Here is a 54,997-nt window from a genome sequence, read left to right as displayed (position 1 = left end):
ATCCGGCTGGAGGAGCCGATGTGCATGGCGATGACCGTGCCGGTCTCGTCGCAGGCGCGGAAGAAGGGGTCCCAGTGGTCCGTGTGGACCGAGGGGAGCCCCAGGTGGGGCGGGATCTCCGAGAAGGCGACGGCCCGGACCCCGCGCGCGGCGTTGCGGCGGACCTCGGCGGCGGCGAGTTCGGGGTCCCAGAGCGGGATGAGGGTGAGCGGGATGAGCCGGCCGTGGGCCTCGGGCCCGCACCACTCCTCCACCATCCAGTCGTTGTAGGCCCGGACGCAGAGCAGGCCGAGCTCGCGGTCGCTCGCCTCCGTGAAGGTCTGCCCGCAGAAGCGCGGGAAGGTGGGGAAGCAGAGGGCGGACTGGACGTGGTTGACGTCCATGTCGGCGAGGCGCTCGGGGACGGAGTGGGAGCCGGGCCGCATCTGCTCGTAGGTGATGACTTCGAGCTTGATCTCGTCCCGGTCGTAGCCGACGGCGGTGTCGAGTCGGGTGAGGGGCCGGTGCAGGTCCTCGTAGACCCACCAGTCGCCGATGGGCCCGTCGTCGCCCTTGGCCCCCATGACCGGGGCGAACTTGCCGCCGAGGAAGGTCATCTCCTTGAGGGGGGCGCGGACGATCCGGGGTCCGGTGTCGTGGAAGCGGGACGGGAGCCGGTCCCGCCAGACGTGCGGGGGCTCCACGGTGTGGTCGTCGACCGAGATGATCCTCGGGAAGGTCTCGGGCGCTGTCTCCGTGCTCTCCATGCTCTCCATGTCTTTTACGGTAGCGCCGATCTGACGACCCGTCAGCTATCGTGTCGCACAACGGTCCGGCAACGGCCCGGTACCAGGCCCGCTCCAGCCCCCGCTCTCGGCCGACCCGATGCTGACGGACTCCCTCCGGACAAGGCAGACTGTCCTGGGCGAAACCAGCGGTACGGGCAGGGGGAGCTATGGGCCGTGGAGACGGGCCGCGAGTTCCGGTGCAGCGGGCTCCTGAGGCGAGCGCGGGTGCCGACGCGGGCGCGGGCACGGGTTCCGAGAGAAGAACGAGTACGGGTACGGGCGCGGGTACGAGCCCTGGAACGGGCGCCCGCCACCACGACGCGACCGGCACCGAGAACACCGCCGGCACCGGCGGTGAGCTGCGCTTCGGCGTGCTCGGACCGGTCCGTGCCTGGCGTGGCGGCGAGGCCCTGCCCGCCGGCTCGCCCCAGCAGCGCGCCCTGCTCGCCGCCCTGCTCCTGCGCGGCGGGCGCACCGCCACCGCCTCCGAGCTGATCGACGCGCTCTGGGGCGAGGAACCGCCCTCGCAGGCCCTCGCGGCGGTACGGACGTACGCCTCCCGGCTCCGCAAGGCCCTCGGCCCGAAGGTCCTCGTCAGCGAGTCCGGCGGCTACGCCCTGCGCACCAAGGACCTCGACCTCCTCACCGCACAGGACCTGGCCGCCGGGGCCGAGAAGCTGCGGGCGTCCGGAGACCGGGCGGGCGCACGGGCGAAGCTCGCCGAGGCCCTCGCGCTGTGGGACGGCGAGGTGCTGGCCTCCGTACCCGGCCCGTACGCCGAGACACAGCGGACCCGCCTGGAGGAATGGCGGCTCACGCTCCTGGAGACCCGCCTCGACATCGACCTGGAGGTCGGCGCGCACGCGGAGGCCGTCTCCGAGCTGACCGCGCTCACCGCCGCGCACCCGCTGCGCGAGCGGCTCCGCGAGCTGCTGATGCTCGCCCTCTACCGGGGCGGCCGGCAGGCGGAGGCGCTCGCCGTGTACGCGGACACGCGCCGGCTCCTCGCCGACGAGCTCGGCGTCGACCCGACACCCGAACTCTCCCGGCTCCAGCAGCGCATCCTCCAGGGCGACGCCGAACTCGCCCTCCCGGTCGAGGAGGCGGCCCCGGCCGCCGCACCGCCGGCCCGCCCCGCCCAGCTCCCGGCCACGGTCCCGGACTTCACGGGCCGCGCCTCCTTCGTACGGGAGCTGGGGGCCCGGCTCGCCACCGCCGAGGGCCATGTCATGGCGGTCTCGGCGCTGGCGGGCATCGGCGGCGTCGGCAAGACGACCCTCGCGGTGCACGTGGCCCACGAGGCCCGGCCGCACTTCCCCGACGGCCAGCTGTACGTGGACCTCCAGGGCGCGGGCCATCGCGCCGCCGCCCCGGAAACCGTCCTCGGCTCCTTCCTCCGCGCGCTCGGCACACCGGACTCGGCCATCCCCGACTCCCTCGACGACCGAGCCGCGCTCTACCGCTCGACGCTCGACGGCCGCCGGGTCCTGGTCCTCCTGGACAACGCGAGGGACGCGGCCCAGATCCGCCCCCTCCTCCCGGGAACGGCCGGCTGCGCGGCCCTGGTGACGAGCCGGATCCGGATGGTCGACCTGGCGGGTGCGCACCTGGTGGACCTGGACGTGATGTCCCCGGAGGAGGCGCTCCAGCTCTTCACCCGGATCGTCGGCGAGGAACGCGTCCAGTCCGAACGTGAATCGGCGCTCGACGTGGTCGCCGCCTGCGGCTTCCTCCCCCTCGCGATCCGCATCGCGGCCTCCCGCCTGGCGGCCCGCCGCACCTGGACGGTCTCGGTCCTGGCGGCGAAGCTGGCGGACGAGCGGCGGCGCCTCGACGAGCTCCAGGCGGGCGACCTCGCGGTCAAGGCGACCTTCGAACTCGGCTACGGCCAGCTCGAACCGGCCCAGGCCCGCGCCTTCCGCCTGCTGGGCCTGGCCGACGGCCCGGACATCTCCCTCGCAGCGGCGGCAGCCGTCCTCGACCTCCCCCTCTGGGACACGGAGGACCTCCTGGAGGCCCTCGTCGACACGTCCCTCCTGGAGTCGGCGGCCCCGGGCCGCTACCGCTACCACGACCTGGTCCGCCTCTACGCGCGTGCGTGCGCGGACCGCGACGAGCAGCCCCCGACGGAGAAGGAGGCGGCGCTCTCGCGCCTCCTCGACTTCTACCTGTCGACGGCGGCGCGCGTCTACGCGATCGAGCGCCCCGGGGACCGCCTGGTGGACCACCTGGAACCGACGGCCTACGAGGGCCTGTCCTTCACGGACCGCCACGAGGCCCAGGACTGGCTCTACGCCGAGGCCAACTGCCTCCTGGCCACGGTCCGCCAGTCCGCCGCGTCCCCGGCGACCCTCCGCCGAGCGGTGGACCTCCTGTGGGCGTCCCTGGACCTCGCGGAGTCGGGCGCGAACTCGAAGGAGTACGAGGCGGTGGCGACGGTGCTGCGGGGGGCGGCGGGCGCGGCGGGGGATGTGCGGGCGGAGGGCCGTGCGGCGCTGACCCTGGCGTATGTCCACCATCACCAGGGCCGCTTCGACCAGGCCGACCGGGAGGCGGAGGAGGTCGTCGGCATGGCCCGGTCCGTCGACGACCCGCTTCCCACCTGCTGGGCCTCCAACGCCAGGGGGGCCATCGCGCTCTACCAGACCCGGTACGAGGACGGCGACCACCATCTCACCCTGGCCATAGCCGAGTTCCGCAGGGCCGGAGACCGGGCCGGCGAGGCGGCGGCGCTCTGCAACCTGTCCCGCATCCGGCTGGCGACGGGCCGGCAGGAGGACGCCGCCCGCATGGCCCAGCAAGGCGTGGACATGTACGACGAGATGGGCCACGCCCTGAGGGGCGCGAACGGACGCTACGCCCTCGGGCTCGCGCTCACCCAGAGCGGGCAGCTCGCGGCGGCGGGCGAGCGGCTCCGCGAGGCACTCGCCGTGTTCGTGGACTGCCGCCAGAGGCTGTGGGAGGGCATGAGCCTCTTCCGTATCGCGGAGGTCGACATCGCCGCCCGGCGGTACGGGGCGGCTGCCGCCTGCGCGGAGAAGGCGCTGACCGTGCTCAGGGGCATCGGCGGCGACTGGCGGCGGGGCCAGGTCCTCACGGTGCTCGGCCGGGCCCTGGCGGGCGTCGGCCAGTCGGGCCGGGCCCAGGTCTGCTGGCAGGAAGCACTCGACATCTACGAGGAGTTGTCGGTACCGGAGGCGTCCGAGGTGAGGGCCTTGCTGACCCCCCAGGCGGCCGCCTGACCCCGGCCCGTTGCAGCGGGCGTTCATCATTCGTTTATCGCCCCCCGGCAGACTTCTTCTCATCGACCCGTCGCATCGGGGGGCAGACGGGTCGCCGGTGAGGTCATCACCCAGGAACACTAGGGTGGACGGCCCGACGGAGCCCGTCCGACCGTCCACGGGGGAACAGTCCGGACGGGCTCCACCCACCAGCACGCGAAGCCATCCACCAGGAGGGGACCGTCATGAGCGACGCCACCGACCCGATCGTCAAGCCGCAGGACCTGCACGCCACGGGCACCGGGAACGAGCAGATCGTCACCAAGGACCTGCACGCCACGTCCGAGCCCGCGAACGCCATCGCGGACAAGATCCTGACCCGCGAGCAGCCGCCCGTCGCCACGACCGACGACCTGCACGCGACGTCGGAGCCGGCCAAGTAGACCATTCCCGACGGGGAAAGCCCGCGGCGGCGACTTCGGGGGAGCCGCCGGGGCCAGGGAGGTCCGGTCGACGGGGGAGCACACGGGCTCGGGGGACGCCCGACGGGACCAGGGGGATTCCGTCCGGGCAGGGCCCGTGCGCAACGCGATCGGATCACCGCACAAAGGAGGGGCCGGGCATCTGCCCGGCCCCTCCGACGTGTGCGGCGACCGCCTCGCCGGGTCCCGCTCAGGCCTCCGGGTGGAGGAATTCGAGGCGGTTGCCGTGGCAGTCGGCGACGTAGAAGCGGCGGTGGCCCGGGAAGTCGGCGTCCCAGACGACCTCGGTGCCCAGCGCCGTCAGCCGCGCGGCGAGCCCGTCGAGGTCGGCGACGAGGATGCCGGGGTGGCCCTTGCGGGCCGGGCGGAAGTCCTTCTCGACGCCCAGGTGGATCTCCAGCGCGTCCGACCGGACCCACAGCCCGCCGCGGGCCGCGAGGACCGGCGGCTTCTGGATCTCGGTCATGCCGAGGACGTCCACGTAGAACCGCCGGCACACCTCCTCCTCGCCCGGCGGCAGGCTGAGCTGCACATGGTGCAGTCCGAGCCCGAAGGGCGAGGTCGCCTCCGTGGTGTCGTAGGACAGCGCGTGCCGACGCCCGCTCGTACGGCCCGGTTCCCTGCCGTCGGTTGCCATACCGGTCTCCCCCCGTGGTCGATTCGCCAAGAGGATACTCACCCCCCTTCCGCGCAGCCCTCCCCCAGGGGGGCGATCGCTCCGGTGGTCACGTGGGCCGTCCAGCGGGGGAGCGCCGACTCGGGTTCCTGTTTGGCGTAGCGGGCGTAGCCGTCGCCGTAGGCGGGGTCCGGGGCGTAGCCGACGACGTAGGTGCGGCCGGGGGTGAGGACCGGGTACAGCGGGTCGTGGCTCGTGTAGTGGCCCTGGGGGTCCCGGCCCACGCCCTGGCCGAGGGTGAGGGTGGTGGGGATCTCGCCCTTGAGGGTGTGCAGGACGCGGAGGCGGACACGCTGGATGCCGCCGCTCCCGCCGTCGGTGTCCGGGTCGTAGCCGGTGGTCTCCTCGACCGTCGCGTACGCGAGGTGGCTCATCGCGGCCGGTACGTACGCGTCGCGGGAGAGGTCGGGGAGGCAGAGGGCGTGGACGGGGGCGGGGTCGGCGGTGAAGGCCTCCGCCGCGGCCCAGCCCGTGGCGCCGAGGACGAGCGTCCCCGCGAGGACGAGACCGGCGGTCCGCTTCGGGCTCATGGTCATCTCCACAACTTCCGGTAGTTCGCCTCGTCGCGGTGGGTGGGCTCCGTCGGCGGGTTGTCGGGGACCTTCGTCCACATCACGGAGGCCCAGGTGTCCGGCTTGTGGCACAGGCCGAGGGCGTGACCGAGCTCGTGGACGGCGATGTGGCGGCGGGAGTTCCGGTCCTTGTAACGGCCGTCCAGGTAGTAGGCGTTCAGGTAGATGTAGTCGACGCCGGGCTTGCCCTGCCAGTAGCCCCCGTGGCCGTCGGCCTTCGAGTAGTCCCGCCACTCCAGGTCGTTGACGCTCCCGGCGTCGTCGGCCGCGATCGTCACGAGACCCAGGGACCAGACCCGGTTGGCCCAGGTCAGCGGGTCGTTGTACTTGCTGTCGTCCTCCCAGCGGAGCTCCTTGCCGTCCACGCTGGAGTCCCCCCGGGTCTCGGACTCGCCCCGGATGCACGGGGCGGGGTCGACCGCCGCTCCGGCGGCGGCGTGCGGGCTGAGCAGGAGGCCCGCGGCGAGGACGGCGGCCGCCGTGAGGGAGCCGGCTGCCTGCGTGGCCGTCATTCCGTGCTCCTCGCGCGATCCGGGACCGGGGCCTCGGAGCGTAACCGCAGGTCCGGAGCCTTACGCGGTGGATACGCCGGGCGTCATCCGGACGGGCGAGCGCCCTTCGGGAAGCACGCCACCAGGCGCGCCCCGTGCGCCGAGTCCTCGATCGTCAGGGTGCCGCCGTGGTGGGTGGCGATGTCGCGGGCGATGGGGAGGCCCAGGCCCGCGCCGCCCGAGGTGCGGGTGCGGGAGGCGTCGAGGCGGGTGAAGCGGTCGAAGACGCGGGCGCGGTCGGCGGGCGGGATGCCCGGGCCGTCGTCCGTCACCGTGAGCACCGCCCGGGAGCCGTCGTCCACCACCGTGACCTCGACCCGCGTCTCCGCGTGGCGGCAGGCGTTCGCCAGGAGGTTGCGGAGGAGGCGTTCCAGGCGGGTCGGGTTGCCGTGGACGAGCGCCGGGGCCGCCGGAGCCCCGCAGGTGAGGAGGAGGCCCGTCGCGTCCGGGAGGTGCTCGTGCTCGCGGACCAGGTCCTCCGCCAGCGCCGCCAGGTCCACCGGCTCCCCCGCCGGCGCGGTCGCCCGGTGGCTGGCGAGGAGCAGCAGGTCGTCGGTGAGAGCCTGGAGGCGTACGACGTCGGCCGCCGCGCCCGCCACCACCTCCGGCCAGTCCGTCACCGAGTCCGGGTGGCGCAGGGCCGTCTCCAGCTGGGCCCGCAGGCCCGCGAGCGGGCTGCGGAGTTCGTGCGCCGCGTCCGCGACGAACTGGTGCTGGCGGGCGGAGGCCTGTTCCAGGCGGTCGAGGGTGTCGTTCGTGGTGACCGCGAGCCGGGCGATGACGTCCTCCGTCGGCGGGACCGGGACCCGGCGGTCCAACGACTGGCCCGTGATGTCGGCCAGCTCGCGGCGGATCGCCTCGACGGGGCGCAGCGAGCGCGTCGCGGTGACGTGGACGAGTATCCCCGTGAGCACGGCGACGAGCGGCACCCCGGTGATCAGCGCGACCCAGTACGTGTTGCTCCACGGCTCCTGGTGCTCCGGCTGCGCCCGGCGCAGGACCTCGATGGTCGCCGCGAACAGCCCACCGGTCGTGGCCGCCGCCACCAGGACCGTACGGCTGCGGTACGGCAGCCGGCCCGCGCCGCCGCCGAGCGCCATCGCCACGGCCGCGGCCGTGAGCAGGCCCGTGGAGGGGCCGATGAACATCAGCCCCCAGCGGTACGCCTCCTCCGCGACCAGCCAGGGCTTGAGCGGGTTCTCGCGGACCAGCCATTGGGTGCAGGTGGCGAGGAGTGCCCCGGAGGTGAGGAGGGCCACGGCCGTGGCCCTGAGCCGCGCCGCCCGCGCGTGTCCGCTGCCCGCGAGCCAGCCGGTCGCGGCCACGCCCGCCGCCCCGAGCGCGAAGCCGGGCCAGGCGAGGAACGCGATCTGCGGGCCCACCCGGTCGGTGGACAGCACCTCGGGGATCACCCAGGGGAGCGGCCCCACCGCCTGGTCCTCCGCCTCCAGCCAGACCACCGCCGCCGCAACGACGCACCAGGCCGCGAGTCCGGACGCCACCGCCTGCCCGTACCTCCGCCACCACTCAGCCACGACCGCCACCCACCACCCGGTACCCCGCCCCCCGCACCGTCTCGATCGTCGCCCGCCCGAACGGCGCGTCGATCTTCCGGCGTACGGCGCTGATGTAGACGTGCACGATGTTCGGGTCGCCCGTGAAGTCCGCCGACCACACCTCGTCGAGGATGTCGAGCGTCGGGACGACCTCGTCGGGGCGCAGGAGCAGGCACTGGAGCACCCCGAACTCCTTCGGGGTGAGGGAGATGTCGGCCGCGCCCCGGCCGCAGGTCCGGCGTGCCGGGTCCAGCCACAGGTCGTCGCACTCCAGGAGCGTGCGCGTGCGGGCGCCGCCGCGGCGGAGGAGGGCGCGGAGGCGGGCCTCCAGGACGACGTACGAGAAGGGCTTGGCCAGGTAGTCGTCGGCGCCGGTGTCGAGGCCCTCGGCCTCGTCGTACTCGCCGTTCTTGGCCGTCAGCATCATCACCGGTACGTCGTTGGACTCGGCGCGCAGCCGCGAGCAGACCTGGTAGCCGTTGAGTCCGGGCAGCATGATGTCGAGGAGGACCGCCGCGTAGCGGTGCTCCCGGGCCAGGTGGAGCCCGGTCACGCCGTCGTGGGCGACGTCGACCGTGTACCCGACGGCCGAGAGGCCGCGCCGCAGCGAGGCGGCGATCCGCTCCTCGTCCTCGATCACCAGTACGCGCATGGGACCGAGTATCGCCGGGCCGGCGGAGACGGTGCTGAGGAAATCCTCAGGGTCCTTCAGGACCCGCTCAGGGGCGGTCTCCGAGGCTTCCCCCTCATGGCCTTGATCATTGAGCCCGCCGCCGAGCGCCTGCCCCTGAAGCCGCTGCCCACCGCCTCCCGTGCCGTCCCCGCGCTCCTCGCCTCCGTCTTCTTCGTCCTCCATGCCGTCCTCGCGCTGCGCGAGCACGCCCGTTTCCGGAGCACCGGATACGACCTCGGGATCTTCGGGCAGGCCGTGCGCTCCTACGCGGAGGGGCGGGCGCCCGCCTCCGAGATCCGGGCCGCGACCGCTCCGCCGGGCTTCGCCGCCGACGCGTACCCGCTCCTCGGCGACCACTTCCACCCGGTCCTGGCCCTCCTCGGGCCGCTCTACCGGCTCGCCCCGCACGTCGGCACGCTCCTCGTCGCGCAGGCCGCGCTCGTCGCCCTCGCCGTGTACGTCCTCGCCCGCACCGCCCAGCACCACCTGCCGGAGCGGCGGTTCGCCGCGCTCGCGACCGGGACGGCCTGCGGGCTCGGCTGGGGGGTGCAGCAGCTCGTCGGCTTCGACTTCCACGAGGTCGCCTTCGCCGTGCCCCTGCTCGCCCTCGCCTGCCGCGCCTACCTGGACGGGCGGACCCGCGCCGCCGCGTGCTGGGCCGCCGCCCTGCTCCTCGTGAAGGAGGACCTGGGCGCGACCACCGCGGTCTTCGGGCTGCTGCTCGCCCGGCAGGACCGCCGCACCGGGCTCGCCCTCACCGCCGGGTCGGCGCTCGGCACGGTCCTGATCGTGTACGGGGTGGTGCCGGCCTTCGCGCCGGACGGGCAGTACCTGTACGCGAGCCAGGTCACCGGTGCGTACGGGCTCCTCGACGGCTGGCACGTGAAGGTGCTGACCGTCCTGCTGCTGCTCGCGGTGACCGGTGGGCTCGTCGTGCGGAGCCCGCTCGCCCTGCTGCTCCTGCCGACCCTTGCCTGGCGGTTCACCTCCGCCAACCCGGCCCACTGGGAGCCGGGTCTGCACTACTCGGCGGTCCTCGTGCCGATCGCGCTCGCCGCGCTCGTCGACGCCCTGCGCCGGGGCGTACGGCTGCCGCTCTCCGTGCCCGTGGCCGTCGCGCTCCTGCTGCTGCCCGCGCAGCCACTTGCCTCCCTCGCCACGCCGGGCTTCTGGCGGGAGAGCCCCCGGGAGGCCGCGGCCCGCGAGGCCCTGGCGCTCGTCCCCGACGGGGTTCGGGTCGCGGCGAGCAACAGCCTCGCCCCGCACCTGACCGACCGGGCGACCGTGCACCTCGTCGCGGACGGGGTGCTCGGCCGGAGCCCCGCCGTGGAGTGGGTCGTGGCGGACCGGACGGAGGCCTGGCCTGCGGGTGCGGTCGGGCGGGTGCTGCGCCAGGCCGTGGGCCAGGGGTGGCGGGTCGTGCGGGACGAGGCCGGGATCGTCGTACTCGTCCGTCAGCGGGCGTAGGAACCCAGGCCGACCAGGCAGTACACGTACTGGCTGACGACGGCGCCGTTCATCGTGTAGCGGTGCGAGAAGGCGTACTGGGTCTTGGGGTTGGCGTTGCACTTGCCCATGTCGGAGGTGAACGGGAAGGTCTGGATCACCTTGTAGTGGGCGTCGGAGGCCGAGCAGGGGACCTCCTCGACGTCGTCGACGGTCTGCGCGGTCTCGGAGTCGGGCAGCTGCCCGTTGAGGCAGGTGCCCTTGTCGAAGGGGTCCGGCTTCTCCTCGGTCGGGGCGTCGGTGGGGGTGCCGGGCGCCCCGGTGGCCGTGCCGAGCGGGTCGAGGGTGGGGAACGGCGAGACCGAGAAGGTCGGGATCGGGCCGGGGCCCCGGGAGCCGGGCGGGTCGTTGTCGTCGTCGTTCAGGAGGAACGACGCTCCGACGAGCCCGCCGATCACGACGAGCGGGACCAGGCAGCCGAGGAAGCCGGACTTCTTGGCGGGCCGCCGGCCGGCGGCGACGGTGATGCGCAGGTGCACCACGGTGTCGCCGAGCCACACCGGGACGAGGTCGCCGTGGCGGCAGGGCGGGACGCTGAGCTGCGTGGGGCCGGTCGGCAGGGTGACCGGGATGACGACGCCGGTGGCGGCCTGCTGCGGGGTGAGGGTGAGAGCGATCTCTTGCGTCGACACCGGCTGCTCCTGGAGGAGGGGGCGAGGGGCGAGGTAAAGGAAACGTAAGACTGCCCATATGACGTGTACACGCGCGGAGTTGGTTGCACGGGCCCATCACGCCCCGCCGCCTCGGCCCGCAGCCTCCGCCCCCGACCTCGGTCCCCGGCCTCAGCCCGCCGCCGCCTCCGCCGTCGCATCGGCCGCCGTATCCGCCTCTGCCCCGTCCGGCGCCGCGTCCGTTCTCGCCCGCAGCTCCCCCTTCACCACCTTCCCGCTCGCGTTCCTCGGCAGCTCCGTCACGAACTCGACCTCCCGCGGCACCTTGTAGTTCGCCATCTCCCGCCGCGACCAGGCGATCAGGTCGTCCGCCGTCACCCGCGCCCCCGCCCGGCGCACCGCGAAGGCCTTGCCGACCTCGCCGAGCCTCCGGTCGGGGATCCCGACGACCGCGACGTCCGCTATGTCGGGGTGCAGGCCCAGGAGTTGCTCGATCTCGGCCGGATAGGCGTTGAAGCCGCCCACGATGAACATGTCCTTCAGCCGGTCCGTGATCCGCAGGTTCCCCGCCTCGTCCAGGACCCCGACGTCCCCCGTGCGCAGCCAGCCGTCCTCGTCGATCGCCGCCGCCGTCGCCTCCTCGTCCTCGAAGTAGCCGCGCATGACGTGGTGCCCGCGGACGAGGACCTCGCCGGTCGGCGAGAGCCTGACCTCGGTGTCGGGTACGGGCCGGCCCGAGGTCGTGGCGACCGTCCCGGCCGGGTCGTCGCGGCGGCACATGGTGACGAGGCCGCTCGCCTCGGAGAGGCCGTACGCCGTGAGGACCGTGCCGATCCCCAGTTCGGTGCGGAGGCGTTCGACGAGCCGGAGCGGGACCACCGCCGCGCCCGTCACGACGAGGCGGAGCGAGGAGAGGTCGTGGGCCGCGCGGGCGGGGTGGTCCAGGAGGGACTGGTGAAGGGTGGGCGGCCCGGGGAGGACCGTGATGCGCTCGGCGGCGATGTTGGCGAGGACCGTGTCCACGGTGAAGACGGGCTGCGGGACGATCACGGCACCGCGCATGAGGCAGGCGAGGATCCCGGCCTTGTACCCGAAGGTGTGGAAGAACGGGTTGACGACGAGGTAGCGGTCGCCCTCCCGGAGGCCGGCGAGCTCGGACCAGACCTCGTAGCAGCGCAGGCTCTGGGCGTGGCCGATGACGGCCCCCTTGGGCCGGCCGGTGGTGCCTGAGGTGTAGATGATGTCGGAGGGGTCGGAGGGGTCGATCGCGTCGGCCCGGGCGCGCACCCGCGCGGCCGGGACCCGGTCGCCCTCCGCGAGGAAGGCCTTCCAGGTCGTCCAGCCCGCGTCGTCGGGCGCGGTGTCGCCGAGGACGACGGCCTTCTCCAGGTGCGGGAGCGCGACGCCCGAGCGGCGCAGGGAGGCCACGTACGAGGTGCCGAGGAAGGTGCCGGTGACGAAGAGCAGGCGGGCCCGGGAGCGCTGGAGGACGTGGGCCGCCTCGGTGCCCTTGAAGCGGGTGTTCAGGGGGACGAGGACGGCGCCCGCGGAGACGGCGCCGAGCGCCGAGACGATCCAGTCGAGGGTGTTGGGCGCCCAGATCGCCACCCGGTCCCCCGCCCGTACCCCGGTGGCGATGCAGGCGGCGGCCGCCCGCTCGACGCGCTCGCCGAGTTCGGCGTAGGTGACGCGGACGCGTCCGTCGACGACGGCCTCCCGCGCCCCGTACCGCTCGGCCGCCGCCCGTACGAGCCCGGGAATCGTGCCCCACTCCAGGTCGCCGCGCATGCCCACCCCTCCCTTTAGCTGACTATCCGTCAGATTAGTTGTAACCTGACGCGCTGTCAGCAGTGCTGCCCCAAAAGGAGGTACGGTGCTCAAGGACGCCACGGCCATCGTCGGCATAGGACAGACCGCCTTCGCGAAACACCTCCCCGAGTCCGAGAAGGCCCTCGCCTGCCGGGCGATCCTCGCCGCCCTCGACGACGCCGGGATCGACCCCTCCGAGGTCGACGGCTTCGCCTCGTACACGATGGAGGAGACGGACGAGGTCGAGGTCGCCAAGGCCATCGGCGCCGGCGACGTCACCTTCTTCTCCAAGGTCGGCTACGGCGGCGGCGGCTCCTGCGCCACCGTCGGCCACCTCGCCGCCGCCGTCGCCACCGGCCAGGCGAGCGTCGGCGTCGCCTGGCGCTCCCGGAAGCGGGGCTCCGGCCCCCGCCCCTGGAAGAACACCGCCGCCCAGCTGCCCACCCCCGGCCAGTGGACCCGCCCCTTCGGGCTGCTCCGCCCCGCCGACGAGATCGGCATGCTCGCCCGCCGCTACATGCACGAGTACGGCGCCACCCGCGACCACCTCTTCAACGTCGCGCTCGCCTGCCGCAACCGCGCCAACCAGAACCCCTCCGCGATCATGTACGAGCGGCCCCTGACCCGCGAGATGTACATGACCTCCCGCTGGATCAGCGAGCCGCTCTGCCTCTTCGACAACTGCCTGGAGACCGACGGCGCCCTCGCCTGCGTCATCGTCTCCGCCGAACGCGCCCGCGACTGCCGCCAGAAGCCGGTCTACGTCCACTCCGCCGCCCAGGGCCTGCCCGCCCAGCATCACGGCATGGTCAACTACTGGAACGACGACCCGCTCTCCGGACCCGCCTGGACCGCCGCCCGACACCTCTGGAAACAGGCCGACTTCGGCCCCGAGGACGTCGACGTCGCCCAGATCTACGACGCCTTCACCCCGCTCGTCCCGCTCTCCCTGGAGGGCTACGGCTTCTGCGGCCGCGGCGAGGGCGCCGCGTTCACCGAAGGCGGCGCCCTGGAGATCGGCGGCCGGCTGCCCCTCAACACCGGCGGCGGCGGACTGAGCGAGGCGTACGTCCACGGCTTCAACCTCATCAACGAGGGCGTGAAGCAGCTCCGCGGCAGCTCCACCGCCCAAGTGCCCGACGCCGCCACCTGCCTGGTCACGGCCGGCGAGGGCGTCCCCACCTCCGCGATCCTCCTTCGAGCCTGAGGAGCCGAGACACCATGCCGATGCTGACACCCGTCACCGACGAGGACGGCGCCCCCTTCTGGGAGTACGCCGCCCGGGGCGAGCTCCGCGTCCAGGCCTGCGCGGCCCCCGACTGCGGCGAGCTCCGCTTCCCGCCCCGCCCCTGCTGCCCGCACTGCCACTCCTTCGACAGCGAATGGCGGCTCATGTCAGGACGCGGCCGCATCTGGTCGTACGTCCTGCCCCACCCGCCGCTCCTGCCCGACTACGCCGCCCAGCCCGGGTACAACGCGGTCCTCGTCGAACTGGCCGACGCCCCCCGCATCCGCCTCGCCGGCAACGTCGTCACCACCCCCGACGCACCCCTGAACTCGCTCGACGCGGGCCGGCTGCGCATCGGTGCCCCGGTGAAGGTCGCCTTCACCGAGGTCGACGGCGTCACGGTCCCCCGCTGGCTCCTGGAGCGCGGCTAGATGGCCGTCCGCGTCGAACGCGACAAGGAGACCGGGGTCGCGGTCGTCACCCTCGACCGGCCGGAGAAGCACAACGCGATCACCCTGGACATGGCCCGCGACCTCGCCTCCGTCTGGCGGGGGTTCCGGTACGAGGACGAGGTCCGCGCGATCGTCGTCACCGGGTCCGGCGGGCGGGCCTTCTGCACGGGGATCGACCGGGACGCCGCCGGGAACATCCCGCAGCCCTCGTCCCCGTACACGATCGACGACCCCCTGCTCACGATCGGCCCCAAGGCGAACGACCTGTGGAAACCGGTGATCGCCGCCGTCGAGGGCATGGCCTGCGGCGGGGCGTTCTACCTGCTCGGCGAGGCGGAGTTCCTGGTCGCCGGCGAGGACGCCACCTTCTTCGACCCGCACACCACCTACGGGATGGTCAGCGCCTTCGAGACCATCCACATGGCCCAGCGGATGCCCTACGGGGAGATCGCCCGGATGGCCCTGATGGGCAGCGCGGAACGGATCTCGGCCCGGCGCGCGTACGAGACGGGGCTCGTCTCCGAGCTGACCCCGGCCGGCGGGGCGCTGGAGGCCGCCCTGCGGGCCGCGGCCGTCGTCGCCGCGCACCCGACCGAGGCCGTCCAGGGCACGGTCCGGGCGCTCTGGTCGGTCACGGAGGCGTCCCGCACCCCGGCCCTCGCCCACGCGCCGCACCTGATCACGCTGGGAAACCTGCCGCCGGAACGTCAGGCGGGCCTGTTCACGGGGAGGGGGAAGGGGTACCGGACTCGGTAGGCAGCGCGGTGGTGTAGTGCCTGCGCACCTCGTAGACCCAGCAGTTCGTCACCCGGTCGACGAACTGCGGGTTCTCCATCTTGACCTCGAAGGTCTTCGTCTCGTGGCTCCCGACGGTGACACCGATCTCGCCGATGCTCTGCACCGTGCCCGACGCGTTCCTGAAGTGCAGGGTGACCCAGTACGTCCCCGGGAGCTCGTCGCGCGAGACGGCCTTCAGGGTCGCCGTGGTGTCCGCCTTACGGGCGGGCTTGCCCTTGCGCTTCTTCTGGGCGGACTTCACGCAGTCCACCACGACGACCTCGATCTTCACCGTCTCCGAGGTGGGGCTGGGCGTGACCTCGGAGCCGCCCGAGCCGCCCGAGCCGTCCGAGCCGCTGTAGTCGTCGTTGCTCTTCTCGTCACTGGAGCAGCCGCCGCCCGAGTCGTCGTCGGAGTCCGAGCGGCTCTTGCCGCTCTTGCTCTTCCCACTGCCGCCGCCGCTGCTGCTGCCGTGGCCGGTCTGGAATCCGGTCAGCGCGAGCACCACCACCGTGAGCGTCGCCGCCATCTTCAGGCGCGTGCGCACCATCGGCCCTCCTCGTGCTGTCGTGTCCGCGCCACACCCTAGGGCATGTTCCGGGCCGCAAATGGCGGGCCCCCCGCACCCGGCGTAGCGTCGGGAGCGAGAGCCGGACCGTCCAGGAGGCCGACAGATGATCCGCAACGTCATCGGCTCGGTTCTGGCCCTCGCCGGAGCGACGGCCGCCGTCTGGAGCCCCTTCCGTGCCTGGTACGACGGCCGTCACGGACGCGATTACGCGATCGACGAGCTGTTCACCGGCATCACGGACACGAAGGCCGACCTGCTCGGCTCGATCCTGCTGCCCTTCGCCTTCGCCGCCCTCGTCACGGTCCTCGGGGTCGCCCTGCGCTCCCGGCTCCTCGTCGCTTTCGCCGGGCTCGTCGTCCTCGGCTTCACGGTCTTCTGGATGGTGCGTGTCGGGCAGGCCGAGGGCAGCCTCGTGATCTCCGGCGACGGTACGGGCCTGGGCGACGGGGTCGCCAACGCCTTCGGCGGCGGGGTGCTGCTGCTCCTCGGCGCGCTCGTCATGTCGGGCCGGCACCGCACGCACCGGCTGGACCGGGCGGACCACGAGCCGCGGCCCACCCACCCCACGTTGGACGGGCCGCCGCCGGTCACGGACGACGCGGACGGACCGCACCGCCACCCGCAGGCCTCGGCCCCGCACGCCGCCCCGACGCAGCCCTACGACGTCCCGACCTGGGACCCGGAGCAGGACGGACCACCGCGGCGGGACGGGCCCCCGCAGCGGTAGCGGGGAGCCGTCGTCGGCGGGGAGCCGTCGTCGGCGGGGAGCCGTCGTCAGCGGGGCGCGGGCCCCCTGCCCGTGGCCGTGCCCTTGACCGCGTCGAGCGCGTACACGCAGCGGTCCTTGCTGCACGCGTACACGACCCCGCCCTTCGCCACCGGCGAGCCGGTGATCTCGCCGCCCGTGGCGAGCTTCCAGCGCAGCTGGCCGCCCGTCGCGTCCAGCGTGTAGAGGACGTGGTCGGCGGAGCCGAAGTGCACCCGGCCGTCGGCGACGACCGGGGAGCCGACGAGTTCACCGCCCGCCGCGAACCGCCACCTCGGGGTGCCGGTGACCGCGTCGAGCGTGTAGAGCGCGCTGCCGCTGCCGACATGGACGTTGCCGTCGGCGACGAGCACCGGCTCGGCCGACTGGCGCGGCTCGGTCGCGATCCGCCACCGGTCCTGGCCGGTCGTGGCGTCGAGCGCGTACACCGTGCCGAGGTGGTCGGAGAGGTACACCCCGCCGCCCGTGACGGCCGGTCCCGGAGCGAACGCGGGCGGGGAGAGGAAGACGGCGGGCGCCTCGAAGTGCCAGCGGACGTGCCCGGCGGCGATGTCGATCGAGAGGACCCGGGTGCCGGCGGAGACGTACACGCAGCCGTCCTCGGCCGGGGCGACCCGCACCGGCACGTTGGCGCAGGAGGCGGCGTCCCCGATCGGGTAGGACCAGCGCTCCACACCCGTCCGGGCGTCGAGGGCCTGGAGCCGGGCGTCCTTCCAGACGTACACGGTGTCGCCGTGCACGGCGGGACCCGCCTCCGGGGTCTCGAAGTCGGTCTGGGCGCCGGTGATCTCCCACAGCTTTGCGCCGTTGGAGGCCTCCCAGCCCTGGACTCCGCCACCGCGCGTACCGGTGACGACAGTGCCCCGGTCCACCCGGAGGGAGTACACCCAGGCGTCCGTGTGCAGCCGCCAGCGCTCGCTGCCGTCGGTCGCGTCGAGCGCGTACAGCGTGGGCCCGTCGGAGGCGTGGATACGGCCCGAGGAGACGGCCATCGACCAGGCCACGTCCCGGGTCTTGAACTGGCGCCGGCCGCTCCCGGTGTCCAGCGCGTGCACCTCGAAGGAGGTCACGTAGAGCAGGTCGCCGTCGACGACCGGGGTGCCCCAGACGTCGTTCGACATCCGGAAGCGCCAGGGACGCCAGGGACCGGGCTCCGGCGGCTGCGCCGGGGCGGCCGGATCCCCCTGCGGGGGTACGGCGACGGGGCGGGAGCCCGGGAGCGGGCCGGGCTCGGCGCCGTGGGGACCGCCGGCGGGCGGCCGGATCCAGCCGGTCGCCGGGCCCGCGTCGGCGCTCCGGCCGACGGCGAGCGCGGCCCGGGTGTCGGAGACCCGGGGACCGGGGCCGATCGGGACGGTGGCGCCGCCCAGCCGGACGGGGCCGCCGGCGCTCTCGGCGGGACCGGCGTGCCGGCCGCCGAGGTGCGCGGGCTCGGGCTGCCGGCCGCCGGCGTGCGAGGGCTCGGGGTGCCGGGGGCCTGGCTCCGGGGAGCGCGGGTCACCGGACCGGTCGGCGGGCTCGCGGGGCGGTCGCGGCGGCATCGGCGGCGCGGCCGGCCCGGGGGCGGTGCGGCCGCCGTTGCGCCGGGCCTCGATCATGGCGGTGGCGCGGTGCGGCAGCCAGGCCGAGGCCGTACCGCTGTCGTCGCTGCCGGGACCGAAGAGGTGCGGGGCGAGCTGGGCCTGGAGGTCGGCCGGGCTGGGCCGCCGGGTGACGTCCATCTGCATGCAGGAGTCGATGAGGGGCCGCAGCTCCTCGGGCAGGCCCTCCAGGTCGGGGCCTTCGCGGAGCAGCATGAAGACGGTCTCGACCGGGTTGGCGCCGTGGAAGGGCGCGTGGCCGGTGGCGGCGAAGACCAGCATGGAGCCCAGCGAGAAGACGTCGCTCGCGCCGGTGACGCTGCGCGAGTCGCGGGCCTGCTCGGGCGACATGTAGGCGGGGGTGCCGACGGCGACGTTGGTCATGGTCAGGCGCGTGTTGGAGACGCCCGACGCGATGCCGAAGTCGATCACCCGGGGACCGTCCTCGACGACGAGGACGTTGGAGGGCTTGAGGTCGCGGTGGACCAGGCCCGCACCGTGGATGGACTGGAGGGCCTCGGCGACACCGGCCGCGAGCCAGCGCACGGCCTGGGCCGGGAGCGGCCCGCACTCGTTCACTATCTCTTCGAGCGAGGGCGCCGGGACATAGGCGGTGGCCAGCCACGGCACGGCGGCACGCGGGTCGGCGTCCACCACGGCGGCCGTGTAGAAGCCCGAGACCGCCCGGGCGGCCTCCACCTCCCGGGTGAAGCGGACCCGGAACAGCTGGTCCTCGGCGAGCTCCGTGCGCACGGTCTTGATCGCCACGCGCCGGCCCGAGGCCGATCGCGCGAGATAGACCAGGCCCATTCCGCCCGCGCCGAGCCGGCCCAGCACCTCGAAGGGCCCGATACGTCTCGGGTCGTGCTGCGTCAGCTGTTCCACTTGCCTGCCACCTCCCCGTACGGGCCATGAGGGTACGGCCCCGTGGCCCTGATTCTTCCTGTCCGAGGGCCTGGTTGCGAACCCGGGGGCGGATCGGGGTGTCACACCTCATTTCGGAGCCATCCGGAGCGGATGCCTCACACCGTGGAGGACGGCTCCGAGAGGACGGCGAAGCGGGCGCCCTGGTTGTCGTGGAGGACGGCGATGCGGCCGTGCGGGGTGTCGAAGGGCGGGGTGGCGACCCGGCCGCCGAGCCGGACGGTGGTCTCGCAGGCCTCGTCGCAGTCGACGACGACGAAGTAGACGAGGACGTGGCCGGGCATCTCGGCGGGGAAGTCGTCGCTGATGACCGCGCGCCCGCCGAAGGCGCTGTCGTCGCCGGGCCGGGAGCCGGGGGGCGACCAGACGCGGTAGTCGAAGCCGGGGTCCCGGCCCTCGTCGTCGGCGTCGGCCTGGCGGCCGAGATAGCCGAAGACGGTGGCGTAGAAGGTGTCGACGGCGTCAGGCCGGCGGGTGTACACCTCCATCCAGCAGAAGGCGCCCGGCTCGTTCGTCGCCTCGAAGCCGTCGTCGTCGCCGGCCTGGCGGAGCCCGAAGACGGCGCCGCCGGGGTCGGCGGCCAGCGCCATGACGCCGAACGGGCCGACGGGGTAGGGCTCCATGACCATCTGCCCGCCTGCGGCCTTGATCCGGGCGGCGAGGGTGCCCGCGTTCTCGGTGGCGAGGTAGACGGTCCAGGTGGTGGGCATGCGGCCGTCCCGCTTGGGGAGGAGCCCGGCGACCCGGCGTCCGTCGAGGAGGGCTTCGTCGCGGTCGGGGTCGAAGGTCCAGCCGAAGAGCTCGCCGTAGAAGCGCTTGCCCGCTTCGAGATCGGGAAGCTGCGCGTCCACCCAGCACGGGGTGCCCTCAGTGCGTACGGCCATGGCTCCACGCTAGGACGGCGGAGGGCCTCCCGCACGCCCCGACATGGGAACATAAAGGCGATTTATGGGTCTGCCGCGGGCCCGGATCCCTTGGGACGCTTGGGTTGTCCACCGAAGTTGTCCACAGGCTGTTCATAAGCCTATTCGGGTACGGGGCCCGTCGGCCGATCCGTCGGCCGATCCGTCGGCCGATCCGTCGGCCGATCCGCGGCCTCCGCGACCTGCCCTCCCCGTGGCTTGAACCCGCCCCCTCCGCGCCGGGCCGCCACGCCGCGCCGACCTCGTGGAACGCGCCCGGAGCAGGGCCGCACCCCATTTGCACTCGGCCGAATCGCGCGCCGATCCCCCCTCGGTAAGCTGACGGCATGACAGGACAAGTACGCACCGTCGACGGCCGCGTGGCCGGACGACGCGGTCAGGCGACGCGGCAGAAGCTGCTCGACTGCCTCGGTGAGATGCTCAGCTCCTCGCCCTACCGGGACGTCAAGGTCATCGATGTGGCCCGGAAGGCGGGTACTTCACCCGCGACGTTCTATCAGTACTTCCCGGACGTCGAGGGTGCCGTTCTCGAGATCGCGGAGGAAATGGCCAAGGAGGGCGCCGGGTTGACCGAGCTCGTCTCCGGCCGCTCCTGGGTCGGCAAGGCCGGCTGGCAGACCTCGGAGGAACTCGTCGAAGGCTTCCTGGACTTCTGGCGCAAGCACGACGCGATCCTCCGTGTCGTGGACCTCGGTGCCGCCGAGGGCGACAAGAGGTTCTACAAGATCCGCATGAAGATCCTGAACTCGGTCACCAACTCCCTCACGGACGCGGTGAAGGAGCTCCAGGCCAAGGGCAAGGTCGACAAGGAGGTCAACCCGGCCGCCATGGCGGGCTCCCTGGTGGCGATGCTGGCCTCGGTCGCCGGTCACCAGAAGGGCTTCCAGACCTGGGGCGTCAAGCAGGCCGAACTCAAGCCGAACCTCGCCCTCTTGGTCCACCTGGGCATCACCGGCAAGAAGCCGACCAGATAGCCCTTCCCTCCTCCTCCACCCGTCCTGTCGTCGACGCCGACGGCGGTCCCGCTCCGCCCCCACGGAGCGGATACCGCCGTCGGCGTCGGCGTTTCCCGGCCGGAGAATGCGAAGGGAGTCTCAGCGCCGGGTCAGCCGGAAGAGCCTGATCTCCCGCTCCACCCGCTGCTGGTACGTGGCGTAGGGCGGCCAGAACCCGAGCGCCGCCTTCCAGGCCGCCGCCCGCGCCTCCCCCGCGAGGAGCTCCGCCCGTACGGGGATGTCCTCACCCCGCCAGTTGACCTCGACGTCCGGGTGGGCGAGGAGGTTCGCCGTCCAGGCGGGGTGGCCCGGCCGGCCGAAGTTGGAGCCGATGAGCAGCCAGCCGCCGTCCGGCTCCGGCATGCAGGCGAGCGGCGTCACCCGCGGCAGGCCACTCCTCGCGCCCCGCGCGGTGAGGATCACGCCCGGCAGCATCCGGGCGCTGAGCAGCACCTTTCCCCCGGTCAGCCGGTGCACGGCCTTGTCCATCGCGGGGATGACGTGCGGGGCGATCCGGGCGAACGTCCGGGTCGAGGACACCTTCTGCATCAGTCTCACGCCGACGGGCATCTAGGCCGCCACCTCTCCGAAGAGTCCGGTCCGTTCCGCCGCCCGGGCGCGCAGCCGCCGGGCGGGTCCGAAGAGCAGTTCGTCGGAGGCGGCCCGCTGGTAGAAGAGCCGCGCCTCCCGTTCCCCGGTGGTGCCGCCTCCGTGGAGCCGGACGCCCTCGCCCGCCGTGGCGCGCAGGGCCTCCAGGGCCTGGGCGAGCGCGAGCGGCCCGCTCTCGGGACCGGTTCCGGGACCGGTTCCGGGCTCCCTGGCCGCGCAGTAGGTCAGGGAGCGGGCGGCCTCGACCCGGACGTAGAGGTCGGCGAGGGTGCTCCTGGCCGCCTGGAGGGCACTGGCGGGCCGGTGGCCGGGGCGGGCGCGCGGGCCGAGGCCGGCGATGGCCCGGTCGAGCGCGGCACCGGCGGCGCCGACCGCCTCGGCGGCGAGCATCACGGCGGCGGTGCGGCCGGTGGCCGCGAGCGCGCCGAGGACGTCGGCCGGTTCCTCGCCGAGGAGTTCGGCCTCGGCGTCCCGGAGTTCGACGGTGGCGTGGGGGCGGGTGAGGTCGAGGGCGGTCCGCCGGGTCCGTACGAGCCCGGGGATCCCGCCCTCCCGCTCCCGCACGAGGAAGAGGAGCGTGCGGCTGCGGGCGAAGCCGCCGGTGTGGGCGGCGACGAGGAGCAGGTCCGCGCTGTGCCCGTCGAGGACCTGGGCGGCCTCCCCGTACAGCCGCCAGCCACCGGAGCCGACGCCGGCGCCGCGCCCGTCGGCGCCGGCTCCGTCCCCGGCACCGCCCACACCCACACCCCCGGCCCCGGCGCCGTCCCCGGGCACGGCGCGCGCCTGGATCCCGCCGGCCCGGCCGCCGCCCGACCAGTCCTCCGCCGTGTTGTCGCCGGTCAGGCCGAGGGCGAGCGCGAGGGAGCCGCCCGGGACGGCGAGGGCGCAGGTCAGGCTCCCGTCGACGAGGCGCGGGAGGAGTTCGGCGCGCTGGGCGGGGGTGCCGAGGGCCGCGATCAGCGGGGCGGCGAGCACGGCGGTGGCGAGGAGCGGGGAGGGCGCGAGGGCGCGGCCGGTCTCCTCGCAGGCGAGGGCGAGTCCGGCGGGTCCGTGGCCACCGCCTCCGTACTCCGCGGGGAGGGCGAGGCCCGCGAGGCCGAGGGTGCCGGACAGCCGGGCCCAGAGCTCGGGGTCGTACCCCTCGGGGGTGGCGGTGGCGGCGTGGTTCTCCTCCGGTCCGGTCCGTTCGGCGAGCAGGTCCCGCAGGGTGCGGCGGATCTTCTGCTGCTCCTCGGTGAGCGCGGCGGCGTCGGCCGCTGTGTCGGCGTCGGCTGCTGTGTCGGCGGCGTCCATGGAGCTCCCTCCGTATCTGACGGTCCGTCATGCTAGGGCGGTACAGTGCCGGTTGCCCAGAGAAGCGCCGGTCCCGATTCAGCCGATCTGATGTACCGTCAGATTCATGGTCGCCACTCCACGCAGCCCCCGCCGCGTCGCCGTCGTCGGCGTCTCCCTCTCCGACTGCGGACGCGTCGACGAGGCCACCCCGTACGCACTCCACGCCCAGGCCGCCCGGCGCGCCCTCGCGGACAGCGGCCTCGACCGCTCGCTGATCGACGGCCTCGCCTCGACGGGGCTCGGCACGCTCGCCCCGGTCGAGGTCGCCGAATACCTGGGCCTGCGCCCCCGCTGGGTGGACTCGACCGCCGTCGGCGGCGCCACCTGGGAGGTCATGGCCGCGCACGCCGCCGACGCGATCGCCGCCGGCCACGCGAACGCGGTGCTGCTCGTGTACGGCTCCACGGCCCGCGCCGACATCCGGGCCCGGCGCCGCACCGCGAACCTCTCCTTCGGCTCACGCGGCCCGCTGCAGTTCGAAGTCCCGTACGGGCACACCCTGATCGCCAAGTACGCGATGGCCGCCCGCCGCCACATGCACGAGTACGGGACGACCCTGGAGCAGCTCGCCGGGATCGCCGTGGAGGCGCGGGCGAACGCGGCGCTCAACCCCGAGGCGATGTTCCGGGACCCGATCACCGTCGACGACGTCCTGGACGGGCCGATGATCGCGGACCCGTTCACCAAGCTGCACTGCTGCCTGCGCAGCGACGGCGGCTGCGCGGTGCTGCTGGTCGCCGAGGAGTACGTGAAGGACTGCCGGACGGCCCCCGTCTGGGTCCTCGGCACGGGCGAGCACGTCTCGCACACCACGATGTCGGAGTGGGAGGACTTCACGGTCTCCCCGGCGGCGGTCAGCGGCCGGCTCGCCTTCGAGCGGGCGGGGGTGCGCCCGGCCGACGTCGACCTCGCCGAGATCTACGACGCCTTCACCTACATGACCCTGGTGACCCTGGAGGACCTGGGCTTCTGCGCGAAGGGCGAGGGCGGGGCGTTCTTCGGGGAGAAGGGGCGACTGCCGGTGAACACGGACGGCGGTGGGCTCTCGGCCTGCCATCCCGGGATGCGCGGGCTGTTCCTGCTGGTGGAGGCGGTACGGCAGCTGCGCGGGGAGGCGCCCGGGCTCCAGGTGCGGCGGGCGGACGGCTCGCTGCCGCGACTGGCGGTGGCGTCGGGGACGGGGGGCTGGTTCTGCTCCTCGGGGACGGTGGTGCTCGGTCGCGACTGAGGCGCCGGAGCCCTCCCCCAAGAATCTATACAAGCGTCATAGACAGTCGTGTAGGACATCCGTATAGTCATCGGTGCGGGCAAGGAGACGCCCGCACCACCGACAAGGAGTCCGCCATGAGCAGCACCGCGAAGACCGCCGCGAAGACCGTCCTCATCTCCGGCGCCTCCGTCGCCGGCCCTGCCCTCGCCCTCTGGCTGCACCGCTACGGTTTCGCCCCCACCGTCGTCGAGCGCGCCCCCGAGCTCCGCACCGGCGGCTACAAGGTCGACATCCGCGGCACCGCGATCGAGATCTGCCGCCGGATGGGGATCCTCGACGAGATCCGCGCCAAATCCACGGACATGCGCGGCGGTTCGTACGTCGACGACGCCGGCCGGACCATCGGCGAGCTGCCCGCCGACATCTTCGGCGGACGCGTCGAGGAGGACGACGAGATCATGCGCGGCGACCTCGCCCGCATCCTGTACGAGCGGACCCGCGAGGACGTCGAGTACCTCTTCGGCGACTCCATCGGCGCCCTGACGGAGGACGCCGACGGCGTCACCGTGACCTTCGACAGCGGCACCGTCCGCCGCTTCGACCTCGTCGTCGGCGCCGACGGGCTCCACTCGAACACCCGGAAGCTCGCCTTCGGTCCGGAGGAGCGGTTCAAGCGCCACCTCGGCGCGTACATCTCCATCTTCACCGCCCCCAACCACCTGGGCCTCGACCGCTGGGAGACGTACCACGCGATCCCGCGGAAGCTGCTCTGCGTCTACAGCGCCTCCGGCGAGACGGACGCCAAGAACCTCTTCGTCTTCTCCGCCCCCGAGGACGTCCCCTACGACCTCCGGGACGTCAACGGCCAGAAGCGGCTGCTCGCCGACACCTTCGCGGGCGACGGCTGGGAGGTCCCCCGGCTCCTGGAGCACGCGGCCGACGCCGACGACTTCTACCTCGACTCCATGTCCCTCGTCGAGATGGACCGCTGGTCACGCGGGCGCGTCGTCCTGCTCGGCGACGCCGCGCACTGCGCCTCCCCCGCCTCCGGCCAGGGCACCGGCCTCGCCCTCACCGGCGCCTACGTCCTGGCGGGCGAGCTGGCCCGGGCCGGCGGCGACCACACGGTGGCCTTCGCCCGCTACGAGGAGCGCATGCGGCCGGGCGTCGAGCAGAACCAGAGGATGGCCGAGGGCTTCGTCAAGGAGATGACCGTCGACTCGAAGTGGAAGATCGCCCTGCGCATGCTCATGGTGCGGACCCTGCCGAAGACCCCCTGGAAGAACCTCATCGCGAAGAAGATCCGCGACGGCATCCAGTCGGCGGCCAACGCGGTCCCGATCGAGGACTACACCGCGCCGACCGGCGCTCCGGCGGCCCCGCGCCCTACGGTGACCGCATGACCGACTTCCACCACGCCCTCCGCTCCCTCCGGGTCTGGGACACCGAGCTCCCCTCCTTCGACCCGGCGGGCGCCCCGCCCGAGCCCCTCTCCCTCTTCCACGACTGGTTCACGGCTGCGGTCGCCGCCGGCCAGACCGAGCCGCACACCCTCTCCCTGGCCACCGTGGACGAGGCCGGCCGGCCCGACGTCCGTACGGTGATGCTGCACGACGCCGACGAGCGCGGCTGGCACTTCGCCTCGCACGCCACCAGTGCCAAGGGCCGCCAGCTCGCCGCCCGCCCCGAGGCCGCCCTCGGCTTCTACTGGCCGGCCCAGGGCCGCCAGGTCCGGATCCGGGGCCACGTCACCACCGGCAGCCCCGAGGAGGCGTACGAGGACCTCCACGCCCGCACCACCGGCGCCCTCGCCTCGGCGCTCGTCGGCCGCCAGAGCGAGGTCCTGGACTCCCCCGAGACCCTCGCGGCGGCGAGCGAGGCGGCCTGGCGGCGCGCCGAGGCGGAACCGGACGCGCCCTCCCCCACCTGGACGCTCTACGTGGTCGAACCGGCCGAGGTCGAGTTCTTCCAGGGCGACGCCCGCCGCCGCCACCTCCGCCTCCGCTACCGCCGCGACCCCGCGACGGGCACGGGCTGGCTCCGCGAGCTGCTCTGGCCGTGAAGGCGGCGCACCATGGAAGTGGAGGTGTGAGAACCATGGCGACGTACATGGACGTACACCGGGGCATGGTGGGCATCACGTCCGACCAGCTCAAGGAGGCGCACGAGGCCGACCTCGCCGTCGAGAAGGACGAGGGAGTCCACTTCGAGAGAGCGTGGGCCGATCCGGAGTCCGGAACGGTCTACTGCCTGTCCCACGGCCCGTCGGCCGAGGCGGTCCAGCGGGTCCACGCCCGCACGGGCCACGAGGCCGACGAGATCCACGAGGTGCCCCTCACGGTGTGAGAAGAGCGGGCGCCTTCACTGGAGGGCGCCCCCCGCCCCGTCCGGCCCGTCCGGCCCGTACATCTCGTCGATCTCGCGCGCGAAGTCCCGGAGCACGGCCCGCCGTTTGAGCTTCAGCGACGGGGTCAGATGGCCCGAGCGCTCCGAGAACTCGGTCGTCAGGAGCCGGAAGGCGCGGATCGACTCCGCCCGCGAGACCAGCCGGTTGGCGTCGTCCACGGCCCGCTGGACCGCGCCGAGCAGCTCCTCGTCCCGGGTCAGCTCCCAGAGCGCCAGATGGTCCTTGTGCCGCATCCGCCGCCAGTGCGTGAGGCCCTCGTGGTCGAGGGCGATCAGGGCCGTGACGTACGGGCGGTCGTCGCCCACGACCATGCACTGGGAGACCAGCGGGTGGGCGCGCAGCCAGTCCTCCAGCGGGGCGGGGGCCACGTTCTTGCCGGCCGAGGTGATGAGGATGTCCTTCTTGCGGCCGGTGATCCGCAGATAGCCGTCCTCGTCGAGCGAGCCCAGGTCGCCGGTGGGGAACCAGCCGTCGTCGGTGTACGGCACGGCCGCCCCGCGCTGGGCGTCCCAGTACCCGGCGAAGACGTGGGCGCCCTTGAGCCAGACCTCGCCGTCGTCGGCGATCCGGACGGCCGTGCCCGGCAGGGGCCAGCCGACGGTGCCGGTGCGGGGCCGCCGCGGCGGGGTGACGGTCGAGGCGGCCGTGGTCTCGGTCAGCCCGTACCCCTCGAAGACCGCGACGCCCGCGCCCGCGAAGAACTCGGCGAGCGGCGCGCCGAGCGGGGAGCCGCCGCTGATCACGTACTTCACCCGGCCGCCGAGCGCGGTGCGGATCCGCCGGTAGACGAGCGGGTCGTACAGCGCCCGCGCGAGACGCAGCCCGAGCGAGGGCGCGGAACTCCCGCCGTATCTGCGGGCGATGGTGGCGGCGCGGTCGAAGGCGGCGGCCTTGCCTCCGCGTTCGGCGGTGGCGCGGGCGGTGTTGAAGACCTTCTCCATGACGTACGGGATGGCGAGGAGGAAGGTGGGCCGGAAGGAGGCGAGGTCGAAGAGGAGTTCGTCGCCCTCGACGGAGGGGGCGTGGCCGACGCGGACCCGGGCCCGCACGCAGCCGACGGCGACCATCCGACCGAAGACATGGGAGAGCGGCAGGAAGAGGAGGGTGGCGGCGGGCTCCTCGCTCTCCGAGACGAAGACGGGGTGGAGGAGCCGGACGGCGTTGTCGACCTCGGCGAAGAAGTTGGCGTGGGTGAGCGCGCAGCCCTTGGGGCGGCCGGTGGTGCCGGAGGTGTAGACGAGGGTGGCGAGGGTCTCGGGGGTGAGGAGGCCGCGCCGGGCGGTGACGGCCTCGTCGGCGACCCGGGCGCCGGCCCGCCGGAGCAGGTCGACGGCGCCGGTGTCGAGGGCCCAGAGGTGGGCGAGGCCGGGGAGCTGCCGCCGCTCGGCGGAGACGAGCCGGGCCTGCTCGGGGTCCTCGACCACGCAGGCGGCGGCGCCGGAGTCCTGGAGGATCCAGCGGGTCTGGAAGGCGGAGGAGGTGGGGTAGACGGGGACGGTGACGAGTCCGGCGGCCCAGGCGGCGAAGTCGATCAGGGTCCACTCGTAGGTGGTGCGGGCCATGAGGGCGAGCCGGTCGCCGGGGCGCAGGCCGTGGGCGATGAGCCCCTTGGCGACGGCGTGCACGTCGGCGGCGAAGCGCGCGGCGGTGACGTCGTACCACTGCCCGTCCGCGTCCTTCCGGGAGAAGAGGGCGGCCTCGGGGTCCTGGCGGGCGTTGTCGTACGGCAGGTCGGCGAGGGAGCCGCGGCGCACCTGGGGCACGAGGGCGGGGACGGAGACCTCCCGCACCCGCCCGTCCACCAGCACCTTCTGCGGCTCGACCGGCTCGATCTCGGATGCGGCGGTGGCGACGGACACGTGCGGCTCCTCGGTCTGCGCGATGAACTGAGGTCGTGCGTCGGTGCGTTGAGCCCTGCGATCCTTGACTAGCGGGTAACCTTACTGCGGGGTAAGGCTCAACGGGGAGACCAGCGCTCGCTTTTCATGAGGTTCCCGAGCCCGGCCCACGCGAAGTTCATCAGCGTCGCGGCGGCCTCCTTCGCCGTCACCCCCGGCGTCGCGTTCGCCCACGTGGCCAGGGACTCGGCGGACCCCGCCAGCGCCTGCGCGAGCGCGTCCACGTCCCGCCCGGTGACGACCCCGCCCGCCTCCCGCGCGGCCTCCCCGATCAGCCCCGCCACGAAGCCCACGACCTCGTCCCGCATCCGCGCCAGCTCCCCGGCGAACGGCTCCCCCTGCGTCCGCGCCCGCAGGCTCAGCACCACCCACGCGTCCGGGTGTTCGGCGGCGTACGTGAAGAAGGCGAGCAGCCCCGCCCAGAGCCGCTCGTCGGGCGGCAGCTCCGCCCCCTCGACCCCGGCGGCCACGGCCCCGAGCAGCGCGCCCGCCTCGCGCCGGATACAGGCGGTGAACAGCTCCTCCTTGGAGCCCAGATAGAGATAGACCAGCGGCTTGGACACGCCCGCGAGCTCGGCGATCTCGTCCATGGACGCCGCCTGGTACCCCTGCCGGGCGAAGCACCGCACGGCGGCGTCCACCATCTGCCGCTCCCGCACGACCCGCGGCAACCGTCGCGCCTTCACCGCGTCACCCATGGCACCCACCCCTGTTTCCAAGATCAACCGGCTGCCCCGCAGAAGACTACGTGCCCCCCGCCCGGACGGGGCAGAGGGCACGTGGGGTTCAGGACAAGCCGTACGGGACGGCCCGGCGGGGTCAGGCGGCGGCCGTGACCGCGACCTTCTCGTCGGTCCCGCCGACCGTGACCAGCTCGTCGATCGGGGACGCGGAGGCGTTGTCGTACGCGGTCTTGTCGAGGATCTTCTCGCGGGCGGAGACGATCACCGGGATCAGCGCCTGGCCTGCGACGTTCGTCGCCGTCCTGATCATGTCGAGGATCGGGTCGATCGCCATGAGCAGGCCGACGCCCTCCAGGGGGAGGCCCAGGGTGGAGAGGGTGAGGGTCAGCATGACCGTCGCGCCCGTCAGACCGGCGGTGGCCGCCGAGCCGATGACCGAGACGAAGGCGATCAGCAGGTAGTCGCCGATGCCGAGCTGCACGTCGAAGATCTGCGCGATGAAGATCGCGGCGAGCGCCGGGTAGATCGCGGCGCAGCCGTCCATCTTGGTCGTGGCGCCGAACGGGACGGCGAAGGAGGCGTACTCCTTCGGGACGCCGAGGCGCTCGGTGACCTTCTGGGTGACCGGCATGGTGCCGACCGAGGAGCGGGAGACGAAGGCCAGCTGGATCGCGGGCCAGGCGCCCTTGAAGAACTGGATCGGGTTGACCTTGGCGACCGTCGCGAGCAGCAGCGGGTAGACGCCGAAGAGGACCAGGGCGCAGCCGATGTAGACGTCGGCGGTGAAGGTCGCGTACTTGCCGATCAGCTCCCAGCCGTAGTCGGCGATGGCGAAGCCGATGAGGCCGACGGTGCCGAGCGGTGCGAGGCGGATGACCCACCACAGGGCCTTCTGGAGGAGCTCCAGGATCGACTCGGAGAGCGTGAGGATCGGCTTGGCCTTGTCGCCCAGCTTGAGGGCGGCGATGCCGGCGACGGCGGCCATGAAGACGATCTGGAGGACGTTCAGCTCGGTGAAGGGCGTGATGACGTCCGTCGGGATGATGCCGGTGAGGAAGTCGATCCAGGAGCCCTCGCGCTTCGGCAGCTTGCCGTCCTGCGGGGTGAGGCCGGTGCCGGAGCCCGGGTTGGTGATCAGGCCGATCGCGAGGCCGATGGCGACCGCGATCAGCGAGGTGATCATGAACCAGAGCAGGGTGCGGGTGGCGAGCCTGGCGGCGTTGTTCACCTTCCGCAGGTTGGTGATCGAGACCAGGATCGCGAAGAAGACGAGCGGGGCGACGGCCAGCTTGAGCAGCTGGACGAAGATGTCGCCGACCTGGCCGAGGGTCTCCTTCAGCCAGGAGACGTCCTGGCTGCGGGCGATCCAGCCGAGCAGGGCGCCGAGGACGAGACCGGCGATGATCTGGGCCCAGAAGGGGACCTTCGGTATGCGCGAGGAAGCCGGGGCCTTCTGCGCGGGTGTGGTCGCGGACGCGGACACAGACACACTCCACAGGTGCGTATCGGGAAATACGGGACGGGGGTGCGGCACGCACGCGCTTTCACGCGGGCCGCTGCATGATGCCGGGTCAGAGCTCGCGGCAACAGACCGCGGACATACAGCGGCACAGATCGACGTGCAGGCGCGCCACGAGCGGGGTGCTCGCGGCATGAGAAGGGCGCACTGCTGTCGTCATGTCGAACACGTTAACACTTGAACTTTGAGATCCTCAAAGCCATTCTTTGGGGCGCGAGAGCGCCGTTCCGCCTCTGAAACGCAGAACACCCCAGGCCAGAGCCTTGGAAGGCACTACCTGGGGTGGATGTCTGTGAGGAAGCTTACGCGGCCTTTACGGCACTACAGCAGGTCCTCCTGGGACCGGTTCGAGGCCAGCCTGCCCTTCGCTCGGTCGACCTTCGCGACGACCTCGGCGCTCGCCTCCTCCCGCACCTTGCGCAGGAGGACGAAGCTGAGCGGGGCGGAGACGACGATGGCGAGGACGAGCACCCAGAGCAGGTTCGAGTCGCCCAGGCCGCGCGGCAGCGCGCCGACGTAGACGAGACCCCACAGGGCGAAGAAGCATCCGGCGAAGATGCCGAACCGCATCAGCGAGTAGCGGAGCATGTCAGTCAGTCCACTCTTCCGTTCCGAAAAGTTCCCATACGGGACGAGCGCGCCTCCAGTGAAGCACGGGCCGGGGCACCCGCCGGGAGCGGGGGGGGTTGGACGGGGTGGGACCGACACCTCTTGAGCCACAGAGCAGGTAATAGGTAAGATCTCTCCATGACCCTTACGTTCGAGGTGGATCCGGCCGTCGACCGGACCCTGCGCGACGGCGTGCTCTCCCTCTGGGCCGACGTCTCCAACGCGGGCGGCGCCGTCGGCTTTGTACCCCCCGTGACCCCCGACGAGATCCGGCCCGCGCTGCTCAAGCACCTCGTCGCCATGACCGAGGGCGGTACGCGCCTGCTGGTCGGCCGCGACGGGGACGGCGAGGTCGCCGCCACCGCCTTCTTCACCTTCAACACCCACCCGCTGATGACCCACTGGGTGTGGCTCTACACGGTGATGGTCCACCCCCGCCACCAGGGCAAGGGGTACGGCGCCGCCCTCATGGCCGCCGTCGAGGAGACCGCCCGCACCGCCGCCGGCTTCGAGGCGATCGAGGCGATCCGCCTGACCTGCCGGGGCGGCACCGGGGTCGACGGCTTCTACGCCAAGGCCGGCTACAAGGAGGTCGGCCGCGTCCCCGACGCGATCCGGGTCGCCCCCGGTGACGACCGCGACGACATCATCATGCTTCTGCCCCTGAACTGACCGGGGTACGGGAAAGGGCCGGCGGGAGACATCCCGCCGGCCCTTCCTCCTGCCTCGCGTACGTCAGAACCGCATCGACTGCGGCGTCTCGCGCCGGTCCGCGTCCGGGCCCGGGTACTCGCGGATGATCTCGTACCGCGTGTTCCGCTCGACCGGGCGGAAGCCGGCGTCACGGATGAGCTCCAGCAGGTCCTCGCGGCCCAGCTTGTTCGGCGTGCCGTAGTTGTCGGCGTCGTGCGTGATCTTGTACTCGACGACCGAGCCGTCCATGTCGTCCGCGCCGTGCTGGAGCGCCAGCTGCGCGGTCTGGACGCCGTGCATGACCCAGAAGACCTTGACGTGCGGCACGTTGTCGAAGAGCAGCCGGGAGACCGCGAAGGTCTTCAGGGCCTCGGCACCGGTCGCCATGGTCGTGCGCGCCTGGAGCTTGTTGCGGACCTTGCCGTCCTGCATGTCGACGAAGTCGTGCTGGTAGCGCAGCGGGATGAAGACCTGGAAGCCGCCGGTCTCGTCCTGGAGCTCGCGGAGCCGCAGCACGTGGTCGACGCGGTGGCGGGGCTCCTCGATGTGCCCGTACAGCATCGTGCTCGGAGTCTTGAGACCCTTCGCGTGCGCGAGGCGGTGGATCCGGGACCAGTCCTCCCAGTGGGTGCGGTGGTCCACGATGTGCTGCCGGACCTCCCAGTCGAAGATCTCGGCGCCGCCGCCGGTCAGCGACTCCAGGCCGGCCTCGATCAGCTCGTCGAGGATGTCGGAGGCGGACATCCCGGAGATCGTCTCGAAGTGGTGGATCTCGGTGGCCGTGAAGGCCTTGAGGGAGACGTTCGGGAGGGCCTTCTTGAGCTCGGAGAGCGAGCGCGGGTAGTACCGCCAGGGCAGGTTGGGGTGGAGCCCGTTGACGATGTGCAGCTCGGTGAGGTTCTCGTTCTCCATCGCCTTCGCGAGGCGCACGGCCTCTTCGATGCGCATGGTGTACGCGTCCTTCTCACCCGGCTTGCGCTGGAAGGAGCAGTAGGCGCAGGAGGCGGTGCACACGTTCGTCATGTTGAGGTGACGGTTGACGTTGAAGTGCACCACGTCGCCGTTCTTGCGGGTCCGGACCTCGTGGGCCAGCCCGCCGAGCCAGGCGAGGTCGTCGGACTCGTACAGGGCGATGCCGTCCTCACGGCTCAGCCGCTCACCGTCCCGGACCTTCTGCTCCAGCTCCCGCTTGAGCCCAGCGTCCATCTCCGGCCGCCTCCCTTTGTCTCCGATTTCAGGCTTCACCACCGTACTCTCAGCCCTCTTCGGGCAGGTCCCCGACCCGGTTCTCCCACTTGGTGGAGAGCACGATCGTCGTACGGGTGCGGGAGACGCCCTTCGTGCCGCTGAGGCGGCGGATCGTCTTCTCCAGGCCGTCGACGTCGCTGACGCGGACCTTGAGCATGAACGAGTCGTCGCCGGCGATGAACCAGCAGTCCTCGATCTCCGCGAGGTCCTTGAGCCGGCGGGCCACGTCCTCGTGGTCGGCGGCGTCGGAGAGGGAGATGCCGATGAGGGCGGTGACGCCGAGGCCGAGCGAGGCGGCGTCGACGGTGGCGCGGTAGCCCGTGATGACTCCGGCCGCCTCAAGACGGTTGATGCGGTCGGTGACGGAGGGGCCGGAGAGCCCGACGAGCCGGCCGAGCTCGGCGTACGAGGCACGACCGTTCTCACGCAGAGCCTGGATGAGCTGCCTGTCCACGGCGTCCATAGGTATGAAGCCTTCCATTGTCCAGCGATACCGCGAGTTTAGGTATAGAATCTAAGGTACACAGGGAAGACGCCCTGTGAATCTTTTAGCAGATCAAAGACGATCTTTCAGGAGTGGTGTTCACCGTGTACACGATCGAGATGGCCTACGCCCGTATGCGCGAGCTGCAGGAACAGGCCAACCGCTCGCGTGCCCACCAGTCGGTCTCCGCCTCGAAGCGCGCCGCGAAGAAGCACGCCAAGAAGCGCTAATCAGCCCGGAGAGCAGCACCCAGCTCTCCCTCCCAGCGGCGGTACAGCCGGTGCGGCACCCGTGCCGCGTCCAGCACCCGCCCGGCGACGAAGTCCACCAGGTCCTGGATGTGCGTCGCCCCCGCGTAGAACGCCGGAGAGGCGGGCAGCACCACGGCGCCCGCCTCGTCCAGCGTCACCATGTGCTTGAGCGTCTGACCGGTCAGCGGGGTCTCCCGCACGGCGACCACCAGCGGCCGCCGCTCCTTCAGCGTGACGCTCGCGACCCGCTGCAGCAGGTCCTTCGAGAGCCCCAGTGCCACTCCCGCCACCGCGGCGGTCGAGGCCGGCACCACCAACATCCCCTTCGCCGGGTACGAGCCCGAGGACGGCCCCGCGGCCAGGTCCCCGGCCGCCCAGTACCGCACGTCCGCCAGGTCCGAGGCCGACACGCCGAACGTGCCGGGCTTCCCGTCGGCGCCCCGCGCCAGCCAGGTCGCCAGGTCCTCGCGCCAGTGCGCGTCCCGGAAGGAGATGCCCGTCTCGTCGAGGAGCGTGAGCCGCGAGGCCCGCGACACGACGAGGTCGACGCTCTCCCCGGCGGCGAGCAGCCCCCTCAGGACGGCGGCGGCGTACGGGGTGCCCGACGCGCCGGAAACCCCCACGATCCAGGGCCGACGACTCTTCAATTCCTGCGACTCCACGACAGAGAGCCTATCCGGCCAGGAAAAAGCGGGCCTGGGCACGGCACCCTCGCCGCCCGCCCCGGCGGGCGTCCGGGCCCGGCATCCCGGCCCGGCATCCCGGCCGGGCGTCCCGGTCAGGCGTCCCGGAAGCGCAGCAGCCGTTTGGCCGTGCTCTTCAGGAGGCGGTCCGCCTCGGTGAGGGGAAGGCGTTCGCGGCGGTAGCGGAGGGAGGGGCGCCCTTCGGCCCCGAAGCCCTCCTTGAAGCGCGCGAGCGAGGAGCCCGGGCGGGAGTCGCCCATGACGTAGGCCCGCAGGCCCTCGGAGCACGCGTCCTCGATCGCGCGCCGCTGCAGCAGGAAGTTCGCCCGCACCGGATGCGCCAGGGCCCGGTCCATCGCACCGCGCCAGTACTTGGCCCGGTCCCCGTACGACAGCACCACCACACCGGCGGCCGGCTCCCCGCCGACCCGGGCCAGGTAGACGGCGCACGAGGCGCCGAACCGGTCGGCGACCTCCTCCAGGTACCGCCGGGGGAACGCCCTGGACTGGCGCAGCCGGGCGAGCGCCCTCGGCTCGTGCTGCTGCCCGGCCCAGCGCAGCATGGACGTCTCGTACAGTCCGTAGAACTCCCCCACCAGCCGGCCCTCGCGGTCGACCTCCACCTCGACGGCGGAGCGCTCCGCCTTGCGCGCGTCCCGCCTCACCCGTTGGTGGAAGCGGTGCTGCCAGACCTCGTCGAAGCCTCCGCCCAGGTCCAGCACGTACGTCGTCAGGGCCTCGGTGGCGAAGTCCGGAGGCGCGGCGGAGGTCCACGCCGGGTCTGCCTCCGGGCCGAACCGCACGCCGACCCGCAGTGCCGGGCGCCGGGCCAGGTCGCCGAGGACGACGAGGGCCTCCTCGTCGTCGGGGGTGCCCGGGGCCGCCAGCGGTCCGCCGATGCCCCAGCCGGACGGCCAGGACTCCTCGGCGGTCAGCCGTCCGGGCAGTCCGCGCCGCCGGGCGAGGGGGACGACGACCCGTCGGCCGCCCTCGAACGCGTACAGCCGGCTGGCGTCCTCGTAGGGTCCCGTCGCGCAGAGGCAGTCGAGCCAGGTCGGCGTCTGGGTGACGAGCGTGGCCGGGTCCTCCTCGGCCAGCCGCCACCACTCCTCGCGCGGCGCCGGGGTCGTCACCCGTACCGGGCCCGCCCTGGTGGTCCGGTCGAGGACCTCCACCGTGCCCACCTCCTCCCTGCTCTGCGCCCCCCGGCTCACCGGCGCGCCACCTCGGTGAGGACCGGCACCACGTTCCCGGTCACCCAGCGGCGGCTGCGCCCGTAGCGCGCGGACTTGGCCGCGTTCCCCGCCACGTGCCACAGCCAGGTGAGCAGCGGCAGGAGGGCCTCGTCGGCCTCCTCGCCGGGGGGCGGGACGTCGGAGTGGGCGAGCAGGTCCCGGTCCTCGGGCAGCAGGCCGCCGCGGCGCACGGCCTCGGCCACGATCCGCCCCAGCTCCCGCCGCTCGCGCTGCTGCCGCAGGGTGAGGACGAAGAGGTAGGAGTCGACGGCGCACGGCCCGTCGGGGCGCGCGTCCGCCCAGTCGATCACTCCGGACAGTGCTCCGCTCTCCTCGTCGACCAGGATGTTCCCGGGGTGGTAGTCGCCGTGGGTCCAGGCGGTGGTGAGGGTGCGCCCGGCCAGTCCGCCGTGGAGGCGGTCCCGCAGGGCTCGTACGGCGGATGCGCCACGTGCCCCGGCGCACCAGGGGACCTCCGCGGCCAGGACGGCGAGGCGGGTGTCCACCCAGTCGGCGGTCCTGCGCTCGGCGCGCTCCGGGCGTCCGGTCGCGCGGTGCAGGGCCGCGACGGTGTCCAGCGCCGCGACGGCCAGGGGCAGGGTCCTGCCGGGTGTGCGCCGGAGGAGTACGTCGGCCTCGACGCCCGGCAGGCAGCGCTCGGCCACGAGCACCAGCCGGCCTTCGTACCGCAGCTCCTCGGCGGGCGGCAGCAGCCGTCGCCACTCCCGGACGCGGTCGTCCTCGGCCAGCTCGCGCAGGGCCGCGCAGCCGTGGGTGAGGGATCCGGCGGCGCGGGCGCTGCGCGGGTGCTTGATCACGAGGGGATCCGCGGCCCGGTCCTCCAGTCGGAAGACCAGCAGGTCGGAAACGGTCCGCTCCAGCCGGTGGAGATCGCGGAAGCGGACGTTCCCGCCGCGCAGCAGTCCGGCGAGGCGGTGGGCACGCACCAGGTCGGACGGGCGGGTCAGCATCGGGTTCGGATCGAGGGGCAGGAGACTGCTCCATCCCGCACGTCCGGGGGCGGGCCGCTCCCCCGGCACGGTCCGGGGGAGAGCGGTGTCCACGGATCCTCCCGGCCACGCATCGAACCGTCGGGCTGTCGGGCTGTCGGGCTGTCGGCCAGTCGAGTCATCGGCCAGTCGGGTCATCGGCCCGTCGAGTCGTCGGCCGTCAGGTCATCGAGGCGTCGCATTCGTCGAACAAATGCGGATATTTCACTCTAGCGCGACCAGACCGGCCCCCGCGCGGTCCTGGCCCGCACGTCCCGCCCGACGCGGCGGGCCACGGCGCCGAGGAACCGGACCGCCTCGACCGCGGCCGGCAGCGGGTCCTCACGGCTGAGCCAGGCGCGCTCGGCCTCCGGCCCCGGCAGCAGGGCGGACGGGAGCCGGTGCTCCTCGCGCAGCCACGCCAGCACCGACGGCAGGTCGAGCTGCCCCGCCACGAACACCCGCCCGTCGACCTGCGGGCCCTGCGGCACGTCACGGCCCGTCAGGTCGAGGTGCATGGCCCGTACGACGTCCACACCCGCGACGTTCTCGAACAGCCGGAACTGCGCGCCGGTCCGCGGATTGAAGTCGACCAGCTTGTAGCGCTCGTCGCGGCGGTCGTAGCGCCAGTCGAGGTCCGCCGCGCCGCTGTAGCCGATCCGGCGGCACAGGTCCGCGGCCAGCTTCACGAGCGTGGGGTTGCCCAGCGCCACGGCCCGGGTCGTCACCCCGGCGTACGGCGGCCAGGAGCGCAGCTTCAGGCCGGTGAAGGCGACCCGGGCCTCGCCACCGGTGCCGCAGTACAGGTGGGTGATCCAGTCCTCCGCCCACTCCCTGGGGATGTACTCCTGCACCAGGAGCGGGGGCAGGATGCCCGGCTCGAACCGTTCCAGGAGGTCGCGCTCGTCGCGGACCGCGGTGGTGCCGCCCACGGCCGGGTTCCGCAGCCTGGTCCACGCGTCGCGGTTCTTCAGGACGACGGGGAAGCCCAGCTCACGCCCCGCGTCGACGAGTTCGTCGCGGGTGACGGGCGCTCTGGTGCGCGGCGAGGCGAACCCCAGCTCCTCGCAGAGCACGTTGAGGCTCGCCTTCCCGGCCAGCAGCCGCGGGAGGGCCGGAGGCACCCGGGGCAGCAGGAAGCACTCGGACAGGGTCTCGAAGTGCTCGGCGAACAGGATCGCGGCCTCGTCGTCGGTCGGCACGGGGACGCAGCGCGTGCCGACGGACCGGCCGATGTCGAGAAGGGCCGTGACCAGCGCGTCCTGCCGCTCCAGGCCGGTCGTCGGCCGGACGAAGGCGCGGGACAGGTGGCGGGAGAGGGCGACCGGGGTGAGCCGGTCCTCGACGACGGCGTGGACGGTGACACCGGCCCGGCCGAGGGTGCGGACGACACCGAGCCCGCCGTGGTGCTGGGGGTAGCGGCCGACCTTGGCGAGGAGCGCGGGCACCACCGGATCGAGGAGCGGATCGTCCGGCGCACGCGGGCTCACGGCTCTCCCTTCGGCGGCCCCCGAGGCCCGATGGCTCATCAGGCCCCGCAGCAAGGGGCGTTCTAGAATCACACCATAATGTCCCTTTCGCGGCTTACTGGAAGGTGCGGTCCCGTCGAACAGGTCATGGACGTGTTCCGGTGAGCGGGCACCACCGCCGGGCCCCCGTCCCGGGCAGCGGATCCCGTACCCGGTCCGCCGCCCTCCGCGTCTGGGCGTCGCGCCTGATCCTGCCCGTGTCCCTCGTCCTCTGGCTGCTGTCGCTGCGCTCGGTCCCGCTCGACCGGATGCGCGACCTCGGACTCCTCCAGGTGCTGCCGCCGCTCTTCTGGGTGGCGGCCGCCCTGCTCACACTGGGTTTCTGCCTGGCCCTCACCGACCGTCGCACCCACAGCGCCTGGCTGACCGGCTACGTCCTCACGCTCATCGCCCTGCTCCACGCGACCCCCACCCTCCTCTACCCGACCCTGCGCTACTCCTGGGCCTGGAAACACCTGGCGGTCATCGACGCGATGATCCGGCACGGCGGCGAGGTGCCGAACGCGCGCAAGTTCTCCGTCTACAACGACTGGCCGGGCTTCTTCCAGCTCCACGCGCTGTTCCTGCAGACAACCGGACTCGATTCGAGCGTCGGGTACGCCTCCTGGACACCCCCCTTCGCCAACGCCCTGCTGCTCGCCCCGCTGCTCCTGCTGTACCGGTCCGTCACCCGCGACCGGCGGCTCGTCTGGGGCGCGGTCTGGATCTACTACAGCTGCTCCTGGGTGGGCCAGGACTACTTCGCACCACAGTCCTTCGCCTTCCTGCTGTTCATGACCGTCGTCGCCCTCCTCTTCCGGCAGCTGCCGCCGCCCGCCGCGGCGGCGGCGTCCTCGGCGACAGCGGCGCCGAAGGCGGCGTCGGAGGCGGCGTCGGACGCGCTCCCCCGCCCCGGTCCACAGCGGCGAACCGGCTGGCCACCCGGGCTCTTCGTGGTGGTCGTGGTCATCGTGGCCGCGATCGTGATCTCGCACCCGCTGACGCCACTGATGCTGATCAGCGCCATGGCTCTGCTGTCCCTGCCCCGCCGCAGCCGCCGGCTCGCGCTGCCGGTACTGATCGCCGCGGTCGTCCTCACCGCCGCCTGGGACGCCACCGTGGCCCGGTCGTACATCTCCGTCAACATCAGCAACCTCATCGATTCGCTCACCGAGCCCGACAAGAACGTCTCCTCCGGACTGGCCGCCCTGGGCAACGCCGCTCCGGGGCAGATCCTGCTGTCCTGGGTCGACCGCGGCCTGTCGGCGGCGGTCGCCGTCCTGGCCCTGGCCGGTCTCCTGGTCCGCCGGTGGACCCGGCGCACCGGCCTGCCCCTGCTGGCCGCGGCCCCGCTGCCGCTGCTCGCCGTCAACGCCTACGGCGGCGAAATGCTCTTCCGGGCCTACCTCTTCGCGCTGCCCGCCGCCGCGTTCCTGGTGGCTGCGCTCCTGCTGCCACCGGGCGACCGGCGCCACGTCCCGCGCACCCTCGCCGTCTGCCCCCTCCTCCTGGCCATGTTCGGCGCACTGGTCTTCGGCTACTACGGCAAGGAGGCCCTGAACCAGTACACCCTCAAGGAGGTCGCCGCCGCCCGTTACGTGATCGAGCACGCCCCACCGGGCTCGACGCTCGTCACGCTCACCGAGGACGTGCCCGACCTCGACGTGGACTACGAGAAACACCTCCGGGTCCAGCTGGCCTACCAGGAGAAGGACGAGTTGCAGGAGCTGGTGCGCCACCCGCTGGACGGGGTGGAGGGCTACGTCTTCGGCGCCACCGAGAAGAGGCCCGCGTACATCGTGCTCTCCCGCGCCCAGGACATGAACCTCTACGTCACCGGAGTACTGCCCGCCGACGTCCCGGAGCGGCTCCAGTCCGTGCTGTCGGGCGCGCCGGGCTTCACGAAGGTCTACGACAACGGCGACGCGATCGTCTACCGCTACGTGACACCGCCGCCCGACTGAGGAGGCCCCTCATGACACTCCTGCGCCTGGGACTCGCCGCCTCCGGATGGCTCGCGCTCCTCGCCATGTCGCTGCCCGACGCCGCCCCGCTGCGGGTGGCCGCCATCACCGCCTTCCTGCTCGTCTGCCCGGGTCTCGCGGCCCTGCTCGCGCTGCGCCCGGGCGGCCACCCGCGGGACGGGCACCCTGCCGCGATCGTGGAGACCGCCCTCATCACCCTCGTCCTGGGCCTCGCCCTGACGACCCTCGTGGCCGTCGCGCTCTTCCTCGGCGGCGTCTTCACGGCCACCCGGTCCCTGCTCGCGCTCGCCGTCCTGACCTCCGTCCTGGCCCTGCTGTCCGTCCGCCCCGGCGCGCGGAACCGGGACACGGGGGTGCACGCTGGTTGAAGAGTCCTTTCCTCCCCGGAGAGGAGACGCGCGATGGCCCAGGGCTCCCAGGACTCCCGACGCCGCCGGCTTCCCGTGGTGGTCGTCGGAGCCGGTCCGTTCGGGCTCGCCACCGCCGCCTGGCTGCGTGCGGGCGACACCACCACGCGCGTGTTCGGCGAACCGATGGAGACCTGGCGGACCCACATGCCCGACGGCATGTTCCTCAAGTCCGTCCCGGCGGCGTCATCGATCTCCGCTCCCGAGGACGGGCACCGGTTCGCGGACTTCCGCGCCGAGCGGGGCCGGCCGCCGGTGGGCGACACCTATCCCGTCCCGGTGGAGGAGTTCGTCGCGTACGGCCACTGGTTCCAGGAGCGGCTCGTGCCGGACGTGGAGCGTACGGCGGTACGCGAGGTGCGCCGCGCCGACCGCGGTTTCGCCGTCTGTCTGGCCTCCGGCGAGGAGGTCGCCGCGCGGGCCGTGGTGGTGGCCACCGGACTCGTCGCGTACGCCCACCGGCCGGCCGGACTGGCGCCGCTCGCCGCGGCGGGCCTCGCCTCCCACACGTGCGACCACCGTGACCTGGCCGCGTTCGCCGGCCGGCGCGTCGCCGTCGTCGGCGCCGGCCAGTCGGCCCTGGAGAGCGCCGCCCTGCTGCACGAGGCGGGCGCCGAACCCGTCGTGATCGCGAGGACCCGGGCCCTGCTCTTCGGCGACCCGCCGCCGACGGACCGGCCGGCCGCCCGGTCCTGGCCCGACCGGCTGCTCAAGCCCGGCTCGGCGCTGGGCCCCGGCTGGTCCCTCTTCGCGGTCAGCCGCGGCCCCGCCGCCTACCGCCGGCTGCCGCGCCCGGCGCGCGCGTACTTCCTGCGCACGGTGCTCGGGCCGTCCGGGGCGTGGTGGCTGCGGGACCGGGTCGACGGCCGCTTCCCGGTACTGTGCGCGCGCCGGCTGGTGGCGGCCCGGCAGGAGGACGGCGCCGTGCGCCTGGCCCTCGCGGGCCCGGCGGGGCGGCGGGACGTCCTGCACACCGACCACGTCCTGGCGGCCACCGGCTACCAGGTGGACGTGGAGCGGATCCCCGTCCTGGAGCCGGCGCTGCGGACGTCGGTGCGGACCTGGCCCGGCGGCGCGCCGGTGCTCTCGGCGGGGTGCGAGTCCTCGGTGCCCGGCCTGTACTTCACCGGCCTGGCCGCGGCCCCCACGTTCGGCCCGCTCCTGCGGTTCGTCCACGGGACGACGTTCGCCGCGCCCCGCGTCGCGGAATCGGTCGCGGCCTCCGCCGCCGCGGGAGCGGACGAGGGCGGGGAGCGGTGAACGGGAAGGGCGCCCGCCGTTCCCTCCGGCGGGCCGCGGCACTGGCGCTGTCGTCCCTTCTGCTGGTGACGGCCGCCGCCTGCTCCGGCACCGCCGGGAGCATCCGGCCGGCCGCGATCACCGGGGAGGCCGCCGCCGGGCCGACACCGTCCGAAGAGTGGCGGCTCGTGCTGAGCGACGAGTTCGACGGCTCGGAACTCGACGACCGGACGTGGACAACCTGCTACGACTGGAACAAGGACGGCTGCACCAACAGCGGCAACGACGAACTGCAGTGGTACCTGCCGGAGCAGGTCTCCGTGGGGGACGGCGAGCTGACCCTCACCGCCGAGCGGCGCGAGACCCGCGGCAGCGACGACGAGACCTATCCGTGGACCTCCGGAATGGTCTCCACCGGCCGGGACGACTGGTACGCCGAGCCCCGGCGCACGTTCACGTACGGCTACTTCGAGGCGGCGATCAGAATCCCGCCCGAGGCGGGCATGTTCCCCGCGTTCTGGCTGATGCCCGCCGCGCGGTTCACCCCGCCGGAGATCGACATCATGGAGTTCCTGGACACCACCCAGGAGGTCAGCATGTACGTGCACTGGCGCGAGGAGGACGGCGACGAGGAGCGGCAGCGCGGCACGTACGGGCCGGTCGACTTCCCGGAGAAGTTCCATGTGTTCGGCCTGCTGTGGGAGCCCGACGAGCTGGTCTGGTACGTGGACGGCGTCGAGCGCCTCCGCGTGACGGACACCGAACGGATCCCGGACGTGCCCATGGAGATCCTGCTCAACCTGGCGGTCGGGGTGCCGAAGGAGCCCCCGGAGTCGGTCGGCACGGCCCGGATGCACGTGGACTGGGTGCGGGTCTGGGAGAAGCGCTGAGCCTCCGGCAGGCCCCTAGGAGACCGCCTTGTACGGCACGTTCAGCCGGGCCCTCATCCGTCGGTAGGCGCGCCAGCCCTTGGTCATCGGCCCTTCGGGGAAGGGCGCGACCGGCGCCGCGTCGCCCAGGGTCCACTGCCGGAACCGGTCCCGGTCCGTGTCGGCGCGGACCATCAGCCGGGCGATGCGCAGCGGATCGTCGTCCGCCGAGCTGAACGCGTCGCGCACCGCCGTCGCCGAGGTCCACCCGGCCGCGAGCACCTGCTCCCGCACCGCCGGGCTGGAGTAGCCGTGCGGATAGGCGAAGGAGGTGACCCGGCGCCCGAGGAAGTCCTCCAGCTCGCGCCCGCACCCCGCCACTTCGTCCCACACCCGCCGGGCGGGCAGGGTGTCCAGCTGGGGGTGGGTCCGTGTGTGGCCGCCGACCTCGACGCCGTACTCGTCAAGTCCGACGAGCTGGCGCCAGCCGAGCATCCGCGACTCCGGCGGGAAGACCTCGTCCACCGTGTCGCCGCCCCGGCCGCGCAGGGCGCCGGTGGTGACGTACAGGGTGGCGGGGAAGCCGAAGCGGACGAGCAGGGGCAGCACGGTCGAGTGGAAGTCGGCGAAGCCGTCGTCGAAGGTGAGGACCGCGGAGCGGGCGGGAAGCGGCGGGCCGCCGCGCTGCGCTTCCACCAGCAGGCGCAGCGGCACGAGCCGCAGGCCGCTGTCGGCGATCGTCTCCAGCTGCTCGACGAAGACGCGCGGCGCGACCGTGAACGGCGCGATCCAGGACGGCGGGTCGGCCGAGACCGAGTGGTACAGGAAGACGGGCACGGCGGCGGACACGGCGGTCATGACAGCCCTCCGTCCGCTCCCACTCCCGCCGGTCGCCGGGCCCGGCCCACGACGTAACCCGCGACGGTCACCCCGACGCCGCCGACGAGCGCCGAGGCCGTGCGCAGCCCGCCGGGGCGGCCGGGCCGCAGCGCCCGCACGAAGGCCTTCGGGACGGTCGACCGCAGATAGGCGCGCTCGCTGGACAGGGCCGCGCGGGTGCTGCCGAGCTGGGCGACGCGCGCCTTGGACAGTCCCTCGGCGTAGCACCGTGCGAAGAAGTACGCCCAGGTGGCGCGGGCCGCGGGCACTCGGTGGCGGACCGCGGCGGCGGGTTCGTGGAGCAGGACGGCGGCCGGGCGGCGGGCCGCGACGCGCAGGCACAGCTCGGTCTCCTCGCAGCCGAGGGGGCGCTTGCCCACCCGTCCCAGGTCGGTGCGGAAACCTCCGGCGGCGATCACCTCGGCGCGCCGGAAGGACATGTTGGCGCCGATGAAGTTCCGTACCGGTGAGGTCTGTTCGGGCAGTCCCCGGTAGGAGCAGCCGACGACCCAGTCGAACTCGCGCGGGAACCACACCGGCCGCCGGGTGACCCACCAGGGCCGGACCAGGCCGCCGACGCCCACGACGGCCCGGTCGGCATAGCGGGCGAGGAGCCGCGCGGACCAGTCCGGGTCGGCTGCCGCGTCGTCGTCGAGGAAGGCGACGACCTCGCAACGCGCGGCCGCCACCCCGGTGTTGCGCGCCCCGGACAGCCCCTGGCACTCACGGTTCGCGAGCACCCGCACCTCGGGGAAGGCGGCGGACGCCCGCTCGTACAGCTCGGGGCAGTGGTCGACGACCAGCACGGTCTCCTCCACGGGGCGCCGCTGGGCCCGCAGCGACGCGATCGCCGTCCGCAGGTCGTCCCAGCGGTCGAGGGTGTAGGCGCAGACGACGACGGTCAGGCTCGGCGCGGGGCGGGCGCCGGCGCCGGTCCGGTTCTCGGTCTCGGTGTTCACGAGGACCTCCGTGATCCGGTCGTGAGCCAGCGCGTCCGCCAGATCACCAGCGGCGCGGCGAGCAGGCACATGGTCACCAGCCAGGCGACGCCCGCCCCGGTGATCCCCAGCGTCGGCAGCAGCAGCTTGGTGAGCCCCAGGACCAGCACGCACATCGCGAACTGCACGCCGACCGCCCACCGCAGCCGCCGGCGCGCCCGCCACACGTCGATGGCGAGGCTGACCAGGATGTTCGGCAGGGCGGACAGGGCGAGGAGCCGCAGCAGGGTGGAGCCGTGCTCGGCGTACTCGGGGCCGAAGAGGGAGAGGATCTGCGGCGCGAACGCGACGACGACGACGATGCCCGCGCCGAGGAGCAGGCCCGTGTGGCGCAGCATCCTCATCGTGTGCTCGACCAGCCGCTCCGGGCTGCTCACCGCCTCCACGACGAGGGAGCTGCCCAGATTGCGGGCGATCAGGTAGAGCACGTAGCCGACGATCCAGGCGAGCGAGAAGTAGGCGCTCTGCTCGGCGCCCAGGCTGTTCAGGACGAGCAGCGGGACGACGGTGTACGCCGCCATCCGGAAGAGCGAGCCGACGTAGTCGGCGGCGGCGTACCGCAGCGCCCGGGCCGGCCGCTGTGCCTCCGTCGACCCCCGGACGTGCTCGGGCACGGCCCGCCGCAGCAGGACGAAGTTGGCGACGACGAGGGAGACCGCGAGCGCCCCGACCCAGGAGAGCAGGATGCCGGAGAACAGCGCAAGGGCCGCGCCCAGGCCGAGCAGCCCGATCTTCACGCAGGCGAAGATCACGTTCTCGCCCACCACCCAGCCGGGCCGCCGCACCGCGGTGAGTGCGCCGTCCTGCATGACGAAGACGGCGTATCCGGCGGTGGCGGCGACGAAGCAGGCGGCGGTCACGGGGGTCAGCAGGAAGTCGAGGCCGGGGGCGACCACGGGGACGAGCATCAGGAAGCCGATGGCCACCAGGGAGCTGACGGCGGCGCTCACGCCGTAGCAGACGAGGATCATCCGGCGGGTGTGGTGGCCGGCGGAGGGCACGAACCGGACGAGGAAGTCGGAGAGGTTGAGCTGTCCGATGCTGGCCAGCAGCAGGGTCATGGAGAGCGCGGAGTAGCTGAGGCCCACGACCTCGTCGTCGTACCAGTGCGTGGCCAGGACCCAGAAGATCGAGCCCAGCGCGGAGCTGACGAGGGAGCTGATCGCGAGGAGGTGCCCGTTGCGCAGCAGCGGGTCGCGGGGGAACACGGCGGCGACGCCGGACCGGACGACCGCGCCGAGCGAGCGCCGCGTGTCGAGGGGGACCTGCTCCCCTGCGGCCGCCGGGTCGGCGACCAGGGCCGCGGGGGTGGGGGGTGCGGTACGCGGCTCGGTCATCGCGCTTCGCCCCGCCTCAGGGGGCCGGGGTCCGCGAGATCCCCGTGGCGGCGGTGCCCGGTCCCGGTCCGCCGGCGCAGACGGCGCAGACGGCGCTCGATCAGGCGGCTGCGCAGGTAGCCGTACGGGCCGTAGAGCAGGCCGCGCAGTTCCAGCAGGGCGAGCCCGGAGGGCCCCGAGGTCGGTCGTGCGGCCGGGCCCGCGGTCGGATCTGCGCCCGGTCCCGCGCTCTGTCCGGCCCGTTCGCGGTTCCTGGCGATCACGTACCGGACTCCGCCGGGCAGCCGGCGCAGCAGCGCGGGCAGCATGCGGGGTTCGTGGGCGAGCGCCCCGGCCAGATAGGCGCCGAACCCCGCGCCGTAGCCGAACGCCTGCGCGGCGAGGGCTTCGGGGGTGCGCCGGTGCCGGTGCCAGACGATCGCGGCGGGCTCGTAGGCGAGGGCGCGGCCGTGGGCCAGTACCCGGAAGAAGGAGAGCAGGTCGTCGCCGCCGTGCGCGGGGGTGCCGACGCCGGTGGCCGGGTCGAAGCCGCCGAGCTCGTGCAGCAGATCCGTACGGAACGCCATGTTCGCGCCGGAGCCGAAGCGGCCTGCGGTGAACGGGAAGAGCGGGTCGGCGGGCGGGGCGCGCAGCGACCAGGTCCGGGGGGCGTACCCCTTCCCGAAGGCGCCGTGCCGCTCCAGGGCGACCTGCGCCTCGGTGTCCAGCTCGGCGGGGACGATGAGGCCGGTGACGCAGCCGGTCCCGGGGTCCGCCAGGAAGGGTGCGGCGAGCGCGGTCAGCCACCGCGGGTCGACGAGGGTGTCGTCGTCGGTGAAGGCGCTGATGGCGCCACGGGCGGCGGTGAGCCCCCGGTTGTGGGCCCGGGCGAGACCGGGCACGGGCTCGCACAGATAGCGGACGGCGGGGCCGTGCCCCCGCAGGGACCCGCCGTACTCCCTCCGGACGAGCTCCTCCGTGGAGGTGTCCGCCGGGGCGTTGTCCACGACGATCACCTCGAACCGTGGGTACTCCACCGCCAGCAGCGAGTCCAGGCAGTCGCGGAGCATCCGGGCGCGGTTCCGCGTGGCCACGATGACGCTGATCGCGGGCGCCTCGACGGGCTCCGGCGCGCGCGTCGGGGTCCCCTCCCCGATGGGGAACTCCCGCCGCGCCGAGGCCGCGAGCGCCTCCCACAGCTCCTCGGGACCGTCACAGGACGCCTCGGCCATCCCCAGGGGGCGCCCGTGGAGCCGTACGAGACCGAGCGCGCGGCCCGACGGCCTGGTCCAGGCCCCGCCGCCGGGGCGCCGGAACGCCCCGGGCTCGGCGAGGTCGATGTCCACGACCGGCAGCGGCCCCGACAGCGCGAGCGGACGGACGGCCACGCCGGTCACGGCGTGCTCCGCTCCCGAGGTGCGGAAGCGGGCCGGCCGTTCGCCTGCTGACCGTTCGCCTTCTGGACCTGGTTGCCGGGGCGCTCGGACAGGAGCGTGCGCAGCACCCGGCGTCCGTCGGAGATCGCGTGCAGGTTGGACTGTCCGTTGCGGCGGGGCAGTTCGAGGCTCGGGACCTCGGCGATCCGGAGCCCGGAGCGCAGCGCGTGCACGATCATCTCGGCCTCGATCTCGAAACCGGTTGCGTGCAGGTCCAGTTGGTCGAGGAAGCTGCGCCGGAAGGCGCAGAAGCCGTAGCAGAGGTCGGTCAGCGTGGCGTCGTAGAGCCGGTTCACGAGGGCGAGCAGGGCGTGGTTGCCGAGGCTGCGGAAGCGGGTGATGTCGAGCGAGCCGCCGCCCTCGACGAAGCGCGAGCCCTTGACGAAGTCGTAGCCGTTCTCCAGGAAGTGCACGAAGTGCGGGATCTCGGCGGGGGACATGCTGCCGTCCGCGTCCATCATCACCACGTACTCCCCGCGCGCCGCGAGGAAGCCGGTGCGCAGGGCGTTCCCCTTGCCCTTGCCGCTCTGCGGGATGCTGCGGACGGTGGGCAGGATCCGGGTGGCCACGCGGACCGTGGCGTCGTGGGAGTCGCCGTCGACGAGCAGGACCTCGCCGACGCAGTCCGGGATCTGCTCGAAGACCCAGGGGATGTTGCGTGCCTCGTTGAGGGCCGGGATCACCAGGCTCACGGCGGGGCGGGTCGGTGTCCTGTCCTCGGCGCGCCGCATCGGGTGCGGGGGCGGGTCGGTGGAGCGCCGGAGCGGGTGGTCGACGGGCCGGGAGTCTGTGCTTCGCGGCAGGGTCGGGTGAGTGGTCATGATGGCTCCGGATCGAATCGGTGCACGGTCGCGTGGTGCCGTCGTGCTGGCGTGCTGGCGTGCTGCGGAGGCCGTCCGCCGGAACGTGGCAATCGGCGGGTTCTCCCTGCCGATACACCATACGTTTACGACGTATACGTACACTTTATCCCTGGATGTCCCACGGTCAAGGCGGGCACATGGCGATCGAGAAGGACCCCCCGGCGGAAACCCCCGGGGCAGGGGCCCCTGCGCCCGGGCGCCGCACGCCCGGCCGCCGGGCCGGCGACCACGGGCGGTACGGCCGGCTGAGCCGCGAGCGCGTGCTCGCCACCGCCCTGGCGCTGGTCGACCGCGAGGGGCTGTCCGCGCTGAGCATGCGCAGGACCGGCGCCGAGCTCGGGGTGGAGGCCATGGCGCTGTACCGGTACGCGGCGGGGAAGGACGCGCTGCTCGACGGTCTGGTCGAGGCGCTCTACACGGAGCTGGAGGAAGAGCTCGCCGCCTCCGGCGAGGCACCCGAATGGCGGGACGAGCTCCACCGGATCGCCGCCGCGACCTACCGGGTCGCCCTCGCCCACCCCCAGGTGGCCCCGCTCCTGGCCACCCGCATGCTGGCGGTCCCGCTCGCCCGCCGCCCGCTCGCCGTCCTCAGGGACCACGAGCGGATCCTGGCGCTCCTGCAGCGGGCGGGGCTGGACGAGGAGGCCACGGTCATGGCCTTCCGTGCCGTCACGGGCTGGGTCCTCGGCTACGTCCTCGGGGACCTGCGGGCGATGGTCGACAACCCCGACGAGACCGAACCCGCCTTCCGCCTCGGCCTGCACCGCATGCCGCCCCGCGAGCTCCCCTGCCTGCGCGGCGCCGCCCCGACACTCGCCCGGCGCGGCGCCCCGGAGGGCCTGGCCGCCGGCCTGGACGCCCTCCTGGACCGCTTCGTCCCAGGGGCGGCCCCTGTCCCCGGGACGGGCCCTGCCCCCGGAACGGGCCCTGCTACGGGGTGAGCCCGCGGACCAGCAGGTCGAGCAGCGCGCACACGAACAGGCTGACCCCGATGAAACCGTTCGTCGTGAAGAACGCCCGGTTCAGCCGGGACAGGTCGTGCGGCTTGACGATCGAGTGCTCGTAGCAGAAGGCCGCCGCCACGATCACGAGACCGGTCCAGAAGAACAGCCCCGCGTCCGTGACCAGGGCGTACCAGACGAGGAGACCGGTCGTCACGACCGCCGAGGCTCGGGCGCCCCACAGGGCGGCCGGGATGCCGAACCGCGCCGGCACCGACATGACACCGCCGGCCCGGTCGGCCTGGACGTCCTGGCAGGCGAAGATCAGGTCGAAGCCGCCGATCCAGATGCCGACCGCGAGGCCGAGGATCACCGCGTCCCAGGACCACTCGCCGGTGACCGCGAGCCAGGCGCCGATCGGCCCTATGGCCTGGGCGAGCCCGAGGATGGCGTGCGGGAAGTTCGTGAACCGCTTGCCGTACGGATAGACGACCATCGGGATGACGGCGAGCGGCGCGAGCGCCAGGCAGAGCGGGTTGAGCAGGGCCGCGGCGCCGAGGAAGACGACGACGGCGATCCCGGCCCCGGTCCACGCGGACCGCACGGACACGGCGCCGGTCACCAGCTCGCGCCCGGCCGTCCGCGGATTGCGGGCGTCGATCTCGCGGTCGATGATCCGGTTGCAGGCCATGGCGAAGGTCCGCAGGCCCACCATGCAGACGGTGACGAGGAAGAGCGTCCACCAGTGGATGTTCCTGTCGAGCTGGAACATCGCGGTGAGCGAGGCGATGTAGGCGAAGGGCAGCGCGAAGACCGAGTGCTCGATCATCACGAGGCGCAGGAACGCCTTCGTACGTCCCGGATCAGCGCCCGGTACGGCGGCCGTGGTCACAGCCCGTACTCCTTCCAGCGGCGGTCCACGAGGGCCGCCGTCGCCGGGTCCGACTCCACCATGTCCGGCCAGCCGCCGTCCCGGGTGTAGCCCTCCTCGGGCAGCTTCTTCGTCGCGTCGATTCCGGCCTTGCCGCCCCAGAACTGCTGGTAGGAGGCGTGGTCTAGATGATCGACGGGCCCCTCGACGACGGTCAGGTCGCGCGCGTAGTCGGTGTTCCCCAGCGCCCGCCAGGACACCTCGTGCAGATCGTGCACGTCGCAGTCCTTGTCGACCACGATGATCAGCTTGGTCAGCGACATCATGTGCGCGCCCCAGATGGCGTGCATGACCTTCTGCGCGTGCTTCGGGTACTTCTTGTCGATCGAGACGATCGCGCAGTTGTGGAAGCCGCCCGACTCCGGCAGGTGGTAGTCGACGATGTCCGGCACGATGATCTTGAGCAGGGGCAGGAAGAACCGCTCCGTGGCCCGGCCGAGCGGCCCGTCCTCGGTCGGCGGTCGGCCGACGACGATCGACTGGAGCAGCGGACGCTTCCGCATGGTGATGCAGTCGATCTTCAGCGCGGGGAACGGTTCCTGCGGCGTGTAGAAGCCGGTGTGGTCGCCGAAGGGACCCTCGGGCAGCATCTCGCCGGGCTCCAGCCAGCCCTCGACGACGACCTCGGCGTTGGCCGGGACCTGCAGCGGGACGGTCTTGCAGTCGACCATCTCGATCCGCTTGCCCTGGACGAAGCCGGCGAAGAGGTACTCGTCGATGTCGCCCGGCAGCGGAGCCGTCGAGGCGTATGTGACGGCGGGCGGGCAGCCGAAGGCGATGGCGACGGGCAGCCGCTCGCCCTTCGCGGCGGCGACGGCGTAGTGGTTGCGGCTGTCCTTGTGGATCTGCCAGTGCATGCCGATGGTGCGCTTGTCGTGGCGCTGGAGCCGGTAGAGCCCGAGGTTCCGGACGCCGGTCTCGGGGTGCTTGGTGTGCGTGAGCCCCAGGTTGAAGAAGGAGCCCCCGTCCTTGGGCCAGGTGAAGAGCGCGGGAAGCAGGTCGAGGTCGACGTCGTCCCCGGTGAGCACGACCTCCTGCACGGGAGCGGCGTCGGACTTCACCTTCTTCGGCGGCACGTGGACCATCGAGCCGAGCTTGCCGAAGGCCTCGCGGATGCCGACGAAACCGTGCGGGAGCTCGGGCTTGAGGAGCCCGCCGATCTTCTCGCTGATCTCGCCGTACGACTTCAGGCCGAGAGCCTTGAGCAGCCGGCGGTCGGTCCCGAAGACGTTCATCGCGAGCGGCATCGAGGAGCCCTTGACGTTCTCGAAGAGAAGCGCCGGGCCTCCTGCCTTGTTCACCCGGTCGACGATCTCCCCGACCTCCAGGTACGGGTCGACTTCGGCCTTGATGCGCTTGAGGTCGCCTTCACGCTCCAGGGCCCTGAGCAGCGAGCGGAGATCGTCGTAAGCCATAAGGGCCAGTATCGGTCACCGGCTACCCTGGACCTGTCACCGGGGCCGCCGAAACGCGCCTCCGCCACCGCTTCCAGGGGGCTGTCCCACATGCTCAGGGCGCTGTTGTACATCCTGCCGCTGGCGCTGACGATCTACGCCTTCATCGACTGCCTGAACACCCCGGAGGAAGAGACCAAGCACCTGCCGAAGGTGGTCTGGGTCATCATCATCCTGCTGTTCTGGATCGTCGGGCCGATCGTCTGGCTCTTCGCGGGCAAGAAGCGTCGCCCGGCCTCGGCGCGGGGCGGCGCGGGCGGCTGGGTCGCCCCCGACGACAACCCGGAGTTCCTGAAGTCGCTGAAGCAGCAGGACGCCGCGGACGACGACGAGGCCGTCCTCAAGGACTGGGAGGCGGACCTCCGCCGCCGCGAGGAAGAGCTGAAGAAGCGCGAGAGCGGCGAGGACACCGACAAGTGATGGAGCTGAGGCTCCTGGTCACTTTCGAGAAGGTCGCCGACGTCCTCTCCTTCACCCGGGCCGCCGCCGACCTCGGCTACGCCCAGTCGAGCGTCACCGGACAGATCCGCTCCCTGGAGACCTCCCTGGGCGTCGACCTCTTCGAGCGGCTGGGCTCCCGCATCCGCCTCACCGAGGCCGGCGAGCGCCTCCTCCCCTACGCCCGCCGGATGACCGAGCTGGCCGAGGAGGCCCGGGCGGCCGTCGCGAGCGCGGGGGACCCCGAGGGGACGATCGCCGTCGGCACGATGGAGTCGCTCACCTCCTACCGGCTGCCGCCGCTCCTGGAGTACTTCCACCACCGCTACCCGAAGGTGCGGCTCACCCTCCGCCCGACGCTCGGCGACGCGACCCGGCAGGCACTGCGCCAGGGCACCTACGACGTGGGCTTCCTGATGGAGCCGGACACGGAGCACGAGGGCCTGGAGTCGGAGGTCCTCGCACCCGAGCCGCTGGTCCTGGTGGCCGGCCCGGGCCACCCCCTCGCGGGACGTACGGGGCTGACGAACGCGGACCTGGCGGCGGCGCACCTCGTGGGCACCGAACCGGGCTGCCCCTACCGCGACCTCTTCGAGCAGGAGCTGCGGGAGTGGGCGCCGCCCTTCATGGAGTTCGGCACGATCGAGGCGACGAAGCGGGGCGTGACCTCGGGCCTGGGCGTGGCGCTGCTCCCCCGCGTGGCGGTCGCGGAGGAGCTGGCGTCGGGCGCCCTCGTCGCCCTGGACTGGGAGGCCCCCTTCACGCTCTTCACGCAGCTCGCGTGGCGACGGGGGAAGAGGCTTCCGGCGCATGTGCGGCTGTTCGTGGAGCAGGCGCGGCGACTGGTGTCCGAGCAGAGCCTGCCAGCGTGACCTTGAGGCTGGCGAAGACGATGAGCGGGACGCCGAGCGCCTGGACGAGCCCGATGTGATGCCCGTACACGGCCCAGTCGACGCCCATGGCGACGGCGGGGTAGGTGAAGGCGAGCACGGCGATCTTGGCGGTCGGCAGCTTGGCGTAGGCGGCGTACATGAGCACGTACATCACCCCGGTGTGGATCAGCCCGAGCCCGGCCAGCCACGCCCACCCGGCGCCGAGGCCCGCGGTGGCGGAAAGGTCCGCGAAGGGCAGCAGCAGAGGCAGCCCGACGAGCACCTGGACGAGCGCGACGAGGTGCGGCCGTACGCCGGTGATCCGCTTGGTGACGAAGGTCGAGAGGGCGTAGAGGACGGCGGCGGCGAGCGCGAAGCCGAGCCCGGCGAGAGACGCCGTGTCCCCCGGCCGCACCCCGGACACGAGGACGAGCCCGACGAAGGCGAGGGCGAGCCACCCCAGCTTCCCGCCCGAGATCCGCTCCCGCATGAACACCGCCCCGAGCAGCACGAGGAAGAACGGCTGCGTGTGGTAGACGACGGTGGCGAGGGAGATCGAGGTGGCCTCGTAGGCCTCGAAGAGAAACACCCAGTTGAAGACGATGAAGACGCCGCCGAGCGCGGCGAGCCCCAGCTTCTTCGCGGTGAACCCGTGCCCGGTGAAGAACCCCCGGGCCAGGCTGTACGCCCCGAGCGCGACGGCCCCGAAGAGGCACCGGAAGAACACCACCTCGAAGGGCGACGCTCCGGACTCGACGACGAAGACGCCGAGCGTGCCGGAGAGCACCATGGCGAGGGTGAGTTCGACGGTTCCCCTGGTCTCGTTTCTCATGGCAACGACGCTACGAGCGCCGCCGATCGAGGTCCACGAGCCACTGGCCCGTCCTCCCGATGGGGGCGATCGGCGCGGCCGATGGGCGGCCCATCGGCCGCTACTCGGCGACGGGCAGGGACTCCCGCAGGGCGTTCGCGGTGACGGCCGGGTCGTAGCCGACGGGGACACCTTCGACCAGGACGATGTCGGCGGGCATGTGCCGGTACCTCAGCGGCGCGATCTCCTGGTACGCCGGCGAGTCCCACCAGGCCCGCGCCTCGGCGATCCCGGGGAACCCGATCACCACCACCGCCCCGGGCCAGTCCCCCTCCTTCACCTCGTGCGCCGTCCCGTGCACGAGGAAGCGGCCGCCGTACGGCTCGAAGGTGGCGGGGATGCGCTCGATGTACTCGACGACGTCGGCGTGCGGGGCCTCGGTGTTCAGCTTCGCGATGGCGTAGGCGGTCATGGCGCGGGTGTCCTTCCGTTCGGCCGGGCTGGGTACGAAGCCGATGGTGGCACCGGTACGCACGGGGGGTCGATGACCTCCCGGGTAATGGCCGGCTACTCAGGTGCCATCGGAAGCGCCGCCGCCTCCTTCCACACGGCCAGCTGCCGGTCGTCCACGGGCTTCATCTCGCCCTGGTACAGCTGCGCGTGACCGTCCTTCACGGTGTCCGCCCCGGCGCGCGTGGCGAACAGGTACGTGCCGCCGTCCTTCAGCCGGCCGGCGAGGCCCTCGTCCAGCCCGTACGTGATCCGCACCGTCCCGTGCGGTGTCCCCTTCACCACGGAGACGACCTCGACCCGGTAGACGTCCTCCGCCCACCCGTCGACGTCGCGCCGCTCCACGAACGCCGCCACGCGCCCGGTGAACACGTCCTCGGCGTAGCGCGCCGTACTGGCCACATCGTGCGGGTCGTACGAGCGAAGCGAGCAGCCCGTCGCGGTCTGCCCGTCCAGATACCGGTAGCCGGACCAACCGCCCACAGCCAGCACCCCGGCGACGACCGCGCCCGCGACGAGGGCCGCCCTCTTCCTGTTCGGAGCGACGGCCGCCGAAGCGGCCGCCGTGTCCGAGCCGTCCGTCCTCATAGCCACCGGACGATAGCGTTCCGCGGGCGGCGCGACAGCACGCGCGAGACAGTGTCCGGGGGTGCGTGTCACGTGAATGAGGGTCGTGATGAGCCTCAGCTCCCACGGGCCGGTGTTGAACGGGGAGTCTGCTTGTCCGGGCGTCAGGGCCACGTGACGGAGTCGCCTCCGGCACTCGACGCGTCCCGGCATGAAAGGGGCCCTGATGAGACGCGGCAGGCCAGACGTCAGTCCGCGCGGGCTCCCCAGACCTGGCCGTCGTCCGTGACATCGAGGTTCTTCGGGCGCCGGACCTCCTTGCCGGAGGCGGCGTTGAAGGAGGTGAGGGCTCCGGTGGCGGAGTCCAGGACGAGGAGGTTCGCCTTCGACCACGTGCCGGAGAGCGGGCCGTCCAGATCCTGGTTGCCCGCGAGCGCGGCGTTCGTTCCAAGGTCCTTGCAGCTGTCCTCGTCGAGGTCG

The 54,997-nt window shown here is 72.9% G+C and carries 55 protein-coding genes (2 of these 55 running past the window's edge); 21 read left to right on the top strand and 34 right to left on the bottom strand.

All coding sequences use genetic code 11. The features are described 5' to 3' along the window. Positions 1–755: the 5' portion of an amidohydrolase family protein gene (locus DEJ46_RS23000; RefSeq protein ID WP_190622831.1), read on the bottom strand. 493 nt of this gene lie to the left of the window's left edge; 755 of the gene's 1,248 nt are visible here — the first part of the coding sequence; its start codon is at positions 753–755; the stop codon falls past the left edge of the window. A 179-nt stretch (positions 756–934) separates the two neighbouring features. Between DEJ46_RS23000 and DEJ46_RS22995 the strand changes: the two genes are divergently transcribed. Next, entirely contained in the window at positions 935–4,009 is a 3,075-nt protein-coding gene (locus DEJ46_RS22995; protein ID WP_223834992.1) for an AfsR/SARP family transcriptional regulator, read from the top strand. A 224-nt stretch (positions 4,010–4,233) separates the two neighbouring features. Further along, the gene (locus DEJ46_RS22990) at positions 4,234–4,431 is read left to right on the top strand and encodes a hypothetical protein (protein WP_150269209.1); all 198 of its coding nucleotides are present in this window, start codon (positions 4,234–4,236) and stop codon (positions 4,429–4,431) included. A gap of 229 nt (positions 4,432–4,660) precedes the next feature. On the opposite strand, the gene DEJ46_RS22985 is transcribed toward DEJ46_RS22990, so the two are convergent. The 5 genes from DEJ46_RS22985 to DEJ46_RS22965 all read right to left on the bottom strand — a co-directional run bounded on the left by DEJ46_RS22985 (position 4,661) and on the right by DEJ46_RS22965 (position 8,477). Beyond that, positions 4,661–5,107, bottom strand: coding sequence for a VOC family protein (locus DEJ46_RS22985; protein ID WP_190622830.1), 447 nt, complete (start codon positions 5,105–5,107; stop codon positions 4,661–4,663). Positions 5,108–5,145: 38 nt separating this feature from the next. Next, positions 5,146–5,676, bottom strand: a complete 531-nt coding sequence (locus DEJ46_RS22980; protein WP_150269207.1) for a hypothetical protein — start codon at positions 5,674–5,676, stop codon at positions 5,146–5,148. Positions 5,677–5,678: 2 nt separating this feature from the next. Continuing rightward, entirely contained in the window at positions 5,679–6,230 is a 552-nt protein-coding gene (locus DEJ46_RS22975) for a matrixin family metalloprotease (RefSeq protein ID WP_150269205.1), read from the bottom strand. An 83-nt stretch (positions 6,231–6,313) separates the two neighbouring features. Continuing rightward, positions 6,314–7,813 (bottom strand): sensor histidine kinase, encoded by a 1,500-nt coding sequence (locus DEJ46_RS22970; RefSeq protein ID WP_223834984.1) that lies wholly within the window; start codon positions 7,811–7,813, stop codon positions 6,314–6,316. Then, positions 7,797–8,477: a response regulator transcription factor gene (locus tag DEJ46_RS22965; protein WP_150269203.1), complete on the bottom strand. Its 681-nt coding sequence runs from the start codon at positions 8,475–8,477 to the stop codon at positions 7,797–7,799. The genes DEJ46_RS22970 and DEJ46_RS22965 overlap by 17 nt, the downstream gene beginning before the upstream one ends. A gap of 96 nt (positions 8,478–8,573) precedes the next feature. On the opposite strand from DEJ46_RS22965, the gene DEJ46_RS22960 reads away from it, so the two are divergent. Continuing rightward, a complete protein-coding gene (locus DEJ46_RS22960; protein WP_150269201.1) occupies positions 8,574–9,965 on the top strand; it encodes a DUF2079 domain-containing protein in 1,392 nt (463 codons plus the stop codon). On the opposite strand, the gene DEJ46_RS22955 is transcribed toward DEJ46_RS22960, so the two are convergent. Next, complete coding sequence (locus tag DEJ46_RS22955) at positions 9,953–10,636, bottom strand: hypothetical protein (protein ID WP_150269199.1); 684 nt, start codon at positions 10,634–10,636, stop codon at positions 9,953–9,955. The two genes, DEJ46_RS22960 and DEJ46_RS22955, sit on opposite strands and share 13 nt — an antisense overlap. Before the next feature lie 150 nt (positions 10,637–10,786). Continuing rightward, a complete protein-coding gene (locus DEJ46_RS22950; RefSeq protein WP_223834981.1) occupies positions 10,787–12,403 on the bottom strand; it encodes a FadD3 family acyl-CoA ligase in 1,617 nt (538 codons plus the stop codon). Between the two features lie 85 nt (positions 12,404–12,488). Between DEJ46_RS22950 and DEJ46_RS22945 the strand changes: the two genes are divergently transcribed. From DEJ46_RS22945 to DEJ46_RS22935, 3 genes are read left to right on the top strand one after another with little or no spacing between them, the layout of a single operon-like run. Beyond that, a complete protein-coding gene (locus DEJ46_RS22945; RefSeq protein ID WP_150269197.1) occupies positions 12,489–13,631 on the top strand; it encodes a lipid-transfer protein in 1,143 nt (380 codons plus the stop codon). 20 nt (positions 13,632–13,651) lie between these two features. Further along, on the top strand, positions 13,652–14,083 hold the full coding sequence (locus DEJ46_RS22940) for a Zn-ribbon domain-containing OB-fold protein (RefSeq protein ID WP_150274682.1): 432 nt from the start codon (positions 13,652–13,654) through the stop codon (positions 14,081–14,083). Next, positions 14,084–14,860, top strand: coding sequence for an enoyl-CoA hydratase/isomerase family protein (locus tag DEJ46_RS22935; RefSeq protein WP_150269195.1), 777 nt, complete (start codon positions 14,084–14,086; stop codon positions 14,858–14,860). On the opposite strand, the gene DEJ46_RS22930 is transcribed toward DEJ46_RS22935, so the two are convergent. Further along, positions 14,826–15,431 carry a hypothetical protein gene (locus DEJ46_RS22930; protein WP_150269193.1) on the bottom strand — a complete coding sequence of 202 codons (606 nt, stop codon included), beginning with the start codon at positions 15,429–15,431 and terminating at the stop codon, positions 14,826–14,828. The genes DEJ46_RS22935 and DEJ46_RS22930 overlap by 35 nt on opposite strands. 124 nt (positions 15,432–15,555) lie before the next feature. Here DEJ46_RS22930 and DEJ46_RS22925 point away from each other — a divergent pair, with 124 nt between their 5' ends. Continuing rightward, positions 15,556–16,179, top strand: coding sequence for a hypothetical protein (locus DEJ46_RS22925; protein WP_150269191.1), 624 nt, complete (start codon positions 15,556–15,558; stop codon positions 16,177–16,179). A 47-nt stretch (positions 16,180–16,226) separates the two neighbouring features. Here the strand turns inward: DEJ46_RS22925 and DEJ46_RS22920 are convergent, their stop codons facing one another. Both DEJ46_RS22920 and DEJ46_RS22915 read right to left on the bottom strand, forming a co-directional pair. Further along, positions 16,227–18,683, bottom strand: coding sequence for a PQQ-binding-like beta-propeller repeat protein (locus DEJ46_RS22920; RefSeq protein WP_150269189.1), 2,457 nt, complete (start codon positions 18,681–18,683; stop codon positions 16,227–16,229). Positions 18,684–18,820: 137 nt separating this feature from the next. Continuing rightward, on the bottom strand, positions 18,821–19,606 hold the full coding sequence (locus DEJ46_RS22915; protein WP_150269187.1) for a VOC family protein: 786 nt from the start codon (positions 19,604–19,606) through the stop codon (positions 18,821–18,823). A gap of 365 nt (positions 19,607–19,971) precedes the next feature. On the opposite strand from DEJ46_RS22915, the gene DEJ46_RS22910 reads away from it, so the two are divergent. Next, the gene (locus DEJ46_RS22910; protein ID WP_055642901.1) at positions 19,972–20,619 is read left to right on the top strand and encodes a TetR family transcriptional regulator; all 648 of its coding nucleotides are present in this window, start codon (positions 19,972–19,974) and stop codon (positions 20,617–20,619) included. 120 nt (positions 20,620–20,739) lie between these two features. Here DEJ46_RS22910 and DEJ46_RS22905 read toward each other — a convergent pair whose 3' ends face one another. Next, complete coding sequence (locus DEJ46_RS22905) at positions 20,740–21,210, bottom strand: nitroreductase family deazaflavin-dependent oxidoreductase (protein WP_150269185.1); 471 nt, start codon at positions 21,208–21,210, stop codon at positions 20,740–20,742. Then, entirely contained in the window at positions 21,211–22,542 is a 1,332-nt protein-coding gene (locus DEJ46_RS22900; RefSeq protein WP_150269184.1) for an acyl-CoA dehydrogenase family protein, read from the bottom strand. 106 nt (positions 22,543–22,648) lie between these two features. On the opposite strand from DEJ46_RS22900, the gene DEJ46_RS22895 reads away from it, so the two are divergent. From DEJ46_RS22895 to DEJ46_RS22880, 4 genes are all read left to right on the top strand, one after another. Further along, entirely contained in the window at positions 22,649–23,812 is a 1,164-nt protein-coding gene (locus DEJ46_RS22895; protein WP_150269182.1) for a thiolase C-terminal domain-containing protein, read from the top strand. 116 nt (positions 23,813–23,928) lie between these two features. Continuing rightward, complete coding sequence (locus DEJ46_RS22890; protein WP_150269180.1) at positions 23,929–25,197, top strand: FAD-dependent monooxygenase; 1,269 nt, start codon at positions 23,929–23,931, stop codon at positions 25,195–25,197. After that, a complete protein-coding gene (locus DEJ46_RS22885) occupies positions 25,194–25,856 on the top strand; it encodes a pyridoxal 5'-phosphate synthase (RefSeq protein WP_150269178.1) in 663 nt (220 codons plus the stop codon). The genes DEJ46_RS22890 and DEJ46_RS22885 overlap by 4 nt, the downstream gene beginning before the upstream one ends. A 35-nt stretch (positions 25,857–25,891) precedes the next feature. Beyond that, positions 25,892–26,140 carry an SCO4226 family nickel-binding protein gene (locus DEJ46_RS22880; protein ID WP_150269176.1) on the top strand — a complete coding sequence of 83 codons (249 nt, stop codon included), beginning with the start codon at positions 25,892–25,894 and terminating at the stop codon, positions 26,138–26,140. A 15-nt stretch (positions 26,141–26,155) separates the two neighbouring features. Here the strand turns inward: DEJ46_RS22880 and DEJ46_RS22875 are convergent, their stop codons facing one another. From DEJ46_RS22875 to DEJ46_RS22860, 4 genes are all read right to left on the bottom strand, one after another. Continuing rightward, a complete protein-coding gene (locus DEJ46_RS22875; protein ID WP_150269175.1) occupies positions 26,156–28,060 on the bottom strand; it encodes an AMP-dependent synthetase/ligase in 1,905 nt (634 codons plus the stop codon). Between the two features lie 98 nt (positions 28,061–28,158). Continuing rightward, positions 28,159–28,797, bottom strand: coding sequence for a TetR/AcrR family transcriptional regulator (locus DEJ46_RS22870; protein WP_150269173.1), 639 nt, complete (start codon positions 28,795–28,797; stop codon positions 28,159–28,161). Between the two features lie 121 nt (positions 28,798–28,918). Continuing rightward, positions 28,919–30,271: a dicarboxylate/amino acid:cation symporter gene (locus DEJ46_RS22865; RefSeq protein WP_411757774.1), complete on the bottom strand. Its 1,353-nt coding sequence runs from the start codon at positions 30,269–30,271 to the stop codon at positions 28,919–28,921. Positions 30,272–30,622: 351 nt separating this feature from the next. Beyond that, positions 30,623–30,889 carry a DUF4229 domain-containing protein gene (locus DEJ46_RS22860; protein WP_150269169.1) on the bottom strand — a complete coding sequence of 89 codons (267 nt, stop codon included), beginning with the start codon at positions 30,887–30,889 and terminating at the stop codon, positions 30,623–30,625. A gap of 159 nt (positions 30,890–31,048) precedes the next feature. Here DEJ46_RS22860 and DEJ46_RS22855 point away from each other — a divergent pair, with 159 nt between their 5' ends. Then, positions 31,049–31,582, top strand: coding sequence for a GNAT family N-acetyltransferase (locus tag DEJ46_RS22855; RefSeq protein ID WP_150269167.1), 534 nt, complete (start codon positions 31,049–31,051; stop codon positions 31,580–31,582). A 63-nt stretch (positions 31,583–31,645) separates the two neighbouring features. On the opposite strand, the gene mqnE is transcribed toward DEJ46_RS22855, so the two are convergent. After that, on the bottom strand, positions 31,646–32,809 hold the full coding sequence (gene mqnE / locus DEJ46_RS22850) for an aminofutalosine synthase MqnE (protein ID WP_150269165.1): 1,164 nt from the start codon (positions 32,807–32,809) through the stop codon (positions 31,646–31,648). Between the two features lie 49 nt (positions 32,810–32,858). Continuing rightward, positions 32,859–33,314, bottom strand: coding sequence for an Lrp/AsnC family transcriptional regulator (locus DEJ46_RS22845; RefSeq protein WP_055642891.1), 456 nt, complete (start codon positions 33,312–33,314; stop codon positions 32,859–32,861). Between the two features lie 113 nt (positions 33,315–33,427). On the opposite strand from DEJ46_RS22845, the gene DEJ46_RS39240 reads away from it, so the two are divergent. Next, positions 33,428–33,565, top strand: coding sequence for a hypothetical protein (locus tag DEJ46_RS39240; protein WP_190622828.1), 138 nt, complete (start codon positions 33,428–33,430; stop codon positions 33,563–33,565). Here DEJ46_RS39240 and DEJ46_RS22840 read toward each other — a convergent pair. The 4 genes from DEJ46_RS22840 to DEJ46_RS22825 all read right to left on the bottom strand — a co-directional run bounded on the left by DEJ46_RS22840 (position 33,562) and on the right by DEJ46_RS22825 (position 37,983). Continuing rightward, positions 33,562–34,233 (bottom strand): UbiX family flavin prenyltransferase, encoded by a 672-nt coding sequence (locus DEJ46_RS22840; RefSeq protein ID WP_150274680.1) that lies wholly within the window; start codon positions 34,231–34,233, stop codon positions 33,562–33,564. The two genes, DEJ46_RS39240 and DEJ46_RS22840, sit on opposite strands and share 4 nt — an antisense overlap. A 131-nt stretch (positions 34,234–34,364) precedes the next feature. After that, the gene (locus DEJ46_RS22835; protein WP_190622826.1) at positions 34,365–35,483 is read right to left on the bottom strand and encodes a lipid II:glycine glycyltransferase FemX; all 1,119 of its coding nucleotides are present in this window, start codon (positions 35,481–35,483) and stop codon (positions 34,365–34,367) included. Next, a complete protein-coding gene (locus DEJ46_RS22830; protein ID WP_190622824.1) occupies positions 35,480–36,568 on the bottom strand; it encodes a phosphotransferase family protein in 1,089 nt (362 codons plus the stop codon). Before DEJ46_RS22830 ends, DEJ46_RS22835 begins: the two co-directional genes overlap by 4 nt. Positions 36,569–36,723: 155 nt before the next feature. Next, positions 36,724–37,983: an ATP-grasp domain-containing protein gene (locus DEJ46_RS22825; RefSeq protein ID WP_223834978.1), complete on the bottom strand. Its 1,260-nt coding sequence runs from the start codon at positions 37,981–37,983 to the stop codon at positions 36,724–36,726. A gap of 140 nt (positions 37,984–38,123) precedes the next feature. On the opposite strand from DEJ46_RS22825, the gene DEJ46_RS22820 reads away from it, so the two are divergent. Genes DEJ46_RS22820 through DEJ46_RS22805 form a run of 4 tightly spaced genes read left to right on the top strand, consistent with a single transcriptional unit; the run spans position 38,124 to position 42,522 of the window. Further along, on the top strand, positions 38,124–39,965 hold the full coding sequence (locus tag DEJ46_RS22820) for a glycosyltransferase (protein WP_190622823.1): 1,842 nt from the start codon (positions 38,124–38,126) through the stop codon (positions 39,963–39,965). A gap of 11 nt (positions 39,966–39,976) precedes the next feature. Continuing rightward, the gene (locus DEJ46_RS22815; protein ID WP_150269158.1) at positions 39,977–40,354 is read left to right on the top strand and encodes a hypothetical protein; all 378 of its coding nucleotides are present in this window, start codon (positions 39,977–39,979) and stop codon (positions 40,352–40,354) included. Between the two features lie 33 nt (positions 40,355–40,387). Further along, complete coding sequence (locus DEJ46_RS22810; protein ID WP_150269156.1) at positions 40,388–41,653, top strand: FAD-dependent oxidoreductase; 1,266 nt, start codon at positions 40,388–40,390, stop codon at positions 41,651–41,653. Continuing rightward, the gene (locus tag DEJ46_RS22805) at positions 41,650–42,522 is read left to right on the top strand and encodes a family 16 glycosylhydrolase (RefSeq protein WP_190622821.1); all 873 of its coding nucleotides are present in this window, start codon (positions 41,650–41,652) and stop codon (positions 42,520–42,522) included. The genes DEJ46_RS22810 and DEJ46_RS22805 overlap by 4 nt, the downstream gene beginning before the upstream one ends. A 15-nt stretch (positions 42,523–42,537) precedes the next feature. Here the strand turns inward: DEJ46_RS22805 and DEJ46_RS22800 are convergent, their stop codons facing one another. Genes DEJ46_RS22800 through DEJ46_RS22780 form a run of 5 tightly spaced genes read right to left on the bottom strand, consistent with a single transcriptional unit; the run spans position 42,538 to position 47,951 of the window. Further along, a complete protein-coding gene (locus DEJ46_RS22800; RefSeq protein WP_150269152.1) occupies positions 42,538–43,359 on the bottom strand; it encodes a polysaccharide deacetylase family protein in 822 nt (273 codons plus the stop codon). Further along, entirely contained in the window at positions 43,356–44,339 is a 984-nt protein-coding gene (locus DEJ46_RS22795; protein WP_150269150.1) for a glycosyltransferase family 2 protein, read from the bottom strand. The genes DEJ46_RS22800 and DEJ46_RS22795 overlap by 4 nt, the downstream gene beginning before the upstream one ends. Beyond that, complete coding sequence (locus DEJ46_RS22790) at positions 44,336–45,715, bottom strand: lipopolysaccharide biosynthesis protein (protein WP_150269148.1); 1,380 nt, start codon at positions 45,713–45,715, stop codon at positions 44,336–44,338. Before DEJ46_RS22790 ends, DEJ46_RS22795 begins: the two co-directional genes overlap by 4 nt. Continuing rightward, positions 45,712–47,091 carry a glycosyltransferase gene (locus DEJ46_RS22785; RefSeq protein ID WP_223834976.1) on the bottom strand — a complete coding sequence of 460 codons (1,380 nt, stop codon included), beginning with the start codon at positions 47,089–47,091 and terminating at the stop codon, positions 45,712–45,714. The genes DEJ46_RS22790 and DEJ46_RS22785 overlap by 4 nt, the downstream gene beginning before the upstream one ends. Continuing rightward, positions 47,088–47,951, bottom strand: coding sequence for a glycosyltransferase family 2 protein (locus tag DEJ46_RS22780; protein ID WP_223834972.1), 864 nt, complete (start codon positions 47,949–47,951; stop codon positions 47,088–47,090). Before DEJ46_RS22780 ends, DEJ46_RS22785 begins: the two co-directional genes overlap by 4 nt. A gap of 179 nt (positions 47,952–48,130) precedes the next feature. Between DEJ46_RS22780 and DEJ46_RS22775 the strand changes: the two genes are divergently transcribed. Then, positions 48,131–48,934: a TetR/AcrR family transcriptional regulator gene (locus DEJ46_RS22775; protein ID WP_150269146.1), complete on the top strand. Its 804-nt coding sequence runs from the start codon at positions 48,131–48,133 to the stop codon at positions 48,932–48,934. Here DEJ46_RS22775 and mqnP read toward each other — a convergent pair. Together mqnP and DEJ46_RS22765 are read right to left on the bottom strand one after the other, a co-directional pair. Then, positions 48,924–49,826, bottom strand: a complete 903-nt coding sequence (mqnP, locus tag DEJ46_RS22770; protein WP_150269144.1) for a menaquinone biosynthesis prenyltransferase MqnP — start codon at positions 49,824–49,826, stop codon at positions 48,924–48,926. The genes DEJ46_RS22775 and mqnP overlap by 11 nt on opposite strands. After that, a complete protein-coding gene (locus DEJ46_RS22765; RefSeq protein ID WP_150269142.1) occupies positions 49,823–51,280 on the bottom strand; it encodes a menaquinone biosynthesis decarboxylase in 1,458 nt (485 codons plus the stop codon). Before DEJ46_RS22765 ends, mqnP begins: the two co-directional genes overlap by 4 nt. 90 nt (positions 51,281–51,370) lie before the next feature. Between DEJ46_RS22765 and DEJ46_RS22760 the strand changes: the two genes are divergently transcribed. Further along, positions 51,371–51,739, top strand: a complete 369-nt coding sequence (locus tag DEJ46_RS22760) for a PLD nuclease N-terminal domain-containing protein (protein WP_150269140.1) — start codon at positions 51,371–51,373, stop codon at positions 51,737–51,739. Beyond that, positions 51,739–52,629, top strand: a complete 891-nt coding sequence (locus DEJ46_RS22755) for a LysR family transcriptional regulator (protein ID WP_150269138.1) — start codon at positions 51,739–51,741, stop codon at positions 52,627–52,629. Before DEJ46_RS22760 ends, DEJ46_RS22755 begins: the two co-directional genes overlap by 1 nt. Here DEJ46_RS22755 and DEJ46_RS22750 read toward each other — a convergent pair. The 4 genes from DEJ46_RS22750 to DEJ46_RS22735 all read right to left on the bottom strand — a co-directional run. Next, complete coding sequence (locus tag DEJ46_RS22750; RefSeq protein WP_150269137.1) at positions 52,526–53,461, bottom strand: DMT family transporter; 936 nt, start codon at positions 53,459–53,461, stop codon at positions 52,526–52,528. The genes DEJ46_RS22755 and DEJ46_RS22750 overlap by 104 nt on opposite strands. A 100-nt stretch (positions 53,462–53,561) precedes the next feature. Further along, on the bottom strand, positions 53,562–53,912 hold the full coding sequence (locus tag DEJ46_RS22745; RefSeq protein ID WP_150274677.1) for a DUF1330 domain-containing protein: 351 nt from the start codon (positions 53,910–53,912) through the stop codon (positions 53,562–53,564). Positions 53,913–54,007: 95 nt separating this feature from the next. Next, entirely contained in the window at positions 54,008–54,544 is a 537-nt protein-coding gene (locus DEJ46_RS22740) for a hypothetical protein (RefSeq protein WP_150269135.1), read from the bottom strand. A gap of 221 nt (positions 54,545–54,765) precedes the next feature. Next, a protein-coding gene (locus DEJ46_RS22735; RefSeq protein WP_150269133.1) for a hypothetical protein crosses the window boundary here: on the bottom strand, positions 54,766–54,997 show its 3' end. It continues 815 nt past the right edge of the window; 232 of the gene's 1,047 nt are visible here — the last part of the coding sequence; the start codon falls outside the window, past its right edge; its stop codon occupies positions 54,766–54,768.

Origin of the sequence: Streptomyces venezuelae, assembly GCF_008642375.1 — a bacterium.
Lineage (GTDB): Bacteria > Actinomycetota > Actinomycetes > Streptomycetales > Streptomycetaceae > Streptomyces > Streptomyces venezuelae_G.
The sequence above is the reverse complement of the archived record's forward strand: the minus strand, read 5'-3'. Positions and strand labels throughout refer to the sequence as shown.

Bases quoted from the DNA above. Each gene is read 5' to 3' on its own strand.
- DEJ46_RS22995 (WP_223834992.1), top strand. From the start codon at position 935: ATGGGCCGTGGAGACGGGCCGCGAGTTCCGGTGCAGCGGGCTCCTGAG.
- DEJ46_RS22990 (WP_150269209.1), top strand. From the start codon at position 4,234: ATGAGCGACGCCACCGACCCGATCGTCAAGCCGCAGGACCTGCACGCC.
- DEJ46_RS22985 (WP_190622830.1), bottom strand. From the start codon at position 5,107: ATGGCAACCGACGGCAGGGAACCGGGCCGTACGAGCGGGCGTCGGCAC.
- DEJ46_RS22980 (WP_150269207.1), bottom strand. From the start codon at position 5,676: ATGAGCCCGAAGCGGACCGCCGGTCTCGTCCTCGCGGGGACGCTCGTC.
- DEJ46_RS22975 (WP_150269205.1), bottom strand. From the start codon at position 6,230: ATGACGGCCACGCAGGCAGCCGGCTCCCTCACGGCGGCCGCCGTCCTC.
- DEJ46_RS22965 (WP_150269203.1), bottom strand. From the start codon at position 8,477: ATGCGCGTACTGGTGATCGAGGACGAGGAGCGGATCGCCGCCTCGCTG.
- DEJ46_RS22960 (WP_150269201.1), top strand. From the start codon at position 8,574: ATGGCCTTGATCATTGAGCCCGCCGCCGAGCGCCTGCCCCTGAAGCCG.
- DEJ46_RS22950 (WP_223834981.1), bottom strand. From the start codon at position 12,403: ATGCGCGGCGACCTGGAGTGGGGCACGATTCCCGGGCTCGTACGGGCG.
- DEJ46_RS22940 (WP_150274682.1), top strand. From the start codon at position 13,652: ATGCTGACACCCGTCACCGACGAGGACGGCGCCCCCTTCTGGGAGTAC.
- DEJ46_RS22935 (WP_150269195.1), top strand. From the start codon at position 14,084: ATGGCCGTCCGCGTCGAACGCGACAAGGAGACCGGGGTCGCGGTCGTC.
- DEJ46_RS22930 (WP_150269193.1), bottom strand. From the start codon at position 15,431: ATGGTGCGCACGCGCCTGAAGATGGCGGCGACGCTCACGGTGGTGGTG.
- DEJ46_RS22925 (WP_150269191.1), top strand. From the start codon at position 15,556: ATGATCCGCAACGTCATCGGCTCGGTTCTGGCCCTCGCCGGAGCGACG.
- DEJ46_RS22915 (WP_150269187.1), bottom strand. From the start codon at position 19,606: ATGGCCGTACGCACTGAGGGCACCCCGTGCTGGGTGGACGCGCAGCTT.
- DEJ46_RS22910 (WP_055642901.1), top strand. From the start codon at position 19,972: ATGACAGGACAAGTACGCACCGTCGACGGCCGCGTGGCCGGACGACGC.
- DEJ46_RS22905 (WP_150269185.1), bottom strand. From the start codon at position 21,210: ATGCCCGTCGGCGTGAGACTGATGCAGAAGGTGTCCTCGACCCGGACG.
- DEJ46_RS22900 (WP_150269184.1), bottom strand. From the start codon at position 22,542: ATGGACGCCGCCGACACAGCAGCCGACGCCGACACAGCGGCCGACGCC.
- DEJ46_RS22895 (WP_150269182.1), top strand. From the start codon at position 22,649: ATGGTCGCCACTCCACGCAGCCCCCGCCGCGTCGCCGTCGTCGGCGTC.
- DEJ46_RS22890 (WP_150269180.1), top strand. From the start codon at position 23,929: ATGAGCAGCACCGCGAAGACCGCCGCGAAGACCGTCCTCATCTCCGGC.
- DEJ46_RS22885 (WP_150269178.1), top strand. From the start codon at position 25,194: ATGACCGACTTCCACCACGCCCTCCGCTCCCTCCGGGTCTGGGACACC.
- DEJ46_RS22880 (WP_150269176.1), top strand. From the start codon at position 25,892: ATGGCGACGTACATGGACGTACACCGGGGCATGGTGGGCATCACGTCC.
- DEJ46_RS22870 (WP_150269173.1), bottom strand. From the start codon at position 28,797: ATGGGTGACGCGGTGAAGGCGCGACGGTTGCCGCGGGTCGTGCGGGAG.
- DEJ46_RS22860 (WP_150269169.1), bottom strand. From the start codon at position 30,889: ATGCTCCGCTACTCGCTGATGCGGTTCGGCATCTTCGCCGGATGCTTC.
- DEJ46_RS22855 (WP_150269167.1), top strand. From the start codon at position 31,049: ATGACCCTTACGTTCGAGGTGGATCCGGCCGTCGACCGGACCCTGCGC.
- mqnE (WP_150269165.1), bottom strand. From the start codon at position 32,809: ATGGACGCTGGGCTCAAGCGGGAGCTGGAGCAGAAGGTCCGGGACGGT.
- DEJ46_RS22845 (WP_055642891.1), bottom strand. From the start codon at position 33,314: ATGGACGCCGTGGACAGGCAGCTCATCCAGGCTCTGCGTGAGAACGGT.
- DEJ46_RS22815 (WP_150269158.1), top strand. From the start codon at position 39,977: ATGACACTCCTGCGCCTGGGACTCGCCGCCTCCGGATGGCTCGCGCTC.
- DEJ46_RS22810 (WP_150269156.1), top strand. From the start codon at position 40,388: ATGGCCCAGGGCTCCCAGGACTCCCGACGCCGCCGGCTTCCCGTGGTG.
- DEJ46_RS22800 (WP_150269152.1), bottom strand. From the start codon at position 43,359: ATGACCGCCGTGTCCGCCGCCGTGCCCGTCTTCCTGTACCACTCGGTC.
- DEJ46_RS22790 (WP_150269148.1), bottom strand. From the start codon at position 45,715: ATGACCGAGCCGCGTACCGCACCCCCCACCCCCGCGGCCCTGGTCGCC.
- DEJ46_RS22780 (WP_223834972.1), bottom strand. From the start codon at position 47,951: ATGACCACTCACCCGACCCTGCCGCGAAGCACAGACTCCCGGCCCGTC.
- DEJ46_RS22775 (WP_150269146.1), top strand. From the start codon at position 48,131: ATGGCGATCGAGAAGGACCCCCCGGCGGAAACCCCCGGGGCAGGGGCC.
- DEJ46_RS22765 (WP_150269142.1), bottom strand. From the start codon at position 51,280: ATGGCTTACGACGATCTCCGCTCGCTGCTCAGGGCCCTGGAGCGTGAA.
- DEJ46_RS22760 (WP_150269140.1), top strand. From the start codon at position 51,371: ATGCTCAGGGCGCTGTTGTACATCCTGCCGCTGGCGCTGACGATCTAC.
- DEJ46_RS22755 (WP_150269138.1), top strand. From the start codon at position 51,739: ATGGAGCTGAGGCTCCTGGTCACTTTCGAGAAGGTCGCCGACGTCCTC.
- DEJ46_RS22750 (WP_150269137.1), bottom strand. From the start codon at position 53,461: ATGAGAAACGAGACCAGGGGAACCGTCGAACTCACCCTCGCCATGGTG.
- DEJ46_RS22745 (WP_150274677.1), bottom strand. From the start codon at position 53,912: ATGACCGCCTACGCCATCGCGAAGCTGAACACCGAGGCCCCGCACGCC.